The 57671-nt window shown below is 51.7% G+C and carries 53 protein-coding genes and 1 riboswitch (1 of these 54 running past the window's edge); of the genes, 30 read left to right on the forward strand and 23 right to left on the reverse strand.

The genetic code is table 11. The features are described 5' to 3' along the window. Positions 1-113: 113 nt before the first annotated feature. From WMO46_RS13440 to WMO46_RS13455, 4 genes are all read right to left on the reverse strand, one after another. Positions 114-371, reverse strand: a complete 258-nt coding sequence (locus tag WMO46_RS13440) for a hypothetical protein (RefSeq protein WP_004303959.1) — start codon at positions 369-371, stop codon at positions 114-116. A 16-nt stretch (positions 372-387) separates the two neighbouring features. Then, positions 388-780 carry a hypothetical protein gene (locus WMO46_RS13445; RefSeq protein ID WP_004303960.1) on the reverse strand — a complete coding sequence of 131 codons (393 nt, stop codon included), beginning with the start codon at positions 778-780 and terminating at the stop codon, positions 388-390. 270 nt (positions 781-1050) lie between these two features. Continuing rightward, positions 1051-1320, reverse strand: coding sequence for a hypothetical protein (locus tag WMO46_RS13450; protein ID WP_008143004.1), 270 nt, complete (start codon positions 1318-1320; stop codon positions 1051-1053). A gap of 167 nt (positions 1321-1487) precedes the next feature. Continuing rightward, positions 1488-2060, reverse strand: coding sequence for a hypothetical protein (locus WMO46_RS13455; protein WP_004303961.1), 573 nt, complete (start codon positions 2058-2060; stop codon positions 1488-1490). A 1892-nt stretch (positions 2061-3952) separates the two neighbouring features. Here WMO46_RS13455 and WMO46_RS13460 point away from each other — a divergent pair. From WMO46_RS13460 to WMO46_RS13470, 3 genes are all read left to right on the forward strand, one after another. Continuing rightward, positions 3953-4744, forward strand: a complete 792-nt coding sequence (locus tag WMO46_RS13460) for a hypothetical protein (protein ID WP_004303962.1) — start codon at positions 3953-3955, stop codon at positions 4742-4744. A gap of 534 nt (positions 4745-5278) precedes the next feature. Next, the gene (locus WMO46_RS13465; protein ID WP_004293619.1) at positions 5279-6526 is read left to right on the forward strand and encodes an AAA family ATPase; all 1248 of its coding nucleotides are present in this window, start codon (positions 5279-5281) and stop codon (positions 6524-6526) included. Beyond that, positions 6501-7133: an RloB family protein gene (locus WMO46_RS13470; RefSeq protein WP_004293618.1), complete on the forward strand. Its 633-nt coding sequence runs from the start codon at positions 6501-6503 to the stop codon at positions 7131-7133. Before WMO46_RS13465 ends, WMO46_RS13470 begins: the two co-directional genes overlap by 26 nt. 151 nt (positions 7134-7284) lie before the next feature. On the opposite strand, the gene WMO46_RS13475 is transcribed toward WMO46_RS13470, so the two are convergent. The 6 genes from WMO46_RS13475 to WMO46_RS13495 form a co-directional block, all read right to left on the reverse strand. Beyond that, positions 7285-7686, reverse strand: a complete 402-nt coding sequence (locus WMO46_RS13475) for a hypothetical protein (RefSeq protein WP_229034950.1) — start codon at positions 7684-7686, stop codon at positions 7285-7287. A gap of 28 nt (positions 7687-7714) precedes the next feature. Next, entirely contained in the window at positions 7715-7954 is a 240-nt protein-coding gene (locus tag WMO46_RS13480) for a hypothetical protein (RefSeq protein WP_004293616.1), read from the reverse strand. Positions 7955-8110: 156 nt separating this feature from the next. Next, positions 8111-8548, reverse strand: a complete 438-nt coding sequence (locus tag WMO46_RS15645; protein WP_004293615.1) for a hypothetical protein — start codon at positions 8546-8548, stop codon at positions 8111-8113. A gap of 2 nt (positions 8549-8550) precedes the next feature. Beyond that, positions 8551-9684, reverse strand: coding sequence for a phage antirepressor KilAC domain-containing protein (locus WMO46_RS13485; protein WP_004303966.1), 1134 nt, complete (start codon positions 9682-9684; stop codon positions 8551-8553). Continuing rightward, positions 9671-10009 (reverse strand): hypothetical protein, encoded by a 339-nt coding sequence (locus WMO46_RS13490; RefSeq protein WP_004303967.1) that lies wholly within the window; start codon positions 10007-10009, stop codon positions 9671-9673. The genes WMO46_RS13485 and WMO46_RS13490 overlap by 14 nt, the downstream gene beginning before the upstream one ends. 10 nt (positions 10010-10019) lie before the next feature. Beyond that, the gene (locus WMO46_RS13495; RefSeq protein WP_004293612.1) at positions 10020-10472 is read right to left on the reverse strand and encodes a hypothetical protein; all 453 of its coding nucleotides are present in this window, start codon (positions 10470-10472) and stop codon (positions 10020-10022) included. A gap of 288 nt (positions 10473-10760) precedes the next feature. Here WMO46_RS13495 and WMO46_RS13500 point away from each other — a divergent pair, with 288 nt between their 5' ends. From WMO46_RS13500 to WMO46_RS13545, 10 genes are all read left to right on the forward strand, one after another. Continuing rightward, complete coding sequence (locus WMO46_RS13500; protein WP_004303969.1) at positions 10761-12083, forward strand: phage portal protein family protein; 1323 nt, start codon at positions 10761-10763, stop codon at positions 12081-12083. A gap of 224 nt (positions 12084-12307) precedes the next feature. Further along, positions 12308-12943, forward strand: coding sequence for a phage minor head protein (locus tag WMO46_RS13505; protein WP_004303970.1), 636 nt, complete (start codon positions 12308-12310; stop codon positions 12941-12943). Next, a complete protein-coding gene (locus WMO46_RS13510; RefSeq protein WP_004303971.1) occupies positions 12924-13502 on the forward strand; it encodes a hypothetical protein in 579 nt (192 codons plus the stop codon). Before WMO46_RS13505 ends, WMO46_RS13510 begins: the two co-directional genes overlap by 20 nt. Continuing rightward, positions 13499-14203, forward strand: coding sequence for a hypothetical protein (locus tag WMO46_RS13515; RefSeq protein WP_004303972.1), 705 nt, complete (start codon positions 13499-13501; stop codon positions 14201-14203). Before WMO46_RS13510 ends, WMO46_RS13515 begins: the two co-directional genes overlap by 4 nt. Positions 14204-14486: 283 nt before the next feature. Continuing rightward, positions 14487-15725 (forward strand): Clp protease ClpP, encoded by a 1239-nt coding sequence (locus WMO46_RS13520; protein WP_004293607.1) that lies wholly within the window; start codon positions 14487-14489, stop codon positions 15723-15725. 126 nt (positions 15726-15851) lie between these two features. Continuing rightward, positions 15852-16901, forward strand: a complete 1050-nt coding sequence (locus WMO46_RS13525; RefSeq protein WP_004293606.1) for a hypothetical protein — start codon at positions 15852-15854, stop codon at positions 16899-16901. Positions 16902-16976: 75 nt separating this feature from the next. Next, on the forward strand, positions 16977-17324 hold the full coding sequence (locus WMO46_RS13530; protein WP_004293605.1) for a hypothetical protein: 348 nt from the start codon (positions 16977-16979) through the stop codon (positions 17322-17324). Next, positions 17324-18676 carry a DUF2586 family protein gene (locus WMO46_RS13535; protein ID WP_004303973.1) on the forward strand — a complete coding sequence of 451 codons (1353 nt, stop codon included), beginning with the start codon at positions 17324-17326 and terminating at the stop codon, positions 18674-18676. Before WMO46_RS13530 ends, WMO46_RS13535 begins: the two co-directional genes overlap by 1 nt. Before the next feature lie 3 nt (positions 18677-18679). Then, the gene (locus tag WMO46_RS13540) at positions 18680-19135 is read left to right on the forward strand and encodes a hypothetical protein (protein WP_004293603.1); all 456 of its coding nucleotides are present in this window, start codon (positions 18680-18682) and stop codon (positions 19133-19135) included. A gap of 6 nt (positions 19136-19141) precedes the next feature. Further along, positions 19142-19633 (forward strand): DNA N-6-adenine-methyltransferase, encoded by a 492-nt coding sequence (locus tag WMO46_RS13545; protein WP_004293602.1) that lies wholly within the window; start codon positions 19142-19144, stop codon positions 19631-19633. An 84-nt stretch (positions 19634-19717) separates the two neighbouring features. Here the strand turns inward: WMO46_RS13545 and WMO46_RS13550 are convergent, their stop codons facing one another. The 3 genes from WMO46_RS13550 to WMO46_RS13560 are packed head-to-tail and all read right to left on the reverse strand — an operon-like array spanning position 19718 to position 22232. Then, entirely contained in the window at positions 19718-20482 is a 765-nt protein-coding gene (locus tag WMO46_RS13550; protein ID WP_004293601.1) for a metallophosphoesterase, read from the reverse strand. Beyond that, positions 20479-21261 carry a hypothetical protein gene (locus WMO46_RS13555; protein ID WP_004303974.1) on the reverse strand — a complete coding sequence of 261 codons (783 nt, stop codon included), beginning with the start codon at positions 21259-21261 and terminating at the stop codon, positions 20479-20481. Before WMO46_RS13555 ends, WMO46_RS13550 begins: the two co-directional genes overlap by 4 nt. After that, a complete protein-coding gene (locus WMO46_RS13560) occupies positions 21255-22232 on the reverse strand; it encodes a hypothetical protein (RefSeq protein WP_004303975.1) in 978 nt (325 codons plus the stop codon). Before WMO46_RS13560 ends, WMO46_RS13555 begins: the two co-directional genes overlap by 7 nt. A gap of 224 nt (positions 22233-22456) precedes the next feature. Here WMO46_RS13560 and WMO46_RS13565 point away from each other — a divergent pair, with 224 nt between their 5' ends. From WMO46_RS13565 to WMO46_RS13585, 5 genes are all read left to right on the forward strand, one after another. Further along, a complete protein-coding gene (locus tag WMO46_RS13565) occupies positions 22457-22813 on the forward strand; it encodes a hypothetical protein (RefSeq protein WP_008860783.1) in 357 nt (118 codons plus the stop codon). Positions 22814-22824: 11 nt separating this feature from the next. After that, entirely contained in the window at positions 22825-23010 is a 186-nt protein-coding gene (locus WMO46_RS13570; RefSeq protein ID WP_004293597.1) for a hypothetical protein, read from the forward strand. 93 nt (positions 23011-23103) lie between these two features. Further along, positions 23104-26946: a phage tail tape measure protein gene (locus tag WMO46_RS13575; protein ID WP_004293596.1), complete on the forward strand. Its 3843-nt coding sequence runs from the start codon at positions 23104-23106 to the stop codon at positions 26944-26946. Positions 26947-26958: 12 nt separating this feature from the next. Further along, positions 26959-27936 (forward strand): DUF6046 domain-containing protein, encoded by a 978-nt coding sequence (locus WMO46_RS13580; protein ID WP_004293595.1) that lies wholly within the window; start codon positions 26959-26961, stop codon positions 27934-27936. Next, on the forward strand, positions 27927-29252 hold the full coding sequence (locus WMO46_RS13585) for a hypothetical protein (RefSeq protein ID WP_004293594.1): 1326 nt from the start codon (positions 27927-27929) through the stop codon (positions 29250-29252). Before WMO46_RS13580 ends, WMO46_RS13585 begins: the two co-directional genes overlap by 10 nt. Positions 29253-29261: 9 nt before the next feature. Here WMO46_RS13585 and WMO46_RS13590 read toward each other — a convergent pair whose 3' ends face one another. After that, entirely contained in the window at positions 29262-30452 is a 1191-nt protein-coding gene (locus WMO46_RS13590; protein WP_224200102.1) for a toll/interleukin-1 receptor domain-containing protein, read from the reverse strand. A gap of 81 nt (positions 30453-30533) precedes the next feature. On the opposite strand from WMO46_RS13590, the gene WMO46_RS13595 reads away from it, so the two are divergent. From WMO46_RS13595 to WMO46_RS13610, 4 genes are read left to right on the forward strand one after another with little or no spacing between them, the layout of a single operon-like run. Continuing rightward, entirely contained in the window at positions 30534-31424 is an 891-nt protein-coding gene (locus WMO46_RS13595) for a hypothetical protein (RefSeq protein ID WP_004293592.1), read from the forward strand. Then, positions 31421-33109 carry a hypothetical protein gene (locus tag WMO46_RS13600; RefSeq protein ID WP_004293591.1) on the forward strand — a complete coding sequence of 563 codons (1689 nt, stop codon included), beginning with the start codon at positions 31421-31423 and terminating at the stop codon, positions 33107-33109. The genes WMO46_RS13595 and WMO46_RS13600 overlap by 4 nt, the downstream gene beginning before the upstream one ends. A 3-nt stretch (positions 33110-33112) precedes the next feature. Further along, the gene (locus tag WMO46_RS13605; protein WP_004293590.1) at positions 33113-35380 is read left to right on the forward strand and encodes a hypothetical protein; all 2268 of its coding nucleotides are present in this window, start codon (positions 33113-33115) and stop codon (positions 35378-35380) included. Between the two features lie 6 nt (positions 35381-35386). Beyond that, a complete protein-coding gene (locus tag WMO46_RS13610) occupies positions 35387-36697 on the forward strand; it encodes a hypothetical protein (protein ID WP_004293589.1) in 1311 nt (436 codons plus the stop codon). Positions 36698-36782: 85 nt separating this feature from the next. On the opposite strand, the gene WMO46_RS13615 is transcribed toward WMO46_RS13610, so the two are convergent. From WMO46_RS13615 to WMO46_RS13655, 9 genes are all read right to left on the reverse strand, one after another. Further along, positions 36783-37547 (reverse strand): ABC transporter ATP-binding protein, encoded by a 765-nt coding sequence (locus WMO46_RS13615; protein ID WP_004293588.1) that lies wholly within the window; start codon positions 37545-37547, stop codon positions 36783-36785. Then, positions 37544-38524, reverse strand: coding sequence for a FecCD family ABC transporter permease (locus WMO46_RS13620; protein WP_004293587.1), 981 nt, complete (start codon positions 38522-38524; stop codon positions 37544-37546). The genes WMO46_RS13615 and WMO46_RS13620 overlap by 4 nt, the downstream gene beginning before the upstream one ends. Continuing rightward, positions 38525-39664, reverse strand: coding sequence for an ABC transporter substrate-binding protein (locus WMO46_RS13625; protein ID WP_004293586.1), 1140 nt, complete (start codon positions 39662-39664; stop codon positions 38525-38527). Between the two features lie 24 nt (positions 39665-39688). Beyond that, on the reverse strand, positions 39689-41746 hold the full coding sequence (locus tag WMO46_RS13630) for a TonB-dependent receptor (protein ID WP_004293585.1): 2058 nt from the start codon (positions 41744-41746) through the stop codon (positions 39689-39691). Further along, positions 41743-42240: a transposase gene (locus WMO46_RS13635; protein WP_004303978.1), complete on the reverse strand. Its 498-nt coding sequence runs from the start codon at positions 42238-42240 to the stop codon at positions 41743-41745. Before WMO46_RS13635 ends, WMO46_RS13630 begins: the two co-directional genes overlap by 4 nt. Further along, entirely contained in the window at positions 42240-43310 is a 1071-nt protein-coding gene (locus tag WMO46_RS13640; protein WP_004293583.1) for a glutaminyl-peptide cyclotransferase, read from the reverse strand. Before WMO46_RS13640 ends, WMO46_RS13635 begins: the two co-directional genes overlap by 1 nt. 71 nt (positions 43311-43381) lie before the next feature. Then, the gene (locus WMO46_RS13645; RefSeq protein ID WP_004303979.1) at positions 43382-45508 is read right to left on the reverse strand and encodes a receptor L domain-containing protein; all 2127 of its coding nucleotides are present in this window, start codon (positions 45506-45508) and stop codon (positions 43382-43384) included. Between the two features lies 1 nt (position 45509). Beyond that, entirely contained in the window at positions 45510-47318 is a 1809-nt protein-coding gene (locus WMO46_RS13650; RefSeq protein WP_004293581.1) for a PKD-like domain-containing protein, read from the reverse strand. Positions 47319-47371: 53 nt separating this feature from the next. Then, positions 47372-48331 carry a DUF4465 domain-containing protein gene (locus tag WMO46_RS13655; protein WP_004293580.1) on the reverse strand — a complete coding sequence of 320 codons (960 nt, stop codon included), beginning with the start codon at positions 48329-48331 and terminating at the stop codon, positions 47372-47374. Between the two features lie 157 nt (positions 48332-48488). After that, a riboswitch (cobalamin riboswitch) is annotated at positions 48489-48676 on the reverse strand. A gap of 91 nt (positions 48677-48767) precedes the next feature. On the opposite strand from WMO46_RS13655, the gene WMO46_RS13660 reads away from it, so the two are divergent. The 8 genes from WMO46_RS13660 to WMO46_RS13695 all read left to right on the forward strand — a co-directional run. Continuing rightward, positions 48768-53537 (forward strand): hypothetical protein, encoded by a 4770-nt coding sequence (locus WMO46_RS13660; protein WP_004293579.1) that lies wholly within the window; start codon positions 48768-48770, stop codon positions 53535-53537. Positions 53538-53588: 51 nt separating this feature from the next. Next, entirely contained in the window at positions 53589-53876 is a 288-nt protein-coding gene (locus WMO46_RS13665; RefSeq protein ID WP_004293578.1) for a hypothetical protein, read from the forward strand. A gap of 5 nt (positions 53877-53881) precedes the next feature. Further along, positions 53882-54205: a hypothetical protein gene (locus WMO46_RS13670; protein WP_004293577.1), complete on the forward strand. Its 324-nt coding sequence runs from the start codon at positions 53882-53884 to the stop codon at positions 54203-54205. Positions 54206-54315: 110 nt separating this feature from the next. Continuing rightward, positions 54316-54993 carry a hypothetical protein gene (locus tag WMO46_RS13675; protein ID WP_004293576.1) on the forward strand — a complete coding sequence of 226 codons (678 nt, stop codon included), beginning with the start codon at positions 54316-54318 and terminating at the stop codon, positions 54991-54993. Beyond that, complete coding sequence (locus WMO46_RS13680) at positions 54986-55918, forward strand: hypothetical protein (RefSeq protein WP_004293575.1); 933 nt, start codon at positions 54986-54988, stop codon at positions 55916-55918. Before WMO46_RS13675 ends, WMO46_RS13680 begins: the two co-directional genes overlap by 8 nt. Next, entirely contained in the window at positions 55915-56808 is an 894-nt protein-coding gene (locus WMO46_RS13685) for a hypothetical protein (protein WP_004293574.1), read from the forward strand. Before WMO46_RS13680 ends, WMO46_RS13685 begins: the two co-directional genes overlap by 4 nt. Further along, a complete protein-coding gene (locus tag WMO46_RS13690) occupies positions 56798-57364 on the forward strand; it encodes a hypothetical protein (protein WP_004293571.1) in 567 nt (188 codons plus the stop codon). Before WMO46_RS13685 ends, WMO46_RS13690 begins: the two co-directional genes overlap by 11 nt. Then, a protein-coding gene (locus WMO46_RS13695) for a hypothetical protein (protein WP_004293569.1) crosses the window boundary here: on the forward strand, positions 57361-57671 show its start. The gene runs 2272 nt beyond the window's last position; only the first 311 of its 2583 coding nucleotides appear in the window; its start codon is at positions 57361-57363; the stop codon falls past the right edge of the window. Before WMO46_RS13690 ends, WMO46_RS13695 begins: the two co-directional genes overlap by 4 nt.

The following is a 57671-nucleotide window of genomic DNA, read 5'->3' on the forward strand; positions in this document are numbered from 1 at the left end:
CTAACCAAAATCTCGATAGCTTTTTCATTTATCCGCTATCATCGCGGCTTACCCTGATTGTAAACATAGGGATTATTAATTCATATTATTTTGCATGATTTTTTCCGGAACACCTATCCGGCATAGATGTACTTGAGCTTGGGCACTCCGTTCTGGAGCACGGTGAAGGCGTTTTCTTCCACCTGCACGTCCTTTGCCTTTGGCCACCATAGCCACGAGAGTTTCCCGTCGGGTTTGAGGAATGCCACGGCATTACCCTGCACTTTCCCGACCTCACGCACGCCGAGGTCTTTTCCGCCCTCGAACAGCCGGACACACCGCCACTTCGAGCCAAGCGTCATTTTCCGTTTCACGTCTGCTAATGTTTTCATACTCATTGCGTTTTTATTATTGCATATAAATTCTGCATTTCCGGTTGCACCGTCTCAGGCTGTCCGCCGAGAGCGGATAACTGCGGTTCAAATGGTCGGGAAACCCTTCTCGGAACATCAGCTCCGCCGTAGCGTACTCCTTGCACCATTTCCGCCGACGTCTCCCACGGGCAGGTCTCGTTTCCGGCATCCGCCTTTTCGGAGATTTCGGCACACGCCATTTCCCACCGACAAACACCGCTTCATATTCCCGTTGTAACACGCCGCTGCAATACGCCGCCACGCTGACAGCGGGCACACTTCCGAGCTGTCCCGTCGCGGCAAGGCTGTCAAGCGTATCGGTGGCAGCCTTGAAACTGGCAAAGCACCCGTAACTGCGGGTGCGCTTTGCGTCAAACACTTCTATCATATTTATTCGTTTTATTATTGGCACATCCGTTCTCCGCTTCCCCGCATAGGATAACAGCGGAAGCACGGCAGGCGGTTCCGCAGAACGCCAGACCGTGCTTAACCGTGTTATATACAAGGTAGGCACAACGCCTCACGGCGCAAGGAAGTCATATCGGAGGGAATTTTAGAAAAGTGCGGGCATTTCAGGGTGCAATCCTGACACAGTGTATATCAATGCCCGAAAAAGCGCGCACGCCCCGCAGTTTCCGCAGCACGTATGCGCGTCATGTTACTCGCCATCGTCCCCGCTGTCAATTCCGGCGGTGATGTTGCATATCTCCTGCAATGCCGATTCTATCTGCACAAGGTCGTCGATGTCGAACTTCACGGCATCGCAGTCCTTCTCCCACACTTGGCGGGCTATGAAGACGGCATCATGCAGCGACCGCTCGGACTCTTCCAGAGCGGTCTTCAGGTCGTCCACGGTGTACTCCCCGTCCTGCGGCGGAGGTACAGTCCCGGCACCGTTTTTTGCCGGGAAATTCTTTTCGCCTATCACGTTACAGTTGCTTTCGCCCGAAATGAAAAGCGCGTATTCTTGGCATACGCCACAAGAACACGCACTTACGACGGCAGATACGAAAAGGGCAGGCAGTCCCACACGTTCAGCGGGCTGCCTGCCGTCCTTTTGCCTTTTTCGGGCAGGTTTCAGTTACTCCGTTGCCCTTATGCCGCCTTTTTGCTTTCATCGGCAACCGTTCCGGCAGGCTGTTCCGCCACCTTTTCAGCCTTGCCGGTCTTGGTCGTTTTCTCGGCAGGCTTTTCGAGGTTGGCGAGGTTCGGGGCGAAATTCATGGCGTTGCGGATAGCCTTTGCAGCGGCATGGATTGTCTTTTGGAAATCACGGTTTGACTTCTCGAGGTCTACTTTGGTCGGCACAAGACCGATACGCGCCCAAACGCTGTCGGTAAGGTCGTACTTCTTGATACGATTTCCCGACTTCTCGCAGATGATGATTTCCGCAGGGGTTGTGGCACGGAATTTCGAGCGTATGCCGTCGGCATCGGCACGCAGTTTCTTTTCCTCCGCAATGGTGTGCCACATAGTTGCGACCATGTTTTTAATCACACGGAAAATCTCGTTGTCCGACTTGTCGGCAGGCTCAAAGTCCGCACCGAAAAAGTGCTGTGCCGTCTGCACGAGTTCACCGTCCTTGTTGGTAGAGTTGTAAACCAACATGATACCTGCAAACGAACCGATGTTTGCATACTGTTCCTTGTTCAATTTAGAAGTTGCCATAATGATAAAATTTTAGAAACACTGCGCAAAATCACGCATTGCGGGCACTCGGGGAGTCGAACCCCGAACTCTGCACCATAGCGCAAAGTGTGGCATTTCCTGCCACGCGCCCAAAAATTTGCCGTGCATTTCACCCTGCACGGCAAAATTTTTCGTAACTTTGTCGCACTTAAAACGTACCCCATAGCAGGCTATCCAAATGAGCGCATTTTCGGCATATCGTGTATCGGCTTACTCACGCATCACTCGTGTCGTGGCTCTGCGCTGCTTTACTCCAATTTCGGCAAGACGCTTCTCTGGCACGTCCCGGATCTTTCCCAATCCGGCAGCTAACTGTAAGGTGAGGCATTTAGGCGTTACCACCGAGCTGGGTATTGGGTATAGCATTGGCATATACATTTACCAGCGTCCTCTATGCGGATAGTTTTTACCGCTATCGTGCATTTTATTCCGAGCGCACAAGGGCGCAATTATGGCATTATTCTTACACGTCCTTTTTCCATACAACTCTCGCACTCCCAAATTTGCGTGCTTTGCGTATGCGGACTAAAAACACGTTTTTAGCCGTTCCAACTTGCTACATTGGTCTGTAGTCCTGCTCGGTGTGGTTATTTAACACCCTATTTAATCGCTCCAAAGCGAACAGGCGAATTTTTGATTTTCCAAGCCTCAAAAATAGGTTTCCCACAAAAAGGGCTTTTTGTTTCTCGCTCTCGGCGGTCTTTGCTTTTCTGTTTTTTAATTCTGTTTTTTACTATCTATTTTTTTATTCGTTTTTCTCCGTACTTGTTTGCCGTTTGTTTGGCTTTCGAGTACATGACTATTATAAAACCGTTTTTCAGAACTGCAAAACTTTTTGAGAAAAAAAATTTGGAACGTTCCAAAAACAGCCTTTTTGCGAATATGGAACGCACGCGCGCGAAGTGAATTTGTAAATAGTTGAATATCAATAAAATAGAAAAAATGATTTTCTTTGAAAAAAATTTTTCCTTTGCAAAAATCAAAAAAGCCCCGTTTCAACGTATGTATAAAATCAAAATCAGTTTTGTCTATTGATTATCAGATTATTAGCTGCTTAAAATGGATAAAATAGGACTGAAAAGATTTTTTTACTTTCAATTTGTAAGCAAAGATAATGTAAAAGACGTTTTTAGGCTTACTTTATACAAAAGTAAACCTAATAAATTATTGATATTCAATGGTGTAATAAAAATAAAAAGATTGGGGAGGGTGTACCCTCGGGTGCGGATTCGGTCTCTGTCCTCGGGCCGTTTTTTCAAGTCCGGTTTTCCAAAACGGCTCAAAATGCGGCTTTCGGATTGAAACTGTAAGCAGGTATCAAAAAATATACAGTAAAGTACTTGTATTTATCATGGTTGCTTAAGGTGCTGGTGTTCACCATGTCCCATATTTTTGAAATATTCTCATTTGTGGATGCCTGTCCTTTCAATTTTCACGGGTGTACAGACTTTCTGCACGATTTCCGGGTTCCGGCTTGAAGCTGTTTTTTAGATACGCTGAAAACGTATCAAAAAATATATAGAGACACGTCGGTATATTGACTGTTCTTAACCGGATTGGACGACGGAAAAGGAGGATGTGTATTCCTGTCATTCAGTATGTTCGGATATGCTTTTCACAATCGGACAATCTTGTAATGTTTTGTTCCTTAATCATATAGAATATACAGAACGAAGCTATCCACATGGATTCCGACTTATTTGTACGGTTTTTGTGACTTTATACAGGAAACCGTGGAAATGCAGAAGAAATGGGGTTCAGTTACCTGCCTTTTTGGTGAATTATACGTATATTTGCCGTATTGTATCCACTTATGTATGAAGTATGGCATTTTGCTGTTACAGGAAATATCTGGATAAAGAATCGAAAGAATGGAATCATATCATAAGAAGAAAATCGGGAGTATTCCGAAAGACAGCACGGGTGGGTCGTCCATTCGCAAGGGAATGGTCGTCTTCAACGGTGGGACATCGGAAACCGGACTTGTGGGAGATGTCACGGGTAATTGCGTGTCGGTTCCGGTAAGGATGACTGCGGGCAAAGAACTCGTTACCGATGACGCGGTCATGTTTCTGAATGATTGCCGGGAAGCGAGCGCAGAGCAAAAGATTGCCCTCCAACGCCTGCTGAACGAAGGCCATCTTGCATGGGACAAGCGCCGGGGTGTATGTTCGGAATCTCTCTATGCTCCCAAAGACGGACAGTTGGTAAAACTCAGTATCCTGGATGAGCATGTAATACTGGGGGCTTTCAAGGAAATCGACGCAAAAGGACGTGTTGTGCTGTATTGCCTGCTGGACGAAGACGGGAGCCTGCGCTATTCCCTGCATGAAACAGTCGGGTACGCGGTGAATCTCCAGATACTGCCTATCGGAACCAGTGGCCGTAGCAGGCTTTCCGATGCTCTACGCCAGAAAGGGCTTGCATGGAACGGACGGCTGAAGGAACTCGAACGGCTGGCAACACGTGTCAGACGCGGTGACAAGTACTATTACCTGAATGACATACTGGAAATCCGTGAATGCAGGGACAACAACAGGCCGGCGGACAGGAAACGGTTGGAATGCGGGAACTATTTCATGGAGCGGAGGGATGCCGAACTGGTACGTGACTGCGTGCGCTCTGTCGTAAGGCTGAACCGCGACAAGGATGCCAGACGGTAAGAGGGTGACGGTATAAGGTATTCGTTCTGTTTCTCTCTCTTGTATCTGGGGAGGAAGTGGTCCTTTAATCCTCATCTTATCCGTTTTCAACACTTTCCGATTCAAAAAAACAAAAAAACAGACGGCGTGCCGTCTGTCATGATTTGTTTCTTTTTTGGTATCTTTTTTCTTTGCGTCAAAGAAAAAAGTACATCTTTCTTCTTTCTTCTTGTATAATACTACTTATAGTATTGTTGCTACATTTGTAACACCCCTCCTGTCAGATACACGGTACATTTGTACCACATTGAGGGGAAAGATGTGGCGAATTTCGCGTCTTTCCACCCAAATTCCACTATCGGGAGCATGAATCGCAAGCCGATGTTGCCGCTTCGGAAAATTGCAGTCGCCTTTTGCAGGGCAGCATTGCAAGAACGAAAACGGTCTGATTTTCACGTGCAGGAAAATAACCGCAAAAAGAGATCCGATAAAACATCTATATATGAAAAATATCCCCTATATTTGCATAAAATTTACATATAACTGCGATATAATATGATTATTCAGTTCACAGTCGAAAATTTCCTTTCGTTCAAGGAGCCGGCGACCTTGTCTTTGGCTGCTTCCGCGCTGAAAGAAAAACAGACCCGGTCCGATGAGATTGTTTTTGAGCTTGAAGGTACGAACCTCTCTTTGCTGAAGAGTGCGGTCATCTACGGGGCCAATGCCAGCGGGAAATCGAATCTAGTCAAAGCGCTCGATTTCTTCAAATGGTTTGTCATCAATTCCTCCAAAGGCGTGCAGTCCGGCGAAAGCATACGGGTGGAAAGTTTCCGTCTCAACCGGAGGACGGAACAGGAGCCCAGTTATTTTGAGGCGGTCTTTGCCGACGAAACGGTCCAATACCGCTATGGGTTTGAAGTCGATGAAAAACGTGTACACCGGGAGTGGCTTTATCAAAAGGGCAACAAGCGCAAGGCAAAGGAGGTGGAACTGTTCCTGCGTGACGGCGATGAGTATGAACTGCATCCCAAATTTTCGGTCGGCAAAGAGGTTGTCGCCAAAAAAATGGTGCGCGACAATGCGCTGCTTCTTTCCGTGGCAGCACAGTTCAACGAAAGCGTCTCGGTGGAAATCATGGGATGGTTGGCCAACACCACGATTGTTCTTGGCAGCAGCGACGAGCGGATTTGGGAAATGGCGATAGCCCAGATCGATGATCCGTCCATGAAAAGGCGTATTGTGGAGTTTGCCCGGTTTGCAGACTTCGGAATCGACGACATACGCAAGGTTGACAATACAGTCATCAGTTCACACCAGCAATATGACGAGGAGGGCAACGCCACGAAGACGGTCACTTTCCCGTTCCGCGTAAACGAGTCGGAGGGTACGATCAAATACTTCTCGCTGGCTTATCCTATAATCGACGCGTTGGATCATGGCAAAAGGCTGGTTGTCGACGAGTTCGACTCGAAAATGCACCCTCTGTTGACCAGTCGCATCATCGGGCTGTTCAATTCCAGAGTGACAAATCCCAGGAATGCACAGTTGATTTTCACGACACATGACACCAACCTGCTTAATGCAAGCCTGTTCCGCAGGGATCAGATCTGGTTTACACAGAAAGATTCGTTTGGAGCCTCGGAACTCTATTCGTTGGCGGAATACAAGGTTCGCAACAGTGCACCTTTCGAAAAGGAGTACCTGATGGGGAAATATGGCGGTATCCCTGTCATCGGCCAGTTTGAACGGTTATTTGACCTGAGGGAGGAAGAATATGGCAGCACGGACGAACAAGCGTGATCCACGCGCGGCACGGACACTCAGGCGTATCAGTTTTGTCCGTGAGGTCAAACAATCCTTCCTGATCATCTGCGAGGGGGTAAATACGGAACCGGATTATTTCAATGCGTTTCGCCTGACCTCCGCCAATATTAAAGCGGTAGGCCAGGGACTCAATACGGTAGGTCTTGTCCAAAAGGCTTTACGGATGAAAGAAGAAGAGCGGAAGAAAGGACGCGAGTATGACCAGTGCTGGGTGGTATTTGACAAGGATGACTTTCCCGATCGGGATTTCAACCGGGCTATCGGTATGGCGGAAGCCGGTGGCATGAGGGTGGCATACAGCAACCAGGCTTTCGAGTATTGGTTCTTGCTGCACTATAACCTGGTACAAGGCCCGATGCACAGAAATCAATATGAAACAAAGCTATCCGGCTTGTTGGGCTTCTCCTACAACAAGGAAGCCGGTACAGGCGGTCGTGTTTTCAGGGAGCTGGGCGGTAAACAGGCTCAGGCCATCACGAACGCAAAAGCCGTATTGCGCCGAATGGAGGGAATACCGCCGGCACAAGCGGAATCTTCGACAACGGTGCATCTTCTTGTGGAAGAACTGAATAAGTATATTTAGCATATTCTGTCGTTTGCCCGGATAATATTGTACCCGGCTACCACCTCCTTCCGGTTTTATCGGATTTTATGTCGCAAAAACACAAAAACAGACGGCAAATCACAACGATGCCGTCTGTTTTTATTCATTTACGTTCCGTGGACAGATACGCTCAAACTTTTCGGTGTCTCTCTTTCCATTGGCTGACCTCTTCGTCAGAGACGGATGCCACGGTCCTTTTTTCCACATCGAACATCCGATGACAGAATGCCCTGGTAGAAAAAGGATTTCCAAGTTCCGCCAATATCCCTACAAGCCGGTTGTAGGAATCCATGTGCCACAGGTAATCGTACATCCCGCTGACCGGCACCCGTTCAAGCAATCCCATACGCGTTGTCTTTTCCACGCACTTGTCGAAAATCCGCGAACCCATCTCCATGTTCTCCATGTAGTACCGCTTGCTGCGCAAGGTGTCGTAACCTTTTTCACGCAGGCGTGTACGGTCTGCCATGTACAGCATGAAGATGACCTCTTCCGGGGTGAACGCGCCGACCAGCCCGGTGAAGCATTTCATAAACGGTATCACGTGTTGCCTTTTGTCGTCATTCCCTTTCATGTCCGTTTTCGCGTTCGTTCGTCCGTAATGTTTCCGCTTCCCCGTCATCCTTAATCGACGGATTGACATAGAACTGGCATATCCTGCCGTTTATCATCGGTTTATACACGGCGTATCCCAGTTTTTTGGCGTAACGCCCCACGGATACGCGGTTGGCGAACTTGCCGGTATGTTCCGTCAGGTGTTCCGACATCTCCCCGACGGTCATTCTGCTTTTCAGTTTCATATCATTCGCGTTTAAATGTTTTCCTGATAAAGGATAGCCGCGACTAATACGAACTGTTTGCAAATGGTATGAATTAATAAGAGGCGGTTCCATGAAATCGGCAAAGGAGGAATCAACCGGTTATACTGATACTTCATTCATGAAACCGTCCCTCATCTATTTTCCCATTATCCGGACAATCTCCCGTATCGTGTCGAAGTTCCGCTCGTCCAGCCATTCTTTGGCCACGTTCCACGAGAGCGACATTCCGAACTTCAGGTTCTCCATGGTGATGGTATGGTGCGACAACCTGCCTTCAGTGGGCTTGAGCCCTGCCGCGTGCAGTTCACACAGTCCGTCCTGAAAGAACGTGCACCCGCCTGCTTCCTGTTTCGCCTGTACCATCGGCACGATATACGGGATTTTTCCCAACAGCAGGCCTACCGCCCACCGAGTGGGTGCAAGACGCTCCCTGTATCCGGCTTTCAGCAACCGGAGGATGTCTTCCGGCGTACCGAGGCACGGTATCCGGCATTGCTGCCTGCACAGACGGCAACGGCACTCTACCGGCCGTCTTCCTGTCTTGCGGATGATCCGCTGTAATGCCGTTTCCATCGCTATGCACCCGGTGGGCAGTATTCAGGGTTCCTCTTGCGCCACAGTTCTATGATACACTCCCGTCCGGCCTGTGTCCATCGTTTGGTGGATCCGAAAGTATATACCTTGCCCCGGCTGTTCTCCCACGTGTAAGGCACATCGCATTGCCAGGCCCGGCAGGAAGGAAAGACCACCCATTGCCGCTTCTCGTACTTGCAGATGCCCTCTTCGGCAAGGAACTGGTGCAACTGTCGCGGCGATATGCCGAGTTCGTCAGCGATGCGCGTGCTCTTGAACCAGTCCCTGTTCTCGATAAACTCCTCGTAGAATACGATTTTCGGCAGGGATTCACTCACCACCTTCCGCAGTTCCAGAATCAGTCTCGTCGCCGATTCCATATCCTGCGGCATGGGACAATCCATACAGGGCAGACCGGGTGCCGCCACCCTGGGGCGTTCGCGTACGATTGTCTTCCCTCGTTTCACGGAGAGTTTGCCGATAGCCTCGCCCAACCATTCCGCCAAAGACAGGTCAGGGGCGATCCATCTGGCCAACGGTATGACAAGCGGTGATTCCAACCAGGTCGCACCGTGCCCCCGCCCCCGTGTGGTGAAGACTTGCGACTCGTATTTCCCGGTATGTCCGTTGCCGGCCATTTCCCTGCGGAGCATATCCGTGGAAGCGATGCGTAGCCATTCAGACGGGATTTTCCCGAAGTGCATCGTGATCTGCGTGGCGTTGACCATCAGCTTGTCGCCGACACGCCGGAACGTGACGGGGAACCCTTCCTCGAAGTGCATGACGATGTCGTCCTGCGGGACGGCGTGCAGCTCCCCGGCTTCCAGTTCCAGAAGCTTGTTGCCCCACACTTCCAATTCATCAAGCAGGTCACGGGGTATAATAGTCTCCTTGCGTACCAGTTGTAAAAGCCGACGCATATCGATGGGACGGAAACCCCACTGTTCCCTGCCGTTTTTCCGGAAACTGATTTTCAATGCCGTCGGGCAAACACGGGCGATGGCGCCGTTTTCAAGCAGTTCGTCCCGCTTGAGTATATCGCATATATCCACGGCGCAGATATGGAGCTGGCCGTTATGGTTCCGGGAAACCCTTATGTTCCAGTCCCGGAACGGAACATTCCTATTTTCCCTCATAGGTATTTCCTCCTTTCTTTTGGTTATCAGACTTACGTTTGTTTTCAAGCAAGGCTCTCTTATGTGCCATCTTGCGCACCGGATAGTACGTGCGTTTCTCGCCGCAAAGGGCGTCATAATCTTTCAGCATCAGTGTGCCGAGGTCGGCCAGCTCGATTTCCACATCCGGATGCAGATGCCTGAAATAGAGTCCGCCGCTGCATACATACTTGCCCGTGCAACAGAATGAGATAGCCTGCAAGTTGCCTTTTGTCAATTCCGCCGCGCTGTGCAGCGAGCGCGTGACCGCTACAAGAACCTGTGCCCCGTTGAAGATGAGCACCATCTTGGGTCGTTTAAATGTGCTGCGTCTCATGTTGTTCTAAAATTTGCGTTAATTCCTCCTTTGTAAATCTAAGACCGGCAGCCTGTACCAGCCAAGTGTCTGAAACCGTAAATCCACCGGACAGCAGTTCGTCCACGCGCTCCAGAAGGTAGACACCGAACGCGGGATCGATGTAAACGACAAATAATAGAGCCAGACATTCATCAATTAACAGGTGTCCCGACGCCTCGTCACGGATGATCATCTTTTCCCTGTCTATTCCGTAGGCGTCTGCCAACGCCGTTGCCCAGTGATGGAAAGCGACACGGAAATCACGGACATTATGCCGGCGTGCATCTCCTTTGGCCTGGATGAAGCGTGTCGCGTCGAAATAGACCGGTCCGTCTTCCCGTAACGTTCCGAAAAGCAGATCGGGGAACTCCCTGTACCGGATTATCCGGCAGGGAATCTTTTCTTCTTTCATGTTCTCTTTTTCATTGTTCTTGGATTTGTATCTAACGTGGTGCAAAGATATATCTTTTTAATATGAAATACACTATAAATATATACATAAATTACACTTTTAATAAATTGTTAATTACTGATAATAAGATATTTACAACGCAAATAAAACCGAAATATCTATATATTTAAGTTGCATATTTCGGTTTGTAAATCAAGCATTAAGAGTCCCGTTCTCCATATATTCTTTTAGCCGTAAAAACCTCTCTTGAGGATTGTCTCTACTCTTTGAACAAGAAACAAAAAAATTATGGCTACATCGGACAAATCATTTAACGGGGAACTCTTGGAGAGTATTTTTAAGACCTCCAAAAAGACAATTCAGGAGTATGTTCGCGAAATCGAGCGCAACAACCGCTACCGTTCATGTCGTCAGGATACCGGTTCGGGATATATTCTCGATGACCGCGCCCGGCTCATTGACCTGTATGAAGCCTGCCTGCAACAGGACGCTCATATACGTTCCGTTGTCGAGACACTGGAAAGCCAGATTCTCGGCGACCGCTATATGCTTGCCCGTGTAAACGAAAAGGGAAAATACATCAAGGACGTGGCGAACTCCCTGAAGATACAGGGTTCGCAGTTCGACAAGATAATCAAGGGCATAGTGGAATCCAAACTCTACGGGTACACCCTGCTTGAAATCATGCCGCATACTGACCCCAGAACGGGCAGGCTGGCGGAAGTCAACATCATCGAACGGCGTAATGTGTTACCGGACCAGAAAACGGTACTGAAGCGGCAGGGACTGTGGGAGCCGCATTGGGATTTACATGACCCGGCATATTACCGTTGTTATGTACTGGTAAACTCCGGCGACTTGGGACTTTTTTCCGCCACGACCCCTTTGATACTGGCCAAGAAATTCACGGTGGCCAACTATGTGAACTTTTCCCATACTTACGGACAGCCGATTATCCACGGAAAGACGGTCAGCGAGAGCAATGCCGACCGCAAGAGGCTGGCTAACGAGATAGCCAACGCGGCACAGAACAAGGTGGTGGTTACCGGCATTGAGGACGAGGTCGATATCAAGACATTCACCATGTCCAACTCGGAAAAGATATATACCGGGCTTATCGAGTTTGTGAACAAGGAAGTTGCCAACCTCGTGCTCGGCTCCGAGTCGATGGCCGGAGGGATGCAGTCGTACGTGGGTTCCACGAAAGCACACCAGGACATTTTCCGCGACCGTATCGAAGTCTACCGTCGGTATATCGAAAACATCATGAACGAGGAGATAATCCCCCGCCTGGTGGCTATCGGGTATATCCCCGGAGGATTGGAGTTCCGGTATTCGAACCGGATAGAGATGAGCAACGAGGACCGCATCAAGCTCTATTCGCTGATCACGGACAAATATGAAGTGGCGGCCGATGAGATCGAGAAAGAGTTCGGTATCAATGTGGGCCGGCAGCTCAATGTTATCCCGGGATTAGGTTTCGGAGCCGAAGGCGGCTCATCCGGTCTCAGCCACAACGACCGGGGCATCATGTCGGACGAGGAGTATTTCCGGCGTTACGGACGCCCCCGGGGGGCGAAGGTCGGAAATTTTCTGCGGGGAGCGGAATAGAAGCCCGTCTTCCGCTCCCGGACAACGCTCCGTTCAGAGCTGTCAGGGCATCTGCAACCACGGAATCCGATACGGAAAAGGAGTATCGTGTCATTTTCGATGCATTCCGCAGGCTGATCCTCTATTGGGAGAACAGCGCGGAACGTCTCGACATTATAGAGGACATCATCACCCTGCGTGCCTCTTTCCTCATAGACCGTGCGCTGACAGGTCTGCGAATCGACATGGACCGGGCATTGGAGATACTGAAAAATCACAACTCCTTTACAACAGAGAGGGAACGGCAGCAGCGTGACATCCTGATTGCAGCCATAGACAACCTGGTGGATTTTGCCGCGGCAGAGGAGTATTCCATGCTCGGGGAACTGCCCGAGACAGCGGATGAACAGGACATGGAAGCACACGAAAAGATATGCCGCAGGTATAACCTCGTCCATGCGGAGGAAGAGAACAACCAGGTATTCTTCGCGGCCTCGATGGCCGCATGGTGGATGGCGGTGGATATGGATACCGTGCTTACCTACATGACACAAGGCGATGAACGGGTACGTGCCTGGCATCTTTCATTGGAAGGGATTTCCTTCCGCAAATCCGAGTTTCCTCCGGAACTGATACCGCCGATCGAATGGGGATGCCGCTGCTTTCTGGTCGCGGAGGGGTTCGCCGCTGTCCGGGCGGCTTTGCCGGATAAGGGAGACTATCTGGAAAAGGTGGATCCGGTCTTCCGGGAGAGCCTGGCAACCGGCGGGCGTATCTTTTCCGATGCGCACCGCTATTTCTCCGTCCCGCTTCCGGGTTACATGAATGATATTGTGAAACGCATTAAAGGAAAGTTCGCCTATGCCCAAGATAACGCTTGATGAGTTTTGCAGCCACTGGGTAAGCAGGACCAGTACGCGCGTCATGGCCAGCCGGCTAGAGTTCAACGTATTCGACTTCGCAACTGCTGCCGGTGACTATACCAGGCAGCAGTTCCTGTCCTCATTCGCTTCGGGGGGATTCAACGGTAGCAAATGGGCGCCTCGTACCTCCAAATGGGGAAAGAGGTTCACCCATCCTCTCATGAACGATACGGGGACTCTGGCCCGGAGCATACAGTCGGAAGCCGGCCGGACAGACATAGTGGGACGGCGTTCGGACCGTACGCGCATCTTCCGGAAAGGCGCCAGGTATTGCATGTGGACTACGGAAAAGAGCTTTCCAGTCAAGGGCAAGCGGGGACGCAGCAAGGAGCGTTACGGGCATTATGCCGCCATACACAATACCGATCCGAAGTTCGGGCTGTACACGGTAAACCAGTATTCCACGCGCCGTCCCGTACACCGGCAGTTCATCGGATTCTCACCGAAAACGGACGACTATATCGCCGTCCATTTCATAGATATGATTTTTAAAGGATTTCCACACCAGCCGCTATGATAAAAGACAAACACCCCGCACCACAGCCCGCACAACCGTCGGCACCGGCGGAGAGCCTGCCTGAAGAAGTTTCCGCGAACCCTTTCGTGGAGATATACCGGGCCGTTAAGCGGGCTGTCCTGACCCTGCGGGAGAATCCGGACGACCCGTTGTCGCCGCCCCTGTTCAAAACCGTCGCTATCGACAACGGCCAGTTCGCCCGCATTGTTCGTGACGATAACACGGAGTATGAGACTGTGTTCCCTGCCGTGTTCATCCACTTTATCAACGTGAGGTACCTGGTACAGCAACAGCGTATCGGTGAGGGACGCGCCACCATGCGCGTGCGGTTTATCCTGAATACGCTCAACAATGCGGACGAAGACAAGGAATGCGAGGCGTTTCTGGTCTTCCAGCGGCTCAATGTAGCCATACAGGATGCCAAGAACCATGAGCCGGCGCTGAGCGAGCGGTGCAACCTGACCTATTTCGACATGCCGCTTTCAACCAATATGTTGCAGGCGTACTGGATAGACTACGAGGTATGGTTCAGGGAATCTTCCGCGTGGAAATACAGGGACTGGGTAAAAAGGTATGTGGTCATGCCCCCGTTCACCCAACACAGCGATGCGCCGCAACATGACAGCGGCGGACACGGCTTCCATCCGCGTCCGGAACATGACGAAGTATCTGGTTTTTCGGATACCGGATCGAAAAATTGAAATCCATGCAGGAGATTTATCCGCACTGCGTATAAACAGACATGAATCAGCAGATAATACAAGACTCATGATACATTTTCTGTACTTGCTGAATTTAGAATGTTCAGCATGCCGGTCTTGATACAAATAGTTGCAACCGGTCTGTAATTTGAACAATCTATTATACTGTAAAGATAATCGCATTTCCATAAATGGATGGATTCTCATATTTCCACTTCCATAAATAGCAGTGCAAAACCTTTTCTTTTCCCACCGCCTACTCTTGTTCAAATAACCCTTGCATATGGATATGAACACACTTCAATATGTCGTCGGAGAGGCGAAGGCAGGCCAGCCGGCTGTTATCCGTTTCTTCGGTCGCGTGACGGAAGAGACGACCTCACGTTTCAATGACGAGTTCGACTTTTTGGAAAATATCATCCGTCCCTCCTGTATCCGTGTGTTGATCAACTCGGAGGGCGGCAGTGTCCTTTACGGCATGTCCACCTATTCCACCATCGCCAATGCCACGGTGGATACGGAATGTATCATCGAAGGGGTCGCGGCATCGATGGCCTCCATCATCTGGGCGGCGGGCAAGCGTTCTCTCATGCGTGATTATGCCATACTGATGATTCATAACCCGATGTTGCCGGACGATGACGGAGGGGAACCGTCGGACATGGTAACGGCTTTTACCAAACAGATCGAGACGATTTACCGGAAACGGTTCGGCCTGAAAGCGGAGCATGTGCGGGCCATCATGGACGGACAGGCAGGAAAGGACGGGACCTATTTCGACGCACAGGCTGCCGTCAAGGCCGGCATCATACCTGCGGAGCATGTCATCCATACCTCGAAGCAGCTTTGCCGTAAAGTGCATGACGAGATAGAAGGATTGACCGATACGGCCGCCATCCAGGAACTGATGAGCCGTGTCAGCGCGGGAAATAAACCTTTCAAAGGCATTGAACCTACTCTTACAGAAACGGAAAACGATATGGCAAACGAAAACAAGACACAAGGCTTTGAGTACGGGGCGATTGCAGCCTCGCTGGGCATGAAGGACGGTGAGGTCAAGGACGTGATGGCACGTATCTCTGAACTGGCCGCGATGGAACCCAAATACAGAGAAATACAGAAATCACTGAGCGACGCGCAGACCGTCATCGCCGGAAAAGACGCCTCCATCCGGAACTTGCAGACAGACCTGGCCGCAGCGACGGCACGCCTTTCCGCCTACGAGCAGAAAGAGAAGGACGAGCAGGCTTCCCGTATCGAGACATTGGTGGAGAATGCCATTGCAGAAGGCAAGATTGACCGTGAGGCGAAAACGCAGTGGGTGGAGATGGCCGGTTCCAACTTCGAGTTGGCGGAAAGCACGCTGGCTTCCATTCCCGCGCGGGAGAAAATCTCGAAGGAAATCGCCGATGACCCTGCCAACATCCAGGCCACGGCGGAAGCGACAAAGACCGCCGAACAGCTGATGGCCGAGAAGGTGGCGGAAGTGGTCGGTGCGGATTTCAAGTTCCGAAAGCTCTGACAGACTATCCGCGGGCGTCCGCCCGATTTTAACTGACATGCCGGAGACCGCAGTGTCTCGCGCGGAAACAGCAGGTATCCGCCAGTCGGCCGAGTTTCATTCTTCAACGGAAAACTTAAAACGACAATGGCTGATACAGTAAACTTTCTTCAAAACGGGTATAGCGGCGAAGTACTTGAGGACTTGCTGACCTATACCGTGCAGGGCAATGATACAGTCCGCGAGGGACTGATTCATATCAAGACGGGCATCCAGCACCGCTATACGCTTCCTGCCATCAAGCTGGGCAACATTATCCAGGACAACGTGCCGACCCCACAACCCATCCACGGAGCCAAGGGCGATGACGGCACGAACGAGTACCAGTTCACCGAACGCCATCTTGAGCCGTCCGATTTTATGGTCTATCTCGAGTTTAACCCGAGGGACTACGAGAAGTACTGGCGTTTCGCGCAGCCGGAAGGCAATCTCGTGTTCCGCGAGCTCGACCCGAAAATCCAGGCGACGATGCTCCGTCTCCTTATGGACAAGAAAAACGAGTATATCGGAAACGCCATCTGGACTTCCGCCCGCGGAGGAGAGACGGTGGCCAAGATTACCGCACCGGAAGGCTGCACGAAAATCGGAGCCAACAAGGAGAAATATTTTGACGGGGTCATCAAACGGATCCTCGACAATGTGAACTCCTCCGATGCCGAGGTGGTTGCCGGAGGGCAGTGCATCATTTCGGGAACGACCGAGCTGACGGACGGGGCCGCGGTGGAGGCGGCGCTCTATGCGATGTGGAGGAAATGTCCGAAGCAGATCCGAAAGAAGACATCTCTGACCTTTGTGGTCGGATGGGACGCCTGGGACGCGTATGACCAATATATCTCGGACAAGCAGGTCAAGTATTCCGAGAATACCGAGGTCAACCGCTATCGCTTCAAGGGCAAGCGCATCGTCCCGGTCGTGGGAATCCCCGAACACACGATGGTGCTCGGCGAGTTCTCCACCGGCATGGACTCCAACCTGTGGATGGGGGTGGATTACGCGAACGACACGGACATCCTGAAAATCGACCGTCTGCAGGCCAACTCCGAGCTGTTCTTTTTCCAGATGCGCATGAAAATGGACGTGAACATCGTCCGCCCGGCGGAGATCGTGGTCCATACCGCCTACAAGAAGAGCGAATAACACACCTTTCTTCATTCTCAATATCCACCCGGGGAGCGGAGGCAAGGCCCCGTTCCCCATTTTCATTCTACTGTTATGGCAAAGAAAATCAACACGGAGGAAACTCCGCAGACAGACAACAATAATATTCCTGCACCGGAGGCTCAGGCGGTGCCCGTTCCGGAAACGGCATCGGAAAACCTCGGGACAGGCGGCGAGACTGAAGACAGGCTGCCGGCCAAGACCGCGGGGAAAGGGAATGCAGGGTCGGAGGAGACGACAGAGCCTCACATCCTGTCCCTGTTGAAAAAGTTCCCGGCATATCCGTCGCTGTACATCGACACGCACGGAGGAACCTATGCGCCGGACACGGCGGCCGCCATCAGGGGCAAGGCCGTACTCTACAGGAATCCTTTCTACAACGAACTTAAAAAGAAATCATAATGGCACTCGGTAATGTATTTATCAAGGATGTGGACGGCAATATTCCTTACGATACCGGCTCGTCGGGCGAGAAGGTGACGGGACTGCTGTTCGACGTGTCCCTCCAGCCGACGCTTTTCACGGAGGGGTATGGTAAAACCAATGAGACCAGGCTCAAGCCTGGCGATGTCTGCTACATCACCTCGTTCAAGTCCGCCGTGAACGACTTCGGTATCATCGAACGTGTGGAGGCAACCGACGAGGAGGAGATGAATGTCAATTTCCTGCACGGCATCCCGGCATACCATATCCGTGAATTTTTCCGCATGTCCGGCAATCCGGGCGGTTCAGGAAAACTCTACGTGATGTTCGCGGACTGTTCGGCGAACTGGGATGCGCTGGAAATCATGCAGCGTGCTGCCGGGGGTATGATCAACCAGATAGGCATATGGACGGAACAGCCGCTGTGGAAAGCGAACGGCGCATCGGAACAATACAACCTCAATCTGGTAAAGGGGCTCAACGACGTGGCCGTGGGGCTTGCGGAGCAGAACCAGCCGCTCTCGCTCATCCTTTCCGCCAATCCTTCCAATACGGGGGCGGATACGACTGAGGGGCGTCAGATTGACCTGAATAAAATACCTTCATGCATCTGTGAATCAAGCCGTATCAGCTGTATATTCGGCCAGGCGCATCACGAAAAGATCTCCACGATGCAGATGTGCAACAGGAACCATACGCCCGTGGGATTTTTGGGAGCGGTTATGGGAGCCATAGCAAAGGCCAACGTGCACGAATCCATCGCATGGGTCAAGCAGTTCAATCTCTTCGCGGACGATTTCCAGGAAATAGAGTTGGGGTTCGGGGACATCAACCTCGACGAGGCAGAGGAGAACTTCCTCAGCCTGAACCGGTACGAGTCACTCTCCCCGTCACTGCTGGACGAACTCGACGATAAGGGGTATATTTTTCCCATCAAGTATGCCGGCCGCGAGAACGGGATCTACATCTCGAAAGACCAGACATGCTCACATGGGGATTTCCGTACCATTGCCCGGAACCGCACCATCAACAAGAGCCGCCGTGCCGTGCGTGCAGCCCTGCTGCCGTATGTGAACTCACCGCTGATGGTCAATCCTTCAACCGGGTTCCTCGCCCCGTCGAAGATTACAGCTTTCAAGACACTCATCGGGGATATACTGGCCAAGATGCAGGCGGCGCAGGAAATTTCAGGATACGCCGTCACTATCGACCCGAACCAGAACGTGTTGGTGGACGACACGCTGCGCATCTCCTATGTCCTTGTCCCGGTGGGCGTGGCCGTGAAGATTTATGTAGAGGAAGGACTGTCATTAACCGCAAATAAGACATAGCATATGGCAATAATCAACAATGTAGCATACTCGTGGTCGATGATAACCCTGTCATCGACCGCCCTGGGAATCGATGAAGGTTCCACGACCCTTGAAGGCGTGTCGGCCATCAAATGGTCGAAGAAGCGCAAGGTCGAAAGTAACTACGGCATGGGAGGACGGCCGGTGTCGAGGGGGTTCGGGAACATTACCTATACGGCGAGCATCACGATGGACTATGCCACGCAACAGCTGTTGCGTTCGGTGTACGGCTCGCTGCTCGAAATCGGCGAGTTCGACCTGATTATCAGCTTTGCCAACCCGATGGCCGGCGAGGACTGGACAACGACGACCGTAACGCTCAAAGGTTGCATCTTCACGGAGGATTGTCTCGAGTCACAGCAGGATGATACCAATATCACCCATGAATTCGATCTCAACCCGTTCGATATCCAAATCGGCTCGGGTGATACAATCTAAGCTGTCATGGATGTAACTTTCGAGGGGAAATCTTCTACCGGAAAGAACGAATGGCTCACGCCTCCCTGCCTGCTTCGGAGGCTGGGGCCGTTCGATTTGGATCCGTGTTCGCCCGTAAACCGCCCATGGGATACGGCGCGACATCACTATACCATTGAGGATGACGGCCTGCAACAACCCTGGTTCGGACGTGTGTTCTGCAATCCTCCCTATGACACTGCACTGATTGTCCGGTTTATCCGCAGGTGTGTCGAACACAGGAATGCCGTCGCGCTCACTTTTGCCCGCACGGACACGCGCCTGTTCCACGAACTGATATTCCCAAACGCCGATTCAATACTCTTTATCAAGGGACGGCTCAGTTTTTACCATGTTACGGGGGAACAGGGTGGTACGGCCGGAGCGCCGTCATGCCTGATCGCCTTCAACAAAGAAAATACCGCGGTTCTGGAAACATGCGGTATCGACGGGAAGTTGGTGAAGCCACGACTTCAATAGTCAACCATAAATTTGTTACATAATAACCCGTCTGTTTGCCGGATATTGACCTTGGCTGACAGACGGGATTTATGTATGGCAGACTTAAATCGAAATATGCGCTTCCTTATCGAATGACGTATGCTCGTTACTGAACACATAGCCCAACTGGTTGCATATGCACCGGGTGTTTCCGATGACCTTATTGATATTGCGGTGCGAGTGGCCATATATCCAGTATTCAATCGGGCTGTCTGCAATGAAACCGCCAAGCTCCACGGTAAATGCCCCATTGAGCGGACTGCCCTTGAACTCCGGCGCCATCAGTTCGAATGACGGTACATGATGAGTGGCGACAATGAGATGTCTGGCAGTACTTTGTTTTACGCTCTGTTCCAGAAAACGGAAACAGCGCGAATGTTCGTCATTGAACCTTGTCCAGTCCAGCGGTTCGCTGCCGTAACGCATCCTGCGGAAATCTGTGATGGCTGCCTCAGTTTCATAGGCATCCTGCAACAGGATATGTGACCACAGTGTGGTAGCGATCAATTCTATATCGTTACCCAATGGGATAACGGCATTATAGTGGCAGGTGATGTTTTCCCTGATTTTGAGCGACCAGCCGTTATACAGCTTGTCTATGTCGAACATCTTGTAAAACTCGTGGTTTCCGGGAACCACGATGACCCGGCTGTAATTTCCGGAAGCCCAGTCCCAGAACGGATGTCTGGAGTAGTTCTCATCTCCGATATATCCTATATCTCCGGCAAGGACAAGCACTTCTCCGGCAACAGCCAGCGGGTTGTGCTTCAAAAAACTGCTGTTCTCCCGAAACTCGAGATGCAGGTCGGATGCGTATTGGATTCTCATTGTTGTGTTATGAAATTGGCTTCAAGTTGTTCCAATAACTGTTCTCCGGAAATGCTTTTAAGTCCTGCCGATTTGAAAAAATCAGAGTTTGGCACTTCTTCTTTGACAGCCAGGCAAAACCTGTCAACATCTTGTTTAAGCGAATCAGGAACTTCGTAGGTGTCGGCAGGAGCAAGCATGGCAACCAGCCGGAATACATCTTTCTTGTGCTTGACGATATGTTTGCTGTCCACTTGTTCTCCATTGTTTTTCCGCTCGGTCATTTCTAAATAGGCCCTGCATTTCAGACAGATAAGACTTTCAATGTTCGCAATATGTACGCCCTCCTCCAACGTGCTGTGTTCAATGGTATAATTATAATAGTCATCATCCATCAAAATGGCTGACAGACTTGACAGGTCATCATCAACCGGAATGGGGGTAATGTGGGCATCGTCCGGGAATTTGACAACCCCGATATTTCGTGAAAAGAGTTCTATCTGATACGGGAAATCCGGATTTCCCGGTTCCTTGAACCTGTAATATTCATGCCTGCATTCCCCGTTCCCGGTTCCCTTATTCCTTTGTCTGTACCCTGCGGTTTTTACAAACTCCCAGAATTTTGCAGCAAAATCCGAAGACAGCGCCTCCACAATCAGTATAATGTCTATGTCCTTGGTCGCCCTTGGAGTTTGTGCATATATTTCTTCATGCATTTCACAGGCAGTACCACCTATGATGACATAGTTTCCTTCATATCCGGTGAAAAACTCCCTGAATTTATCAATTCCTCTTACCATATCATATTATTTATCATAGTTTCCAATTCTATTTGAATGCGTTCATCATCCATATCCTTCATGGCCAGAAATAAAGACAATTTGTCTACAATGCCGTTTTTTGAGAAAAAACATGGATTGTAACGCCATATCTCTATGCGGGTCTCGCCATATTCCTTGTCTGTCCGGATTTGCAACCGTCGAGCTTCTTCTTTTGCAATGGCATAAGTGTCATTTTTTTCCTTGTTCAGCATTGAATATTCCGACAAGGCATTTACTCCACTAATACAAAATACTTCATCAGGCAGACTATCGGTATATACAATCCGCTCGATGGGGTTCGCCAGGAACGGCAACATCCTGTCCCATAATTCACGCTTTTTGAACTGAAATATCATACTCTTTGTCTTGCCGCCGGATAAAGCGATAACTTCTTTATCTTTCAGCCATCTGACCGCCCGGTTTACATTGGCATACGACACGTTGAAAAGATCTGCAATATCATAAGTTCCTTTCCCTTCGAGAGACTTTACTTCAAGATGATAAAGGATTATGCATTGGGCAATTGCAGGAATCTGCGTTTCTTCACCGCCCCCGATATTATTTTTATGCGGTTTCAAATCTATCAACAAATCCGGTATGAACATTTGCTTTTGCGGTATGATGAAATTTACACGATGTCTGACAAGACGCCGTACATTATAGGCCGCCACTGTACGCAATACAAATATTACCGGGCATTGGGCTTTTCGCTCAACCAGTTCTTTTTGTTTCCGCATCTGCCCCGGAGTATATGCAGAACTGTCTGCACTATACAGAAGAACTACGTCATGCCCCAACAAGTTAGCCGTACAAAATGTATAACCGGCAGTAATATTGGCTGGGAATGTATGCAAGACATCCTTTTCGACCGGCCTGATGTCCGCCCTCAAATCAAGCAATTCAGCGATGTACCGGCTTGTCACATCTATAAAATCATCTATTTTGCACATAATCATTTATGTTTGAGAATATGCAAAATTAACGATTATATACTATATATCAAAGAAATATATGAAATATATTCAGCGAAATTTCCTTTAAAGACTGATCTGGGAATATCAGGAGCAAAGAAGTTTTTTGTATAACATATGGATTACAAGTGAATAAGAACCGTGTCTTCAACCTTTCCACGATTCTTTGTCCTACTCTTTCGGTGAATCAAAACAAATTCGATATGGACGAAAAAATGCTTTCATTGGAACAGGAGATCAAGATCAAGGAAAAAGCCCTCAAACTGAAAGAGGAGAAGAAACTCCGCAAGATTTGTCCGATGGTCGTTTTCGGAGACACCGCAAACGGCGAGAAAGAGATTTATGTGGCCTACATGTCCGAACCGAGCTTTCCGCAGTTCAGCAAATTCATGGCCGCTTCCAAAAAGGACGAGGTAATCGCCATGCGCACGTTGGCCCGCGACTGCTTCGTGGACGGAGATAAGGAACTCGTGGACGACGAGTCGCTCTTCCTGTTCGGTCTGATGGGACAGCTTTCCGAGCTGATCACCACCCGCCAGAGTGTCCTGGTAAACTTATAAGCCGGTGGGTAGTGACCGACGAGCAGCGCATCCGCCAGCGGATGATCTATGTCCGCCACTACTTTCCCGGCGTCAACCTCGACACGATTTCCGACGAGGAGTTCGCGATGCTTTCCGAAGAGGCGTTGTGGCTGCACGAGCAGATGCTCATCAGCCGTATGCCCGTTCCGATGTCATTGCCGGAGAGGACTCCTTGACCTGCCGCCGTAAGCTTCCGGTTTGCGGCGGCCTTCGTTTCATAATCTCCGCCCTTGCGGAAAGACTATTCTTTTAACGCAGTACCCATTACCATGGCTCAGGAACAGAACTATCAGGTCAACTACTCCATCAACGTGGATGCCTCTCAGGGCACCAAGCAGGTTATCGCCTTCGGTGAGGCGGTAGGCAAGCTGGTACAGGCGAAAGCGTCCCTGACTCCGGCCGTCACGAACATCAAGAATATGATGGACGAGATAGACCGCGTGTTCCGCACCAAGAACGGCAAGAAACGTAATTTCGATTACCGCCTGACCATCGATACGAAAAAAAGCGAAGAGAAGCTGGAACGTATCAAGGGGTTACTCACGGATATTTCCACGCTTTCCAAAGGCATCAGCCTGACCATCAATGCCGGTCAGGCTTTGGACAGCAAGAAAATCAAGGCCAACGCCAAAAGCCTTTACGAGAAAAAGGCTGCCGAGATGCGCAAAGCGGAGATCGAAAAGAATGCCGCCTCGTCCGTTGGCACGATGGCAGACGCGCAGAAACGCATTACCAAAGCCATCGGGAAAATCAACTCCGCCCTGGTTTCCATGGAACGTGACCGGGAACTGCAAATCAAGACCGGGACGGCGGAAAACAGGTTGCAGCAGATACTTTCCCTATTGGGTCGTATCAAAAGTGCTTCTGTCATTTCTTTCAACATGCAGGGAGGCATACCATCCGAAGGACTCACACCTTCCGTTCCGGTGCCATATGCTCCGCAGGCCTTCGTAATGCCCGAAAAGGCCCGGCAAAAACTGATGGAACGGCTTTATGCAGGACAGCAGCTGCATCGCCAGAAACTGGTCCACGCGGAGGAGCTCTTTACCGCAGACCAGCGCCGTAAGGCGGCTCTGGCAGAAACCGCCGCGGCGGAAAAGCGGCGTGCCGATGAAGCGCGGGCTAAAGAACGGGAGTGCAAGAATGCCGCCCGTGCTGCGGAGAAAATACGCCGGCAGGCAGAACAGGCACGCCGTAAGGCAGAAACGGAACGTATAAAGGCCGAGCAGGCTGCAAGACGGCAGGAACAGCGCAATGCGATGCAGTCCGTCAGGCTCATGCAGCGGGAACATACTGCAGCCGGTACGCTCTACCGCAGTAAACGCCGTGCCGCCATCAACCGTATCCAGTATTCGAAAGCGCCGTCACTCAGGAACCTCCCGTTCGCTTCGATGCTCAATGCCTATATGGGTTACAGCCTGATCCGTTCGGAACTGACGAAGGCCATCGACTATTCCAACATCATGGAATCGGCACATTCCATCCTCCGTGTGGCGGACAGCGACCTCAAGACATTCGAGACCCGTTTTGACAGTATGGCCCGTCATGTCCGTAAAATCGGCATCGACACGAAATACACAGCCGTGGAGATTGCCGGTGCCGTCAAATACCTGTCGATGGCGGGCATGAATATCGAGACAATCAACAAGTCCATCCGCCCGATCACGAACCTGGCACTTATCGGTGACAACGACGTGTCGTATATCGCCGACCTGGCCACGAACATCATGGCCGGTTATGATATCCATAACGACAGCATGGACAGCGTGGCGGACATTATCTCCTCCACCATTTCCCGCTCGAATGTGAATATCGTGGAGATGGCGGAGTCATACAAGATGGCTGCCGGTTACCTGCGTATGGCGGGCGTGGACTTCACGGAAAGCAGTGCCGCCATCGGTCTTTTGGGCAATATGGGTCTGAAGGGAACGCTGGCGGGAACCTCGTTGCGTGCTCTTTCCACACGTTTTGCCAAACCTACCAAGGAGGCACAGGAAGTTCTGGACCGCCTGGGCATCCGGTTCACGGAAATGCGCGACATCGAGGGGGTGCAGGTCGAGAAACTCCGTCCTATAGCGGACATTTTCGAGGAATTGAACAAGAAGGGCGCGTCGATGGCGGATGTCCAGGCAATCTTCGGGAAAATTGGCGGTAACGCGGCGATGATGTTCCTGAAGAACTACGACAAACTACGAGAACTGACTTCATATAACCGGGGGTCCCAGGGCGTTTCCTCAGAACTGGCATTGGTAAAGCAGAATACGACCAAGGGATTGTGGGCGCAGGTGACCTCCCAGCTGACCGAAGGGTTCATGCAGGCATACGAGGTGTTGGAACCCTCTATCCGCACTGTGCTCCGCACTTTTCTGGCAAAGTTCAAGGCTCCGGAATTTACCCGTGGCCTGGTGTCCATCGGGAATGCCTTGTTGGACATCTTCACCGTGATCGGCAATATCGGCGCATGGGTGACCCGCAATTTCCATTGGATAGAACCGCTTGTCTTTACAGGCGTTGTCGCGACCCGGCTGTTCAAGGTGGCGGGAGCCCTGACGAATATCGGCATCGCCATGGGGTTTATCGGCAAACAGTCTGCGGCCACGACATCAATCAGTGCCGTGCAGGGGCTGCTGGGGGCGGGTGGTATCGGTAAGGTTTCGTTTGCCCAGAAGCGGGCCATCGTGTCGGCCATGCAGTCCGCAGGCGTGGCGGGACGGGGAGCGATGAACCGCGCCTTGATGGCCGGGGGCGGTGTCATCGGAGCCAAAGGAGTCCTGCAGTCGCTGTTTGCCACACAGGTGGCTACCGGCAGCGGACTGACCGGTGCTGCCGCCTCGTTGAGTGCCATCAGTACAGGCGCGGTTGCCGCCACGGCAGGTATAGCCGCATTGGTCGGGACTTTGGGATGGGTGGCTTACAAGACCTGGAAGATAAAGGAGGCGAAGGATGCCGTACTGGAAGAGATCGAATCGAACCGCAAGTACCGTTATCCGTCCATAGAGGCACTTTACTCCTCCCTGAGCGAGACCTATAACATGGCTGTCAAGACAAAGCGTGCCGTGGACGAGGTCGTTGCCGGCAAAAGTATCGAAGAGGCTTCGGGACATAAAATCGGAGCCTTCACATCCAACTGGTGGGCCGGGTTCTTGGGGGAATTTGCCATCGCTTCATCTGAGGGGATGGTATCGCGAGACCATGTGTATAACATGGACAAAGCCCGTCAGGATGACATAAGGGATGCGCTTGTCACCCTTGCCAAACGCGACAGCCAGACACGTATCGATGCCGCGTACGCCGAGTTCGGGAAGATGGGTACGGTATTGGAAGTGGACGCTTTCCTCAAGACGGTAAAGGAGCGTTTCGGGCAACAGGAGAAGGATCTCGACAAGTCTTTGTGGCGTATGCAGGATGGCAAGGCCGTCTATGTGAATGATATCGGGGACAGGTCGGAAGCGGTTGCCGCCCGCACATACGACTATGCCCGGTACATGAACACGCAGACCGTTCCGGAGATTGTGCGTGCCGCCACCGCTTATCGGAATGCCATATCGAGTGCCGCCAATGCGCATGAGCTGATGCGTAAGGGAGGGTTCGACTTTGACCAGTTCAGGGCCTGGGGATTCGAGCAGGACGAAAACGGGCTATGGAAACAGCGGGCACTGGGGCAGAACGCCACCGATGCGCAGCGTATAGACAACATCGCGCATCGCAAGCTGGCACATACGACACTCGTGAAGTTCTTTTCATCGCTCCGGCAGACTTTCGGAGGTTCGGCGGAGGCAGCCGAGAACATCCTCCGCGTGGCGGGCTTCACTCCCGACCAGTACGGCAACGAACCGGATTCCAACGATACACGTCCGTTTGCTGCCAACCCGATTACCAACACGCATCTGGATGACGGAGGGGCCGGCGGCAACTATTCCGGCACGGGGCGGTTGTCCTCGGCGGCACCTAAACAGGTCATCGTGAACATAGAGAGCCTGCTCAGTGTCAGGACCATCGACCTGATGAAGTCGAAGGAGGGGCAGACGGAAGAGATACAGAACCTGAAAGAACAACTGGCACAGGCGCTCATCGATGTCGTGCATGACTTCGATGCCTCCTGGAACGCATAAAATGAAAGGATTATGGGAAGACTGATACAAATCGCGGCCTCGACTTTGTTGAGCGGAGGCATACTCAACCACGGTTCGCTTGGCGGATACATCAGCAACGCCACGCGTCTGGCGTTGGGCATGGGGCTTGCCGAATTGCAGGACGGGCAGGTACATTACTTCTCCAGGCACCATGACCTGCTCAAACGGGCAGCCATACAGGTTGCCTCGCAGACGGCTTACGGGTTGCTACGTTCCTATCCCCGATACCTCAAATACTGGGAACAGCAGGTGCGGGACAAATATCTTCAGACACAGTCGCAGTCCAGCCTTGCGAACAAGACCGGACAGTACTACCAGCTCATCAGGGAACAGCAGGCGGTGGCGCAGAAGAAAAACCATATCGATTCCATCGTCGGCCGGACAGTGGCGGATTTTCTGGAACTGTCCATATCAGAGGAGGGGAAGTATTATGACAACAGCGAGTGCAAGGTTTTGCCGAACAGCCGGTATGGACTGGTGACATTCGTGGACCTGGGACCGCAGGTACAGGTCAGCAGCCGGAACAATATCCTGCTGACCCGGGTACAGGGGCGGGACTATACCCGCAAGGAATATATATCCGGGGGTGACCTCGAGATTACCATCAACGGCAAGATCACCTCCAAATACCCGGACGTGTATCCCGAGGCGGAAGTGTCCAAGTTTATCAGGCTGGTACAATACAAGGGTGTCATCGATTGCGACAACACGGTATTGCGCCAGTTCAACATTTCACGGTTGATTATACAGGGCTATACCTTACAGCCTACGGATTGCCGGAACGTGCAGCCGTATTCGCTGAACTGTGTCGCCGTGGAGCCATCGGAAGCCGTGGAACTGAAACTGGCGGAACAGGAAAAGGTGGACACGGCCATCAAGCACACGAACAAGTGGATCAAGTATGTTAAATTCGGTACGGAGGTCATCGACCCCGCCTCGTTGCTTAAACTGACACGTTTATGGGTATAGCTGCAATGGATATCCTCTGCTGTCGCATCACCATCGGGGATGCCGACCCATCCAATCCGATGAGGATACAGAACGGCGTGGAGATTACGGAAGTCCAGTCGCTCGAAATCAACGAGAGTTACAAGAAGCTGATCGGAACGGCCAAAGTGATATTCCCGAAAGGGTCGGTATGCCGCTCCACGATTATCGGGAACGTGACATTGGAGGGCAAGGACGTGTCGAGGATAACGACGGAGGTGATGCAGGACGGTGTCATCATCGAGAAACGCAGCGCGCAGCGTCTGGTTGACGAGACGACATTCAAGGTCGGACAGCGCATCAATATCAAGCTGGGCTACAACGGCGTGCTGAAAAATATGTTCGACGGATACATTACCGGATACAATTCGGACAGCACGCTGGAAATCCAGTGTGAGAATATGGCCTACAAACTCAAACTGAAACAGGCACCTCATTTCGAGACCCCGGCGAAAGGGACGACGGTGAACGAGGTGCTGGAAGGCAAGTATAATATCCTGAAAGATACCGGCTTCAGGATACACTCGGATACGAAGCGGTTTGAGATACATATCGGCAAGGTAAAGGTCACGGACAACTTCACGGTAGCGGATATCCTTTCCGAATGGTCGAAGTACAAGGTCTACTGTTTTTTAAAATACGATGCCGATGATGACGGGGCCATACCGTCCATTGCCGTCGGGCGTCCTTATTCGTCCAGCAAGGCTCAGCCGGTATTCCCGGAGGATGAATCGACAGGACCGTACAGGATATACTTCAACGAGCATGTGGCGCAGAGCAACCTGAAAGTGGTCAAGACCGATCCGAAGTTTTTGGCGGTGACGGGCAAGGCACTCGGGACGGATGAAAAATTCTTTGAGGTGACAGTACGCATGAATCCTGAATACGACCCGGCGACGCCGGGCAGCAAGGAGTTTCAGACGGTCAATGCCACGCAGATTTCAAAAAAGACGCACAAAGTAACGGGCAACACGACGGCATCAGGAGCGAAGACCAGGACCAAGGTGGATTTATCCACATATACCATCGTACCATATATGTCACCTCATGTCGGAATCAATTCCGACCGGCTTGTAGAAGAGACGACGGAATACTTTCGGAATTACAATCTGAACGGAATCACCGGCAATGTGACAGTATTCGGGGATTTCGGACTGTCTCCTGCCGTACAGGTGGAACTGATCGACTACCGTAATCCTTCCAAGAACGGCGTATACCTCGTGGAAGAGGTAACGACTACTTTCGGGGTGGGTGGATACAGGCAACAACTGAGTATTCCGTATAAAATTAGGAAATAAGATTTACCGTTATTCAACAGGAGGAATTTCTATCAATGGTTCTTCGTTTATTACCTTGATAATATTCGGAAGTTCGCTATTGTATTTATCGTCAGTAGAGCAATCAAAACCTTTTCTTCCACTAATGAAATCCGGTGTCGAAGTTTCAAAAGACCCTTTGCGTACAACCGGTATAAATTTAGTGGTTCCCTGATTGTTATATATTTCATGTGATATTATACCCCCTTCATAAGCGGCACCTCCTTTACCGGATTCAGCTTTCTCTTTATACTTTGGAGTCAGAATGCACAGAACTTTAGTTGCCTTACGGATGCTTTCAAGCATAAATTTAGGCAAGTCAGTTCCATGAGGTTGATACTGGTCTATTTGAGCATCAATCCCTCGTCTTCGCAAATCTTTGGCGAAAGTTTGAATCCAATTCATAAAGACATTGTCTTCTACCTCCCACGCATACGAAATCAACACAAACGGCTTGTTTTTATTCACAATTGGTTCTTCCGCCACTTTATTGAGAATTTCAGGCAGAGGCGTATTATCGATTGTAGGAATGTCTACATCTGCCCAAGGATTCAAAGCTTCTTGTATCGCATCTTTTGGAGTATTCATTAGCAGCAGCCTGTTTATTTTGATAGACAAATCTTTGAGGAATTTTTGTACATCATTCTCATCAAGAGCTAAAAATAAAGTCCTATACCATTTAATTCTTGATGTAAATTCTTCCTTTTCCCGCAATTCTGCCATATATTCCCCATATGTATGAGGTAACGACAATGTTGTTAAATATGGCCTGATTGTATTATAAAACAATGGTCCATCTACATACAGCGGCGCATAATCATTTTCTTTGTTCGATCCGATAATATTCCAAAGCTGTTCATATATATCTGATCTACTGGTCTCTTTTTCATAAATTGTCCGCTCAAGGGAAATTTTAGGAATAACACACTCTCCCCCATTTATAACATCGGCACCATTCTCCGTAAGAGCTATAAAATCTCTATCTTTTAAGTAGAGATAGCCATTATCAATGAGGGTATTTACCAGGAAATACAATATACCCAATTGATTACGAGTAAATTGCTTTTCAGCTGCAAATCTAAAATTTCTGAGCATGTTACCTTGCCCGGCTTTAAAGCATCTTGATTTTTGAAAGAAATCAAATATATATGTAATATAGGATTCTAAAATTTCTTGTTTCATAAGTAATATCATTGTCTTTGCAAAAGTACAAAATAATTGGCAACCAATAAACTATGCTCCTCCTATTCTTTCAAAAAACTCATGTCTTCAGACAAATCCAACCAGTTGCTTATCCGTGAGGCTATCCGCAAGATAGCCTTGGGACGGAGTATGGAGCGTATCAATCTGGCTCCCGGAGGCATGTCCGGTATCGGTACGGCCCGCATGATACACGGCTATGTCGCCAAGATACACGACAACCCCTCGGACGAGGAGTTTTCCGACTACGGCGGTACCATTGATGTCGGCGAGTACCCGGACGAGACGGCCTCCGCCGAACCTGTTATCCATAAAGGCGTGTTGCTCTCGGCCGCCACCAACAGCGAAGGCGGCTTCCTGATCGTCCCCGCACTTTTTTCCGACGTGACCATCTTCATGGATGCCGCCACCCGTTATGCCTATGTGGTTAACTTCTCCCATGTGGATATCCTGCGGCTCAATGCCCGCACGGAAACCGTCATCGGCGTGACCGAAATGGAGGAACTGGATCCGGAAAACGACTCTTCCCCGGACTACGACGAACTGGAAACCACCGGTAACGAGACCTCCACCCACTATACGCCGACGGCCGTCACAACAACCGTTAGGAATGACAAGGACAAGGAAGCGACAACCGTTATCGATGCGGAAAGCATCACGCATACGGTGGACAAGTCTGAAGTCAGACAGACAGCAGATAAAGTGGTACAAAAGGTCAATTCCACGACCGTTGCCGTTGCCGACAACAAGGTGACGCTCGGTGACGAGAATGCCACCGAGCCGCTGGTTCTGGGTAATGAGCTTGCCCGGCTGATGCTCGACTTCCTGACGGAATGTTCGAAAATCATGACTCCCACACTGATGGGCACGATGTCGCCGATCAATATGCCGAACTTCATCTCGCTGACATCACGTATCCAGAAATTTCTTTCCAAGACCAGCTATACCAAATGAGCGTACAACTGCATCCCGATATAGAAACCCTCGACAAGGAGAGCCTGTGCTATTCCATCTATGCACAGCTGTACCATAACTTTTTCAATGCCCAGCAGAAAAAGGACGACGAGCATCCTTACGGCATCGAGGAAGGCGACGAGACCAGCCTGAGACTGAAGAATACCGCTTACGGTTTTGCATCCGCCATTGCCGGAGCCGTTACGGGAGAAGGCGGTTCCGGAAGCGGTGGCTTGCTGTTGGATTACCTGAAGAAATCGGGCGGTGACATGACCGGCAAGCTCAGTGCCAATTACGGTTTCGAAGCCGGCATTGGAAACACCCGTATCCTGGAAACCTATTCGCAGGACATTACCGATCCGGAAGGTGTGGTAACTGCCATCGAGTACGGTATCAGGATTACCGGCAACCTGAAAGTCGGGGGCGACAGCCTGCATATCGGCGGCAGGCAGTTGCTCCGTTACGACGCGGACAAGGCCACCGCTACAATCAACGCTTCCCATATAGACTTTCTGGATGCGACGGTACATTCCAAAGGGGCATGGATTATCGGGGACGAGGATACAGGAATATCCATCTCCCCGACACGGCTGGCCGTGGGCGGGCAGGATGTCTATCATCGTGGCAACGCCAATACGGACACGGTGGATTGGACGATGCGGGACGGCATGGTGAGACGGAATCTGACGGTGCGAGGGAGTACGGTCATGGATGGCGGACTGAAAGCCTTGCAAGGCGTGGAACTGGGCGACAAAGGGAAATGTCTGCTTTCGTTTTCGGAAGAGGATGTCGCGCTCGGCGGGTTCCTCTCGTTCCTGGACGGATTCGGCATCCGGATCGGAGATGTTCCCGTACTGCTCTGTACCGACAAGGACAAGATACAGTTCGGGAGTATCGGCGGTGACCTTCTTTTAGGCGGCGACCATACCCCGAAGATACGCCTGTTCTCCGGCATATCGGACGTGGACGGCGAGTGTCTGATGCTTTCCCCTTACGGAAAGGCTTGTTTTCCGGGCTCGCTGACTGTCCGCCACAACTACGGCGCCGACCTGCTCTCCTCATACCGGGTAGACACTTCCGATGAAGGTATCGTTATCCACAAGCGCTTGCGGATGGGCACAGCAGAGGGATTTATGTTCACAGGCGACAGGGAGCGCGTATCGCTTTCTTCCGAGGTAATCTACGAGGAAGAGGACGTAAGGACGGCTATCCCTCACAGCACGGATTTTTCACACCGTCCGTCCGTGAGCTGTTATGCCCCGCAGAACCGTCACAGCGAATCGTTCCATATCCGCACCGATGCCGATTTCGTTACGGTCGCTGTTCCGTTGGAAGCAGCCGGGCATATCGGAATCCATGCGTCGCCCACCCGGATTACTGACAGAATCCTATACTTGACAGAGGCGTTACGCCTGCAAGCGGTGGAGGACGGTATCCGGCATTACGGAAACAGCGTCTTTACCGGGTCGCTCTCTTCGGAGTTCTTTTCCCCGGGCCTTTCCGGAAGCGGATGGGCTGTCCGCCGGAACCGGACGACAGGAGGCGTCTCCGCCACATTCGACGAGGTGGTGGCCCGCCGTAAGTTCCGCGCCTATGAGTTCGAGGTCGAAAAGACTTCGGTAACCAACGGTTCCTTCTGGATCAGCGACAGCTGTTCGGGAGACACCGTGGAAAAACTGTCATAATCCATGTCCGTATTCCGTTATCCGACATACAAGATCCGTATTGCCCCCGACTCGCAGAAGACACAGGGACTGCAAGCCGGGGATATCATCCGCAGGCAATATGCCGAACGGGAGCGTACCGTCTATTCGCTGATGTGCGTGACAGAAACCGGAACGGAGCTTGTCGGAGACAAGGACGCCCCTTATTTCATCGGGGCATTGCTGGACGGGGACGAACCGCAGGGCGGTGAACTGCTGGACTTCGTGCGGATTACCAACCTGTTCGATACGGCACGTAGCGGCGCCTTGTACCTGACGGCTTCTGACAGCGATTCACCCTATATGGATGTCATCGACGGCATGGCGACCGAACGCTCCCTGTGCTATCCCGTCATGGACGGAGGCATGGCGGGAGTGCCGGACAAGTCCAGGTACGCCGTTTATGGCAGCATGCTGCAAACGGAATATCTGGATGCCGATTCGGAAGCGACACGCATTGTCCGCATTATCCGCAACGCGGAACCGGCAGGAAACGCTTCCTTCGGGCTGATGCTGACATTGGAAGAACCGGTCGGATACCCGGAGCGCCTGCTGGTATCGTTCAAGGTCAGGTCTTCCAAAACATCAGGTTCCGTACCGATCCGATTCGGCTATACGAACCGTGAAAAGACGGATGCGGAAGATGAAATCTCCATCGGCCGGGAATGGAAGTACAAGTTATGGGTCATCACCGTGGATTACCCGGCACAGTACAGCCGGAGCCTGTTTCTTGACCTGACATCAAGCCTGGCCTCCGAGGGGGACTGGTGCGAGGTCGCCGACCTGAACATTGTTCGTCTTGCCTCCGTATCCGCTTTCAGCGAGGCGAGCAAGGCCCGTGTGGGAAAGGTCAGCGGCATCATCGATCCGGTCTTCGGCATGTTGGATGGTTACGGGGCCTATTTCCAGAATCTCTATGCCACACGCAATGTCAATATAGCCGGCACGCTTACCGCGGGAGACGAGAACGGTTTTTCAAGCACGTTTTATGTGGGCAAAATCCACAAGAATGTCATACCCGACAGCCTGTCCTGCCGGTTCAGCCATTCGGAAGAGCTGGATGAAACATCTCCCGCCGGACTCGGGCGGTGTGTACGGATAGCCGGAGACAGTCTTCTTGGTGCGCAAAGTGCCGCCTGGCGGGAGGCTCATACAGGAGTCTGTTATTGTTTCTCAGTCTGGATAAAAGCGGAAGATACGGCAGCCATCCGGTTCTATCAGGATGAACATCTTGTCGGTGATCGGACGGTGGCTGCCGGTAAAGGATGGGTCCGTTATAATGTCCCGTTCCTCATACGCGGGTCAGATTCCCCCGTCATGTGTCTCGGCATTGCCGCTTCCGTCCCCCTGTCGTTGTCCGCCCCTCAATTGGAGGCCGGAAGGAACGTGACCCCCTATCAGGCGACCGATGAAGCCTTGTCCTACACGGACGATTACGGTGCCTGGTTCAATAAGGGAGGTATCGGGGGTACCATACAGAATCCCCTGTTGCGGCTGAACGAAGACGGCTCGATCGTTTCACGGGACGGTTCTTTCGTCATCCATCCGGACGGGACGGGCCATTTCGCCTCGGGACGGTTCAAGTGGGGCAAGGATACCATCGAACTGCGCGATGTGACCATCCGCTGGGAAGACCTCGATGAGGAGGCGCAGGAACTGCTCAAGCCCCGTTCCGTCTCCCTGACAGGCGGCACGGCGTTCCATTTCAAGGACGAGCTTTCAGGCGCATGCGAGCCGGAGAATATCCCGCTTGTGGCGACCGAATACAATTTCGAGCCGGAAAGTCGGCAGTGGGAATACCTTGCCGTTGACGGCATATGGAAAGATGCCGGATGCAATGCCGCCGTATTTGAAATGACACCCCCGTTTCATGGCTGGGAAGGGCGCGACGTGCTGACCCTCCGCTACACGGCAACATACCGTAATGAAAAAATCAGTGCGACCCATACCTTTTTCAAACTTTACGACGGATCTCCCTCCTATACTGTTTATGTGGAGTCTGAAAACGGCACGACATTCCGCAACGGAATCGTCTCGACGGTACTCCGTGCCAGGGTGTACAGGGGCGGTGAAGAGATTACATCGCTCATTCCCGACGGCAATTTCCGCTGGATACGGACGAGCCGCGATACGGAGAGTGACAGGATATGGAACGCCGCACCGCGTTACGGCAGGGAGATAGAGATAACCGGCGGGGACGTGTGGCGCAAGGCCGTTTTCGATTGCGAAGTGGAAATAACAAATAACCGATAATCTATTATGGCAGTAAAAGTAGCCCGCGGGCAGGTCACCATCATCGACCAGAACGACGCGGTATCGTTGCAGGCATTCATCGGCTCCTCGCAGCCCCTGACACAGGTGTACAACAGAGACAACAATGCCTATGCCCCTTCGTGGGCGGCTTCTCCCTATCTGGTACTTACCCCTTCGCTCTTCGTCAGCGGTCAGGCGGCGACCGACCAGATCACCTCGGTAGGCAATGCCGCGACGCTTACGGCAGGCGTGAAGAGCGGCTCGGCCAAGTGGTACAAGAACGGTACGGCGATCGTCTCCGGACAGGACAGCTGCACCATCGGCGCGGCATCGGCCAAGTATGCCCTTACCGTCAAAGCCAACCACATGACCGTTTCCGCTCCGCAAGTGCGTTATACTTTCGAGGCGGTTTACATCGACGCCAACGGGCTGGAGATTCCGTTCCGGGCGGAGATTCAGTTCACGCAGCACCTGAACGCCGGAGCGATGATCGCCGCCGTGGCGTATGCACCCGACGGCATCGTATTCAAGAACGACGAGGTGGCGACGCTCAGGGCGCATTGCGACCTGTGGCGCGGAGCCTCTATCGACACGACGAACGTCACCTACGCGTGGGGCATCAAGGATTCGGCGGTATTCGCGGGCACGACACTGACAGCTGCCGCGGCAGCCGGAGCCACGACCATAACGGTCGCTTCGGTAATGAACATGGAGGCGGGAGGCAGGATAACCATAGGATCGGCACAGTACACCATTTCGGCAGTCAACGCCTCCACGAAGGTCGTGACGCTGACCTCCGCACTGAGTGCCGCAGCCGCATCGGGAGCCGCCGTTTCGTGTCCCTACTACAACTCCATGCTGGGTGCCGGCTGGGCATGCCTTACCTCGACCAATCCTCGGGGCGTGACGGCAGGCTGGACGACAAACGAAATCACGATTACGGCAGATGCCGTTCTCAACTTCGAGACCTTCAAGTGCGCCATCAAGGATACGGACACCTCGGCGGGCAACGCCTCGGCGAACAAGGTCGTCTGCGACATCATCTCCTTCACGGATATGTCCGACCCCATCACGGTTGATCTGGTCAGCCAGAAGGGGTTCACCATCAAGAACAACGGCAATGACGTGGATGCCAAAGCCGTGTTATACAGGGGCGGTGAGGAAATCGACACGGGCGGGACAGCTTATACCTATACATGGAAACTGTGGAACTCTGCCGGGACTTCCGTCGTGAAGACCTACACGGGAAAATCCATCACGGTCTCGAAAGCCGATGTGACGGGGAAAGGCGTGCTGATGTGCGAGGTATCGAAATAAACGACATGTCTTACAACGAATACGAGGGTGCCAAATACTTTTTGGGACACCCTCATTGCGTCTGACGTGTTTCCCGACAGGAAAGTCAGTCTCTTGGCATGGATTTCACGATCCCGCTCACGGGGTCGAATTGTACGGCGGCATTGTTGAACAGCCGCTCGATATGCCCGCTGCGGATCATTTCGGAGGTCGGCAGACAGTGAAGGACGGGCGTATCGATAAGGGCTATTCTGTCACTCAGCGAGAGGGCTATATCCAGTTCGTGAGTGGAGAACAGAATGCATTTGCCCTCAGCATGCGCTAACCGTGCGAGCAGGGAACACAATTCGTAACGGTTGGGCATGTCAAGAAACGAGGTCGGCTCGTCCAACAGGATGACGGGCGTTTCCTGAGCCAGAGCACGGGCTATCATAATGCGCTGGCATTCACCGTCCGACATCTTATCCATCGTGCGGCCGGCATACGCCTCCATTCCGACCGAAGAGAGCGACCGCATGACGATTTCCCTATCTTGAGGCTGCATGCGGCCGATCCAGTTGGTGTAAGGGGCGCGGCCGATAGCCACGACATCCTCGCACCGCAGGTTGGCGATGCGTGTGCGCTCGGTCGTGACAAATGCCAGTTGCCTTGCCTTCTCCGGAGTTCTCATGTTTGCGATACAATGTCCGTCGAGCAGGATTTTACCGCAATAATTATGATTCAGTCCGGCTATGGCACGGAGAAGTGTAGATTTCCCCGTGCCGTTCCTGCCAATAAGGGCAGTCAGCTGTCCTCTTTTGAAAGAGGCATCGACCTTATCGAGAAGCCTCTTCTCTGCGTAGCCTATGGAAAAATCGCACAGTTCTATCATACCGTCATCGATTTATTGCGTAAAACCACCCATACGACTATCGGGATTCCCAGCAGTGCGGTAATGGCATTTACGGGCAAAGTGAACATTTTGGAAACGATATCGCAAAGAAGCAATACCGCCGCCCCCGAGAGAAGGGTTCCCGGCAGGAGCACGCGGTGGTCGGCCTCGCGGAAGAGCATCCGCGCGACGTGAGGCATGGCAAGACCGATGAAGCCGATCGGGCCGCAGAAAGCCGTTACCGTGCCGGCCAGCAGCGTCGTCGAGAGAAACAGCAGACCGCGCGAACGGCGGATATTCAGTCCCATCGTTACGGCATATTCCTCGCCGAAGAGCAGGAGGTTGAGCGGTTTGATCGTCCATACGGCCAGCAGCAACCCGACGATGACCGACGGAAGGAGGATGGCGAGCTGCGGCACCGTCACGTCGCCGAGCGACCCCATCGTCCAGATGACGAACGCCTTTAACGCCTCCTCTTTGCTCAGATATTGCAATATCTGCACGACAGCGCTCACGCCTGACGAGAACATCATACCCAAAATCAATATCACCATAATGTCCTTTATGCGGTGTCCGACGGCAGCGATTACGAGCAGCACGACGGCCGCACCCAGCCAAGCCGCTCCGGCGATGCCTATCGACGAGCCGACGCCTGCCAGCACCACGAGCGCCACGCCGAGGCTTGCACCCGAGCTGATGCCCAGCACGTAGGGGCCGGCCAGCGGATTGCGGAACAATGTCTGCATCTGCAAGCCGCTGACCGATAGCGCCGCCCCGGCCAGCAGAGCCACAACCGCCTTTATCAGCCGTATGTTCAGTACGATTTTCGCCGTAGTCCGCGGGCAGTCGCCGCCCGTCAGGGCCGCCCATACGTCGCCGACGGGAATGCGAACCGCGCCCACAGCCAAATCCAACAGGAAGAGGCCGACCGTAAGCACGGACAACGCGGTGAACAGGATGACGGGGCGTGAACGCATCTATTTCAGTTGTTTGTAGTATACGAAATCTTCTTCGACCAACTCGGGGTGGAATATCTTCACGAGGTCGCGCAGAAGAAGGTCGGGATTCACGACGGCCGATTCGTAGTAGTCGTTGCCTCCGGCGGCATTGGTGCGGGCGTTGTTGTTATAGACATAGCCGTTTCGGACGCAGCGGGTATCGGCGAACTTCGGGCAGGCGGCTTTCAGTTCGTCGAGTGTGTTCGCCATGCCGACGTTCAGCCACATATCGGCCTCCGAAGCGAGCAGGTATGCCTCCTCCAAGTCGATAGGCGTCGAAGAGTTGCCCGTGTTCTTCTTGTAGATGTAGTCGCCTCCGGCGTCGGTAATCAGCCGCACGGCATAGTTTTCCGTCGAGGGCATGAACCACGAATCGCCGTAGGGCGTATTGAGCATGACCGACGGGGCATCGAGAACGGCACCGGACACTTTCTGTTTCAGCGCATTGTATCGGATCGGAATATCCGCGAATACCTTTTCGCCCTTCGCGCGTTTCCCGACGACCTCCGAAAGCGCCACCAGCCATTCGGCTTTGCCCAGCGGAGATTCTTCGAGATAATCGCCGACATACATGAACGGGATGCCGAGCTCCTTGAGTTTGCTCTCCATCGCACTGGCCCCGTTCACGCCGAAAAGCAGCACAAGGTCAGGGTCGAGCGACAACAGAAGTTCATAATTGATATTTCCCTCGTAACCCACGTCGCCGATGCTGTCGCGGCGTGCCTGAATGTCGGGATTGGAGATATAGTCGAGTCCCGAAACGCCGACCACACGTGCCGTCTCGCCGATGGCGTCGAGCATGGCGATATGGGTCGAGGACATCGCCACGATGCGCTGCGCATCCCCTTCGAGGACCTGCCCGTCGAAACCCTCGGGAACGGGTTCCCCGTTACGGGAGATGAACAACCGGGTGGTGACGCTATCCGCGCCCTGCCACGGATTCATGACGGAAACCAGCACGCTCTGTCTGCCGTCTGCTCTTTCAATCTTGAATCCCGAGGCATATTCGGGAGCGTAAAGCTGTTTGTTGAAATCGGCAAGTTGGGAACTCTTGCCACGACAGCCTGCAAATGCCAGCGCAAGCAGCACCATCAGGCTCAAATTCTTTAATACTTTCATATCATTACCTTATTTACGTTTACATTATTTTCTGCTTTTCCCGAATTTCGGGGTGATGCCGATGAAGAACTCGAAGTTGATGCCGGGCATAGGACGCGACAGCACCGAGAGATAGTCCTCGTTGAACAGGTTATTGACGGCAAGTTTCAACTGTACATCCAGCGGTTTGAACGACAGCATTTTCTCCAGTGAGATATTGCTCATGAAATACCGGGGCAGGTGGCCTGTCAGCGTGTAATCGTTGCTCGACATGGTGAAACGTTCCGAGTAGTAAGCCCACTTGTAGAGGAACGCCCACGTCCGCCATGACAGCCGTCCTGTCAGCGAGGCGGAGTGCTCCGGCACGTAAGGCAGTTGTTTTCCCACCGACTGGTCGGCGGGCGACATCTTTTCGCCCTCGTTGATGGAGGGGGTCCACGAATAGGAACCGTTCAGGTCTATCAGCCAGTCCTTTGCCGGCTGCACGGCAAGGTTGGCCTTCACTTCGACACCGTAGGCATGGACTTTCTTCACGTTGCGCGGCGAGAAGAACCCCTTGGTCGTCGGCAGCCAGATGATCCAGTCGTCGATGTAGGAGTCGAACCAGCTTGCGCTGCCGCCCAGTTTATATACCCCCTTTTTGCCGACATCGAAACTCACTCCGGCGTCATAGCTGAAGCCGTGTTCGTTTTTAAGGTCGGGGTTGCCGCCCGGCAGAAAGTAGAGGTCGTTCAAAGTCGGAAAACGATAGTTGCGCGATACGGAGGCTTTCACCATCACGTTCCCTTTGCGCGAAATCAGTCCGTCGATGAAGAATGCCGGGATGAGCGGAGCCCATTTGTCGCCCGACATCTCCTCGCGCAAGACCAGCGACAAGCCCAACGGCTCGACAGGCTGCCATTTGGCCGATACAGAACCGGAGAGCTCGACACGCCCCTTGTCATATCCGACGACGGCTTTGTTGCCATCCTGAAGGATGATGTTCTTGTCTTCGCTGCGCACGAGATGCTGGTACACGGATACGTTCGAGGTGAAGAACCATTTCCTGCCGGGCGAGTATTCCGCTTCCGCCTGTCCGTAGAACGTGTTTATCTTGCTCCGCGAACGGGTCATGGAGGCCCAGTTGTCCGGCGCCACCTCACGACGGTAGTCGTAGGCCATCCACGTATGGATATAACCGCCTTTCACGCCGACTTTCCATTTCTCTTTGATATGGTCCCATGACAGGACACCACGAAACGTCTGCTCCCGCTGGCGGTTCTCGAAGGCGGTCTCATCGCCGTAATCGGTCGTGAGCATCGGCAGTTCCCGGTTGGAGTTGATATACCATGCGTTCAACCCGAAACGGTCGCCTTTCAGGGTGTTGTAATATACCTCCTGCAACAGGTGCAGGTCCTTGAACGAACCCGATCGGTTGCGTTCCTTGGGATGATACTGTCCGATGATGTTCTTCTCCTCGTCGTAGATATTTATCTTCTTGTCGTGGTTGGTGTACTTGTAATCGTTGGGCGACGACGAATAGACCGCGCGGGTCGAGACCTGCCATCGGTCGCTGCCGTAGGTGAAGCGGGCGAACTCGTCGAACGTGCGGAACGACCCGATGCCCTGCACGTATTGGGCATGGAAGCCCTCGCCGACCTGCGGCGTAGTACCGAGTTTGACAAGTCCGCCGAGTCCGCCGCCCGTTTCATTCACCGACGACGTGCCATGAAGCAGCGAGGCCTGATCTATGAAGTAGGACGGTATGGTGGAAAAGTCGGTCATACCCAGCATGGGATTGTTGATGCGCATGCCGTTCCACGTCACCTGCGTGTGGCTGGGCGACGTGCCGCGGAAAGCAACGGTGGAGAGCGTGGCGCGTCCGTAACTCTTGACGAACACGGACGAATTGAACGTCAGAATGTCGGCCATCGATAAGGCAATGTTCTCTTTCAGTGCGAGCGAGTCGAACTTCGTCTTCTGCACGCCGATTTCTTTCATCGGGCGTTTGCCCCACACCGTGACCTCGTCTATCTGGTGGATGCGTCGTGTGATTCCCTGCGCGGACAATACGGACGGACAGACGAGCAGTAGCGAGAAAAGTATGTATTTCGTATAAATCATTTGATTCCGTTTTTAGGGTGGGTATTCGCGGAAAAATGTACCGTGGAGGATGCCGGCACGGACGTTTGATGCGGGTCGAACCCATTCTCTTCAAGCAGTTGTCCGTATTCTTCCTCGAACGAGATCTCCTGATGGATTGTATGCTGCTCCTCGATGTGCCGTCTGAGCCGGTGAAGGTCGCTGAACGACACGCTGAACGAGTCGAATCCGGCAGCCCAACCGGAGAAGTCGGCATATTCCGGGGTTTTCTGGTATACCGTTCCCGTGGCGCCTTTCACCTTGTTCACGATCTTGCTGAAATCCCCGGAATTCGGAATCTCGACAAGTACATGCACGTGGTTGAGAAAGGCATTGGCGGCATGTACGCGGCAACCTTTCCCTGTAAAAATCCGTGTCATCCGCTCGAGCATCAATCCTTTTCCCGTTGTCGGAATCGTCATCTTGCGTCCTTTGGTAACGAAGATGAGATGGTATAGGTGTCGTATCCTGCCCATCACTTCCAACAAAATGCGCCGGGGATTATCCCGACATAGAATTCATCGATCAGTTCACCTTCGGACGAGTAGCGGTAGACAATGCCCTGCTGCTGGTAGTCGATGGCATCGGCCACGTAGACATCGCCACGCACGGGGTCGACGGTCAGGCCGTAATAAATCGTACCGCTGTATTCGAGGAACGGGCGCACGGGAACACGTTCCGCATCCACGTCCATCGACCATATGTCCTTGTTGATCCAGTAGAGCTTGTCGCCCGTACCGTTGAGCTGCACCTCCGAAGGCCAGTCGCCCATCTTGAACTTGAACTGCTTCTCTACGGTGAACGTCTCGGCATCGATGCGGTAGAGAGACGGGGCTTCGTAGCCGTAGGGCGAACCCTCGTACCCACCGTCGGTGATCGTCCACATCTTGTGGTTCTTGTCCATTACCAGCGAGGTGGGCTGGATGCCGACTTTCAGTTCTTCTACCACCTGATCCGTTTCGGTATCGATCTTGATGATGCGGTTTTGGTACGACCAGCAGTTGCAATAGACATATTTGCCATACTGCACCATCTGCTCCGTGGAGCCGCTTTCCATCGTCATGTCCGGCACCTGGATGTAACCGGTGATTTCATATTTCTTGGGGTTGATGATGAAGATGCGGTTGTCCCACAATTGGGTGACATAGGCTTTCTCGTCGCTGAGGAAATGGATATAGCGCGGCGAAGTCAGGTTCGTGATACGGCCCACCTCTTTGAACGTATTGAGGTCGATGGCGAAAATCACGTGGGAATTGTTCACCACGACCCAGCCCTTATTGTCGTGGATGCACATCGATTGCGCCACGTCGCCCAGCTTCATGCCGTTGGCACGGAAGAACACTTCATTCTGCACCTGTTGGGTTTCGGGGTCGTAGTACGACAACGTGGCATTGCCGTACTGGAAGTTGCCCTCGTTGGTGATGAACAACCCGGCTCCGGTAGCGTTGAAATCTTCCACCGCATCTCCGTAGTCCCACTCCATGCAGCCCGCCAGCAACAGCGGCAACCCGCATAGAAGAATGATATGTCGTATCAGATGTTTCATTGGCTTGTTATAAACGGGAAAGAGTACCGGTCTTTCGGCCAGTACCCTGTTCCCTTGTAAAATAATGGGTGTTACTGCTGGGTATAGCGACCGGCTTGCATATCCTCGTAGGTGGGGTTATAACCGCAATTGGTTACAAGCCAGTCTTCTTTCTTGATTTGCTCTTCTTCTACAAAAGATTTGAAGAACGTATAATCAACAAACCGTGTCAACCGGATAAATCGAACTCCTGAGAGTTTTGTTAAAGTTGGCATATTGAAAGTCGTAAGCGATGCTGCATTTGCAGCACAAAGTGTTCCATCAATGGCCTGCAATTTGGGGCATGAAATAGTTTTTACGGCACGAACAGTCATACCAACACCCCCGACATGTTCCAATGACGGAAATGTAAAATCTTTATTTGATGCCATAAAATCTAAAGAACCATATAAAATATTATTAATCACCCCTTCTTTGATATATTGAGGATTGCTTGAACAACCGACTGACTTTAAATTCGTAAAATCATAATCATAGTTAGAAACAGCGTTCAGATTACCGATAATACATAACTGACCTCCGACAATTTCCAATTTCGGGAACGAGATATTGTTTGCCATTGTAGTTTCGATGCTTAAATATCCATCTACACTTACCAAGTTAGGGGCTGAAACGCCTTTTTTTGAACCTCTTATAATTTCCATATTCCCGTAAACTCGTTCAAATTGGAATACAGGATCTGTTGTCATATTGCTAGAATACTTAAAATTCTTAATACTCTTAAAATTCAATTCTGGATCTATTCCAACACTTGAACCGGTAATACCGCTCGGAGCTAGAAACATGCTAACTTGCGACATATCCTCTTTTGTGATAATTTTTGAGAATATAGTCCCGTCTGTAATAGAAATTAAAGGTTCGTTATCCTCAAAAGGTACAAAATTTACTTTGCTCAAATCTAAAATTCGATCAGAACACTCCAATAAACGCAGCAAGGTCAGTCCTCCGAGTTGTTCTAATTTACTCCAATCCGGTAATTTTTTCAAGACTTGGAATTTAGATATTGTCAATGTGCCTTTAACAATCGACAAGTTAGACAGTCCATCTATTTCTTGTAATTTATTATTTCCCGTAGATGTAAAAGCATCGGACGCAATATAACTGGAAACGAGATTAAGGTCGCCGTTTACTACCGATAATTCCGGCAATGAAAGGGTCTCCAACGGAATCGGTATAGAAGCAAAATCCACACTTCCAACTTCTTGTAATTTCGGAAATTCCAAAGAAATCATTTTGCCTAAATTATTAACCCCTAAGCGACCGTTTACTTTTGTCAATTCAGGAATTCTCAAAGATGTGATTTCTCCTCCTGGTTCTCCGTCACTTGTCAGACACTGGAGATCAAAATCCTTTACGACAGTGGTTAATTTAGGGAATTCAAAACTTTGTAGAGATGAAGTCCTGAATATTATATTTCCATCAATCGTTTCAAGGTTGTCGAATTGCACATATGCTACTTGATTGTTGCAGACAACGATGTCGCCAGTAATATGCTGCAAAGATCTCATACTGACCATCTGCAATTTACTGTTGGTCGCAAAGGCAGTTTCAGTTCCTATTTGCAAACCTCCAATTGAAGTGATATTATCAAGTCCCGTAAGATCTTGTCCAACATAACTTTTCCGAATGATGATGTTTCCTTCGACTTCCTTCAATATTTTTAATGCGGCGATATCCGACAATTCTTCTGCATCCTCAGCATCCGACCCGATAATCAAATCACCTTTGATAACCGTTACGTCCGTATCAATGAAAGCCGTAACATCCGCTGTTGTCTTCAATTCCACATCCCCTTCATAGCGAATCTCGTCTTTAATGACTTTATATGTATAATCATTCGCTTCTCCATTGTAAGAGGTTACACGAAACGTTCGTTCCGTATCCCAGTCAGTAATGCTTGCCGGATCGGGAATAATTGTTGCCGAGGATGTGTATTTGAATTCGACTTGAGCATTATTTAACGAAACAGTATATGGAACTGTTATGGTAATTATATTGTCAATTATTTCCGCTGTATAGGATTGACTTGCCACAGTCATCACGACTGATGTGATAAAATTGTCATCGGCATCAGCAGGACTTTCTGGAGTCTGATTATCTTCTGAACATGATAAAAAAAGAAATGGGGCAATGAATAGTAAAAGCCAAAACTGTCTCATATTATTGATTATTAGTTATTGATAAGTCTTCAAATGAAAATACTTCTGTGGATATCTCTCCAAGCCAACCACTTTTCGATAATACTCCACACTGAACTTTGATAAAGTCTATATATTGCAATTTTACTGGAGTCCCGTCATGATATATTGCATTGGCTATTTTGAATCCGTTGCGCTGACCGCTACCATCAATGACATTTCCTCCTACCAGATTATCTGAACCCATATTATCCACATACCCCCACTCATAAGCGTTATTCGCCCAATATCCTGTAACGGGATCTTGATTGTTGCGAGGAGTCAGACGCGTCCCATATAATGTATAGCTATCTTCTTTAATCCAATTGGGATAATAATATTCTTGGCCATGGTATGCATTCATATCGACAGAACCTGAATTACCTTCACTATCTACCCACGGAGTATGTGCTCTGGGTGCAGGTCTATAGTAAGTTACTTCGTAGTCTTGTATTGTACCATCGATGCCGGTTTCAGATCCTTTTAATTCATACCATTCATCGTCTGGCTGGCCATTGCCATTTATATCTTGCATTACCCAAACAATGCCCGGCTCATTTGAGCCACCGCTCGAACTGTTAAAAGCATTTCCTTGTATTGCAAAATCGTATTCTCGGCCACTCGGAGCAATACTATGGTCAAAACCGATGATGATATAACCACCGAAAGATCCCAGTGAAACATGCGCTTTTTTGTTCAATCGTTTCGTTGCATACTCTATGGCTTGTTGGGGCGTCGTTTCATTTCCTATAAATCCGGTATTTTGGGATAACTCATTAATAAACTGTCCGGGAGCAGGAATGAATTCATAAACCTTATCCCAAATACCTGAACTTGTCGCTGTCGCTTGCCGATAGCGTTCTTGTTCCGTTTTTTCTTCACAAATAACCTTAACTGTCGTTGTAATTGAAGTATTACTACGTGTTATGTTACGTGAAAGTGGCTGTGTGTTGGGCATTTTTTCTGTAACAGTAACAGCAACGAAATATTCTCCAGGAGTCGTCGGCGTGAATTTAAAAACCCTGTCGGTAGCGGCTTCCATAATTTTTCCATTGACCTGCCATTGATACTGTGGATAATCGAAATATTCCAGCAAAGGCCGCAAATATACAGGACGCCCTGCAAAAGTATAACGATCCGTAGAAGTTTGTGTATAGGATGGTGTCGGAAACCGTACGGAATAAGGCATTGTTTCCACAACTTCTACGTCGAAATCACGGATTGTTTCTCCGTCTATATTGGATGCCCGGATTGTTATCGAATATGTACCGAGTTCTTTTTCGTGAAACGTATATGCTTTTTCTGTTCCGACGATTTCTCCATCGCGTACCCATTCAATTCTAAAATTTTCAAGATCGTCATGTTGAATATCTGGAGATAAAATATAATCCGTGTTTTGAGGCACTTTTAATCCTTTAGAGGGGATTATGATTGAAATTGTAGGTGGAGTTAACTCCAATACTTCTACTTTTAACTCTTCTTCCGCATAACCCTCTGGTGTATCAACTCGCAATTTGATATATAGATGTTGTTCCTGATTCCATGTATACTTCAATATTGATTCAGATGAAAGAAGTTTTCCATCTACTGTCCATGCATAAAGTGCATTATTCGCATATTTATATGTCGGGGCAATTGTCAGTTCACGCCCAACTTTGATAGTGTAAATGCCAGTCTCACTATCGAGTTCAATTATAGGAGCTTGTTTTATTTCTTCAGTAATTACATCGTTCTTATTACAGCTTGTAATAAAAAACAAAAGTACAAGAATACTAAATATGAAAGCCTTCATAATAAAAAAGGCATAGAACTGAAATCAGTTCTATGCCAAACTATATTAAATTGTTATTCTATTGTAACGTCGTCTATACAAAGATACGCCGGAGTATTGAGTCCATATATAGGATCGACATCAGATCCTTCAAAATTGAATTTTACACTTTGCACATCCGCTACATTAATATCCCAATATGTCCATGTAGTTACGGGGGACACTGTTGGTTTATCATATCGGTAGTCGGCCAACAATTTCGATACAGTGGTGATCAAATTTCCATCTACGTCATAACATTCGATGTTGACTTGGAAATATCCTATATTGTTGCCGTCAGAATCTTTCAGATTACTCAACGGTGTTGCAACACCCGATGTTCCGAACTGATTACCATTTATAATCACACCATAGGTATATGCTGTGTTACAATACCATAAACCCTTGAATTTGCGAGGGGAGTCAAAATAGAATTCAGGTTTGGCCATCCACTCCGTATTTCCGAAATCAGAGTAGCCGTATACAACAGCAAAATTGGAACCGCTGTGACCTGCCCCTGTATTGGCCCCATCTGTGGATGCTGTATTATAGACACTACATTGATTCTCCCAAGTATACCACCAATTAGTTCCAGAAGTCTTGCCGGCAGCAGAATCAGAACGATAATTGTATTTCGACAACGCAATGGCACCACTGGAAAATTCAGTATACGCTCCATAAGAATTGGTTACAGTATTCATGTCGGAGACAAACACAAAATCGGGATCGTATATTTCCCTGATTTGGTTCTCTGCAGTATATCCATAAAGCGTGTAGTAGTTCTCTGCTTTAGGCGAAACCGCCATGAATGTTTCATCGAAGTCATCGAATGTAATGGTTGTAGTGCCATCATCATTAAAGTTGGCTCGGGTTTCGGGAGTTACTGAATCAGTTTGAGGATTCATCAAAAAGTCATCGTCTGAATTACAGCCGGTGAACAGGGCGGTTGCCGTCAACAGGAAAGCTCCCGCCAGAAAGCGTAAATTTCTTTTCATAGCTTACTTGTTTTTTAATAAAACATATTTTTAACAAACACAAAAAATCCCGTTCGCGCAGGTTTACACGAACGGGATTATGTTTGTCTTCAAATATGAGAATGACTCCTACGGCATTCCGTATCTGATCGCAACCCGATTTTCTCCCGCGGGTGTAAATCCTTTTCCGGTCATGGCAGGTCTTCTGACTCGTCCCAGTCGTCGCGCCTTCCCAGCATTACACCAGTGGCAGGTTGCGGCAACCTTGAGGGGACTTACAGCAGCGGGTACTGTCCCGGATTCTCACCGGATTCCCTTTTCATCCGTGGCGGCGAACCGCCCGGAACCATTTCCAATTACAAAAATACAAATATTTTTTATAATAATATCATTTACACGAAAAAAAATCCGCAACCTGCCGGAATCATTCCGCACTATACTTTCAGAAAAAGGTTTCATGGCAAAGATTCTCATCGCCCGGGGACAGGCGACCATCTATGTCCAGAAGGACGGGTATACCATAACCCAGTCTTTGGGTGAATACGTGTTCCCCGCGGATGACACGGGGAAGATTCTCTCGTCCGTCACTCTCACCTCGACCGTACGGGTGATGTGCGGGGACGAGGAACTCACGGCCTTTACCATCGGTGCGGTGGGTAAGCCGGCGGGATTCTCATCCGTTACCGTCAATAACGGCACGAAGACCTTAACCTACGTTATCACCGCCGGTACGACGACCCTCGCCGACCACGGAACAATAGATATTCCCGTGACAATTTCCGGTATTGTCTATCATCTGTCGTTCGTCTGGTCGAAAGCCAAGGCGGGTATCCCGGGCAAGGACGGGGTCGATGCCGACATGCTCGACTGGGTCAAGGAGTGGAATACGGGTAAGACGCTCATCAACGGCAACACGGTCATCACCCCCAAACTCTTTGCGGGCACGAAAAACAGCGACGGCACCGTCTCCGGGATAGCCATAGGCTCGTTTACACTCAATACGAAGACCTCCTCGGGAACGATCGCCGCAGAGGCGGTAAACGGCATCTATGGATTTAGGGATGGCTACAAAACCTTCTATGTAGATAACGGCGGTAACGCCCAGTTGGGTTATGGCGACCAGTATGTCAGGTATAACGCCACGACAGGCAAGGTCGAGTTCGGCAGCGGAGTGAGTCTGAACTGGGTCGGTGCGACCTACATCGACAAGGACGGCGTCTTTACCGGAACACTCTCGGCCGATACGATTAAGACGATTTCCATCAGTGCTTCCCAGATCACATCGGGGATTATCGCTGCGGCACGCATCGACACGGCGGCGTTGAAAGCCTCCTTGATTACCGCCGGAAACATCGAAGCTCTGACCTTGAACGTTACAAAAGGGAAAATCGGCGGCTGGACGGTGGATGCCGACTCCCTTTACCGGGGTACGAAGAACAACACTGTGGGGAGCTGCACCTCTGCCGCAGGTAGCATTACGCTCGGCTCGAACGGTATCCGGGGCTATAAATGGCGGCTGGATGCCTCGGGAGCCGGAGCGGTCGCGGGCGGCAACATCGCGTGGGACGCTTCGGGCAACGTCACGTTCGCCTCGACGGTCAGTGCCTTGTGGACGGCACCTATCGGCTCCCTCACCACGGCTTTGGGCGGCAGCGGCTATCCCAAGCTGACGAAGATCACGGCCGACGGAATCTATACCGGCAGTATCACCGCCTCGCAGATTACCGCAGGAACCATCTCCGCCGACCGCATAGCGGCAGGCAGTATAGCGGCCTCGAAGCTCGATGCCGCCAGCATCAGGTCCTCCATCATCAACACGGACTATATCAACGGCCTGAGCTGTACCTTCACCAAAGGAAAAATCGGCGGCTGGATGATCGGGGCTTCGGCCCTCACTGCCACGCATATCTCGATAGACAGCGGCAACAGACGCATCGCGGTGTACGGGGCCAATTCGGGTGTCGCTAGCGGGCAGCGGGTGCAGCTCTACTACAACAGCGACACGGACTTCGGGCTCTATACCACGGACAGTGCAGGGTACTGCGTGGCACAGCTGGGTTCGAGCAACAGCATAGCCGGCTGGACGATCGACACGACTTCCATTCGCAAGGGCAACGTGTCGCTGGGCAGCGACGGCTCGATCATCAACTCCACGAAATGGAAACTGAACAACGACGGTTCGGGGCAGATCGCCTCGGGCAACATTGCATGGGACACTGCCGGGAACGTTACGTTCGGGGCTTCCGTATCGCTGCAATGGAAGAACGACATCGAAGCGGCCAAGGTTACGAACTTCGGCTATCGATATTACAAGAAACTCATCATCAACGGCGACGAAGCGACCTATTATCCAGTCGTTTTCAAAGGTGGCGACCAGAACATCAAACGTACCATTCTCGTCCGTCGGGGATATGCCGAGCAGGCTCCGGTCTCGTGGAACACATCCACGCACAAAGGAGGTCTGATCGTACTTATCAAAACCAACTTCGGCGGTTGGGGTGGCATTGCCTATTCATGGGATATCTATGACCTTTCCGAGACCTACTGCCGGATGTTCGCCGGGGCGCAGCTGTGCGGCAACTACTGCATGTTCGCCGTCTTCCTGCGTGGCGGCGGCGATACGGGTGCCGTGTACCACCTCTACTCCGACCAGCCGATAGAGAGCAGCAGTTATAGTCCTTCGCCGATTCCGGCAGCTCCGCAAATCGCTTACGGCAACGACCTTATCTTCCAGAGCGGTTCCACACAAGCCTATGCCCCCGCGCCGCGCACCCTCACGGCTGCCGTCGAGGAGGAGATCCGCCGCCATCGGTTCATTGCTCTGGCGCAAAGCACGGACAGCACGCTTGCGGCGCACCCGCTGACCTATATCGGCTCGACAGGGATTTACACGGGCACCCTTACCGCGGCGCAGGTCAACGCCGTGGCGATCGATGCCGGCAGTATCAAGACGGGAACACTTTCGGCAGACCGTATCGCCGCGGGCAGCATCAGCGCCTCGAAACTCGATGCCGTGGGTATCAAGTCGTCCATTATCAATACCGATTACATCAACGGTCTCAGCTGCACGTTCACGAAGGGCAAGATCGGCGGTTTCTCCATCGGCAGTGACAACATGACCATAGGGAACGTCGGAGCTGTGGGTGCCATCCCGTTGCAAATCCGTTCCGCCTCCACGGGCAGCGGTTACTGGTACACGGGAGCCTACAAGCCGCTGGGTATATGCCTTACGTGGTATCAGAGCAGCAATGCAGGGCATATCGTCCTCGGGCAGGTGGCGGCATCCGGCAACAGTGTCAAGACCGGATTCATAGGTCTTCAGATGATGTCATGGGACAATCTGGAATACTTCTGCCTCTCGGTGAACTATACCAAAAGCGGCAGCAAGGAGGTATACAACCGTATCGCGGGGTGGGCCTTCGACCACAACCATATCTGGAAAAACAACATCTCGCTGGGCAGCGACGGATCTATCGCCAACTCCACGAAATGGAGTCTGAACAACGACGGGTCTGGGCACATAGCCTCGGGTAATATCTCATGGAATGCCGCCGGCACGGTTACCTTTGCCGCATCCGTATCCGCCCAGTGGACTACGGGCATCACGACGGCGCAGGAACTCGCTTCGGCCATGGCGTTCGGGAAGATGCTCTACCGCGACCCGACTTTCTGGAACGGAAACAACGGTGTCGTGGTTTACAACAACTCCCAGAACGGTATGGTGACCGTTACCCGGCAGCAGGATGCCACGGCACCCAATGACAGCAAGTATGTCCTGAAAATCCAGACCAGCGGCAGTGCCAGCCCTCGCAACGGAGGCTTCTATTTCGGGGCGAAATGCGGTTACCGCAAGGTGCTCGTCGCCCGCATTATCGCCAAGATCCCCGCCGGCAGAAATCTCTGTTGGGCGACGAACAGCGTCGGCACGGGAGGTTCGCACCGGTGGCTTACGTCGAACGCCGGCACGGGCGACTGGAAAGAATACGTCTACAAGGTCGTGTGCGGCACCGCCGATTTTTCCAGCACCCATTTCTTCTACGTGGACGGCACGCAGGGGACTTCCGATACGCCTGTCATCTGGTATGTGGCCTATGCCACGGTCTTCGACCTTACCTCCACGGAGAAATACACGACCACCATCGATGCCAACGGCATTTACACGGGAACCGTACGCGCCAACCAGATTATCGTGGATTCCGCCCTGACTGTCGGAGGGAGCAGCTATAACGGCAGCATCTCCGTCAAGGATGCGAACAATAGCGTAAAGGTCACGCTGGACAGGAACGGTATCACGGCCGTGAGCGGCAAGATCGGCGGCTGGATTCTCGGAACAAGCGCCCTGACCGCTTCGGCTCCGGCCTCGGGGCACCGCATCGTTATGGGGGCTTCAGGATATATTTACCACGACAACCCTTCCACCGGAGTAAACTATTGGGCGCTGAACACGGACGGTTCCGCCACGTTCGGGTGCGGGAAAATCTCCTTTGCCAATGACGGATCGGGTTATCTGGCCAACCAGAATATCAAATGGGACGCCTCGGGAAATGTCACGATGACGGGCACCATCAACGCCAATGCCGGCACCATCGGGGGATTCGTCATCGGTCAGGGGCGCATCGGCTCGACGGCGACAGGAACCGGCTCAGGCGGCGGCCTTGCCATCTACGACGACCTGTTCCGCGTGGGGGACACCATTTCGTATGTCCTGTTCGGCAGCAACACCATACCGGCATCCGCCGGCGGATCATGTGCCACCGGACGTATTGTGAACAACAAGGTGAACAGCATCTTTAATAACAACTACGGGCTTTATATCGATGTCAAAAACGGTAACCGTAACTACGGAATATGGTCCAATGCCTCTGTTATAGCCCCTGCCTGCATCGGCAACAAGATCAAGAATGTCTATTTCACAGGCAGCGGTTACACGATCGATTTCTCGCAGTTCAACATCTTTTTCGTTTATGCCAACCAGAAGTACAGCGTGACCCTGCCGTCGGCATCGTCCGTGGCCACCATGTTCGGTTACTCGACTCTGCCGTCGGACTTCGCCTGCATATTTACCCTAATTTACAACTACAACTGGGGGAATAGCCTTGTATTCACCAATATCCGTAACCACAACGGGGATCTTGCCAGTTACACGTTAGCCAAGGGAGACTCCATTACGGTATTGTGCGCCAATTACCCCTCGTTCCATTACCAGATATTAAATCACTCTTATTAAAAACTTTTCTGCTGGGAATATCCCTACACTTAATAAAAACAGAAGCGAATTATGAACATCACCAACGTAACGGTAACCAAGGTTGCCGAAGAGAGCACGGAGAATGCCGACTACCAGTTGGAATATTCCATCGTCAATGACGCGCTGACCCGCGTCCACGCCTCCATCCGCAAGAAGGATACGGATGGCTCGGGGAACGCTCCGCAGATAGGTATCATCTACATGGAACAAGGCGTTATTTCATGCAACATTCCTATGGGAGAGCCGCTTGCACCCCTGTTTCATGATTTCGATACCATGATCGACGAAATAAAAAAGAGTAACGTACAAAATGCATAAATAATATGGAACTGTCAGTCAAAGACCGCCTTTACCTGCCGTCCTTTTTGCCGGCACGGGGCAACTTCAAGGACTTCAACCTCAAAAAAGAGATTCTGCGCAAGATCGCCATTCCGGACGAGGAGCGCAAAGCCATCGGTCTTCACGAGAATGCCGAGGACAAGCGCATCGAATGGGATGTGGAGAAGGAGAAACCGCTTGCCGTGGAGTTCTCGGGGGACGAGATGGAGTATCTCCGGAAAGCCTGCGAACGCATCTCGGACGAGGAGCTTCCGGACGATATGTGGGCTACCGTGTCGCGCATCTACGATTTCATTCAGGAGAAGTAAACCATCCTTTCTTTCTGCCGCTACTCTTTTGAAAAGAGTGCCCGGTCGTACTCTGATGTATGGTCGGGCTTTTTGTTGAAGTATCGTTCATGGCAAGACAGGACATAACAATGGACGCCGAATACGGTGAGGTGGAGACTTCCGGCAATATCGCCGGCAAGAGTTTCTACGACTTCCGCCTGCTCGATGCCGTCGCGGGTGCGGACAACGACACCTTCCGCTACGGAGAGATTACCGTCCCCGTCGGCTTCGTGTACACGTATAACGACGGCAAAGGGTTCCATGTCAGGATTCCCTATACGCCCGACATGCGCCGCCTGACGGTCCGTCTGGTTATGGAAAGCGGTTCGGGCGGCACGGAGTACCTGAGAAATCCTGCGACGGGCAAACATTGGTTTCCCGTCGTGGCGGAGACGGAAGCCGGCACGGCCGATATCGCCCTGGCCGCATTTTTCTCCCTCAATGAGAAGGGAGTCTACAACCTGCTGTCACGGGACGGTTACCTTGCCGTGTACAGCGGCTCAGAGACCGACTTCGAAATAGGAGCCGCCAAAGCCCAGAACGAGACGTTTCTGCTGAAAGCTTCAGCCGGAAATCTCTACCAACATTCTACGACAGGTGTCGGCCTCGTCGACTACCTGCATTCGAGTCTGGAAAACAACGGTCTTGCCGCCAAACTGCAGTCGGAATTCCTGTCGGACAAGGTCGTCATCAAGAATGCCTATATGGATTCTGCCACGGGAGAGCTGCTTTTAGAAACCGAGGAAAAGGAGGAGAACGATGGGTAAGTACAGGGTCGTAGCCGGACAGAATATCTACGATGTGGCCCTGTACCTGTACGGCAGCATCGAGGGAGTCGTGGATTTGCTCATCAACAACCCCGATCTCTCCTTCGCCACGACATTGACTGCCGGCCGGGAACTTGTCTACACGGACGATTTCGTTATCCGCGCCGATGTAGTCGCCTATAACGGGTTGCACGGCATCGTCCCCGCTAACGGTGAACGGCATGTCTATCCCAAAACGTTCACCTTGCCGCTTGCTGTCGTCCTCACGCTCGCTGCCGGGATCATCACCGTGCAGTGTGCCGTTTCCGGTGCGGGACAGCTGGAAATCGACTGGGGCGACAACAGCGACACCGAGACCGTCCTCCTCGCGGACACGCCGCAGCTGCTCACCCATACCTTCGACAACAAAGTCAGGGACAGGCGTCGTATCCGTTGGTTTACCGATGCCTGCTTCCGGAGTATCGACTGGAGCGGGCTCAAACCGCGGTCGTTGGTACTGGTGCAGACACTGCCGGTGGAGGAGCTGACGCTCACGCACGCCACACTCTCCTTGGAGAGCCTGCGGCTGCTTTCCGGAACCTACAGCCTGAACCTGTCGAATTGCGCGTTGGCCGATCTTGCACCGCTTGCCGAATGCCGGGAACTGATGACACTCGACCTCTCCGCCGCCCGACTGAAACCGACAGTCATAGATCATTACCTGACAACCCTTGTGGAACATTACGGCGACCGACGGAATTGCACGGTCATTTTACCTACAGCCCCGACGGGAACCTATCGGGAGCCGGACCGGGATACCGAAACGGGGCGCTACCGTATCGCCTCGGGCATGGAAGCCGTATGGGTCATCCTGCACGAGGAGGCCTGGAATGAGGGTGGCGCGTGGAAATTCATTATCGACGATATAACCTATACAGTGGAATGAGCCGGACGATTAAGGAGATATACAATGAAGCCGTGCAGGAACGCAACCGGCGGCTGGAACTGACGGAGTTCGCCAGCGACTCGAAGCTGTCTGTCATGAACGGTATCCTATGGACCGTAGCCGCTGTCATCTACAGTTTCGAGACGCTGCTTGATGTCTTCGCGGTGGATATCTCGGAAGCCATCAACAACCGGATCAACGGCACGCCGGACTACTACGCCAATGCGCTGCTGCAATACCAGCAGGGCGACGAGCTGACCGTCCGCGAGGACGGACTGGCTTTCGGGTATGCCCAGGTCGATGAGACCAAACGCATCATTACGCAGGTCTCCTATGTGGAGAGCACGGACGACAGCAACCTCGACAGCAAGCTGGTACTGAAAATCGCTACCGGCACGAAAGGACATCTGGAAGCTATTCCCGCCGAGGAGCTGGTGCCCATCAATGCCTATATCGGCAAGCTGAAATTCGCCGGCACACGCATCGAGGTCATCTCGACCAAAGGCGACGTGCTGGTGCCGCGTCTTACGGTCTTCTACGATGGTGCCGTTCCCGAGGCGGAGATGTACGACAGCATCGAGACCCGTATCCGGGACTACATTATGGGCATCGACTTCGACGCTGCGGTCTATGTCTCCCGCCTGACGGATGCCATACGCCGTGCCGAACACGTTACAGACGTCTATATCGACGAGACGGCAATCCCCGAGCAGGGCGTGTTTATTGCTTGCCACGATACGGACGGGCAAATCCAGCCCCTGCAACGTGTCGGCCGCATGACATACACCGCCTCGGGCTACCTGAAAGAGTCCTCGCGCAAGGACGAGGAGTCGGAACTGCCGACCTTCCGGGAAGCCATCACGCTCAAAGTCGAAAACCATGAGATATAAGCTGCCCATAGACCGTTCGGTGAACCGGCTCGTGCCGCACTACCTGTCGGGACGGCGGTTCATCCTCTTCGTGCAGAGCTGCCTCTATCCCTTGCAAAGCCTGAACGAACGGTTCCGTACGTTTGCACGGGAACGGCATATCGAGGCGCGCATGACCTCACAGGTCATCTATTTCGAGTGGTTCCTGAACTACCGGTTCGGTAAATACATCAAGGACGGCAAGGACCGCATCTTCATCAAGGACAGCACGAGTGTCGGTGTGGACCTGTACCACGAAGGGGCGGAATACCAGCGTCCTTTCACCGTATGGTACAACGGGGAACAGGTTACAACGGACAATGAGGCGGAACGCCCCCGTCCGTTCTACCTGCTGGCGGAAGAGAAGCTGATCAACAAGGTCAGCTTCATGGTCTGCGTCCCGCCCGTCACCATACCTCCGCGGGAACTGGTCTATATGCTTTCCTATGTGGTGAACACCTATAAGACAGCAGGCAAGACCTACCTGATCAAGATCGACGAAGACGAATACACCCCCAATAAGAATACAGGACAATGAAAGAATATATTGCGGAAACCGGCGGACGGTATACCTACTCGGACGATATCCTGAACTTGCAGGAACTGGCTCTCAGCATGAGTGCCGTTTTTGACGGCTGCTCGGACTTCATCATCTCCGGATGCGAGATCGAGGGTCCCCGCGTCTCCCCGGGTTATGTCTGGCTCGGCGGAAAGGTACGCCGTTTCGACGGCTGCGCCGATGCTGTCTATCCCTATTATATATACGAAATCAACCGGCATGAATCGGTGGTCTACGCCAATGAGGTCAACAAGCGCGGGCGTACCTGTTATCTCTGTGCCGGAGC

The sequence above is a fragment of the Alistipes intestinihominis genome (genome assembly GCF_040095975.1).
GTDB lineage: Bacteria > Bacteroidota > Bacteroidia > Bacteroidales > Rikenellaceae > Alistipes > Alistipes senegalensis.

What these genes read in the sequence shown, in the direction of transcription:
- WMO46_RS13505 (WP_004303970.1), top strand. Translation starts at nt 12,308, where the DNA reads ATGGACCGGGCATTGGAGATACTGAAAAATCACAACTCCTTTACAACA.
- WMO46_RS13625 (WP_004293586.1), bottom strand. Translation starts at nt 39,664, where the DNA reads ATGAAAGTATTAAAGAATTTGAGCCTGATGGTGCTGCTTGCGCTGGCA.
- WMO46_RS13495 (WP_004293612.1), bottom strand. Translation starts at nt 10,472, where the DNA reads ATGAAAGAAGAAAAGATTCCCTGCCGGATAATCCGGTACAGGGAGTTC.
- WMO46_RS13635 (WP_004303978.1), bottom strand. Translation starts at nt 42,240, where the DNA reads ATGGGCAGGATACGACACCTATACCATCTCATCTTCGTTACCAAAGGA.
- WMO46_RS13645 (WP_004303979.1), bottom strand. Translation starts at nt 45,508, where the DNA reads ATGAGACAGTTTTGGCTTTTACTATTCATTGCCCCATTTCTTTTTTTA.
- WMO46_RS13605 (WP_004293590.1), top strand. Translation starts at nt 33,113, where the DNA reads ATGTCCGTATTCCGTTATCCGACATACAAGATCCGTATTGCCCCCGAC.
- WMO46_RS13565 (WP_008860783.1), top strand. Translation starts at nt 22,457, where the DNA reads ATGGACGAAAAAATGCTTTCATTGGAACAGGAGATCAAGATCAAGGAA.
- WMO46_RS13470 (WP_004293618.1), top strand. Translation starts at nt 6,501, where the DNA reads ATGGCAGCACGGACGAACAAGCGTGATCCACGCGCGGCACGGACACTC.
- WMO46_RS13515 (WP_004303972.1), top strand. Translation starts at nt 13,499, where the DNA reads ATGATAAAAGACAAACACCCCGCACCACAGCCCGCACAACCGTCGGCA.
- WMO46_RS13580 (WP_004293595.1), top strand. Translation starts at nt 26,959, where the DNA reads ATGGGAAGACTGATACAAATCGCGGCCTCGACTTTGTTGAGCGGAGGC.
- WMO46_RS13520 (WP_004293607.1), top strand. Translation starts at nt 14,487, where the DNA reads ATGGATATGAACACACTTCAATATGTCGTCGGAGAGGCGAAGGCAGGC.
- WMO46_RS13530 (WP_004293605.1), top strand. Translation starts at nt 16,977, where the DNA reads ATGGCAAAGAAAATCAACACGGAGGAAACTCCGCAGACAGACAACAAT.
- WMO46_RS13650 (WP_004293581.1), bottom strand. Translation starts at nt 47,318, where the DNA reads ATGAAGGCTTTCATATTTAGTATTCTTGTACTTTTGTTTTTTATTACA.
- WMO46_RS13665 (WP_004293578.1), top strand. Translation starts at nt 53,589, where the DNA reads ATGAACATCACCAACGTAACGGTAACCAAGGTTGCCGAAGAGAGCACG.
- WMO46_RS13600 (WP_004293591.1), top strand. Translation starts at nt 31,421, where the DNA reads ATGAGCGTACAACTGCATCCCGATATAGAAACCCTCGACAAGGAGAGC.
- WMO46_RS13490 (WP_004303967.1), bottom strand. Translation starts at nt 10,009, where the DNA reads ATGGTGCTCATCTTCAACGGGGCACAGGTTCTTGTAGCGGTCACGCGC.
- WMO46_RS13480 (WP_004293616.1), bottom strand. Translation starts at nt 7,954, where the DNA reads ATGAAACTGAAAAGCAGAATGACCGTCGGGGAGATGTCGGAACACCTG.
- WMO46_RS13545 (WP_004293602.1), top strand. Translation starts at nt 19,142, where the DNA reads ATGGATGTAACTTTCGAGGGGAAATCTTCTACCGGAAAGAACGAATGG.
- WMO46_RS13680 (WP_004293575.1), top strand. Translation starts at nt 54,986, where the DNA reads ATGGGTAAGTACAGGGTCGTAGCCGGACAGAATATCTACGATGTGGCC.
- WMO46_RS13440 (WP_004303959.1), bottom strand. Translation starts at nt 371, where the DNA reads ATGAAAACATTAGCAGACGTGAAACGGAAAATGACGCTTGGCTCGAAG.
- WMO46_RS13660 (WP_004293579.1), top strand. Translation starts at nt 48,768, where the DNA reads ATGGCAAAGATTCTCATCGCCCGGGGACAGGCGACCATCTATGTCCAG.
- WMO46_RS13615 (WP_004293588.1), bottom strand. Translation starts at nt 37,547, where the DNA reads ATGATAGAACTGTGCGATTTTTCCATAGGCTACGCAGAGAAGAGGCTT.
- WMO46_RS13630 (WP_004293585.1), bottom strand. Translation starts at nt 41,746, where the DNA reads ATGATTTATACGAAATACATACTTTTCTCGCTACTGCTCGTCTGTCCG.
- WMO46_RS13620 (WP_004293587.1), bottom strand. Translation starts at nt 38,524, where the DNA reads ATGCGTTCACGCCCCGTCATCCTGTTCACCGCGTTGTCCGTGCTTACG.
- WMO46_RS13575 (WP_004293596.1), top strand. Translation starts at nt 23,104, where the DNA reads ATGGCTCAGGAACAGAACTATCAGGTCAACTACTCCATCAACGTGGAT.
- WMO46_RS13535 (WP_004303973.1), top strand. Translation starts at nt 17,324, where the DNA reads ATGGCACTCGGTAATGTATTTATCAAGGATGTGGACGGCAATATTCCT.
- WMO46_RS13460 (WP_004303962.1), top strand. Translation starts at nt 3,953, where the DNA reads ATGGAATCATATCATAAGAAGAAAATCGGGAGTATTCCGAAAGACAGC.
- WMO46_RS13465 (WP_004293619.1), top strand. Translation starts at nt 5,279, where the DNA reads ATGATTATTCAGTTCACAGTCGAAAATTTCCTTTCGTTCAAGGAGCCG.
- WMO46_RS13510 (WP_004303971.1), top strand. Translation starts at nt 12,924, where the DNA reads ATGCCCAAGATAACGCTTGATGAGTTTTGCAGCCACTGGGTAAGCAGG.
- WMO46_RS13475 (WP_229034950.1), bottom strand. Translation starts at nt 7,686, where the DNA reads ATGAAATGCTTCACCGGGCTGGTCGGCGCGTTCACCCCGGAAGAGGTC.
- WMO46_RS13500 (WP_004303969.1), top strand. Translation starts at nt 10,761, where the DNA reads ATGGCTACATCGGACAAATCATTTAACGGGGAACTCTTGGAGAGTATT.
- WMO46_RS13485 (WP_004303966.1), bottom strand. Translation starts at nt 9,684, where the DNA reads ATGAGGGAAAATAGGAATGTTCCGTTCCGGGACTGGAACATAAGGGTT.
- WMO46_RS13610 (WP_004293589.1), top strand. Translation starts at nt 35,387, where the DNA reads ATGGCAGTAAAAGTAGCCCGCGGGCAGGTCACCATCATCGACCAGAAC.
- WMO46_RS13525 (WP_004293606.1), top strand. Translation starts at nt 15,852, where the DNA reads ATGGCTGATACAGTAAACTTTCTTCAAAACGGGTATAGCGGCGAAGTA.
- WMO46_RS15645 (WP_004293615.1), bottom strand. Translation starts at nt 8,548, where the DNA reads ATGGAAACGGCATTACAGCGGATCATCCGCAAGACAGGAAGACGGCCG.
- WMO46_RS13595 (WP_004293592.1), top strand. Translation starts at nt 30,534, where the DNA reads ATGTCTTCAGACAAATCCAACCAGTTGCTTATCCGTGAGGCTATCCGC.
- WMO46_RS13675 (WP_004293576.1), top strand. Translation starts at nt 54,316, where the DNA reads ATGGACGCCGAATACGGTGAGGTGGAGACTTCCGGCAATATCGCCGGC.
- WMO46_RS13550 (WP_004293601.1), bottom strand. Translation starts at nt 20,482, where the DNA reads ATGAGAATCCAATACGCATCCGACCTGCATCTCGAGTTTCGGGAGAAC.
- WMO46_RS13590 (WP_224200102.1), bottom strand. Translation starts at nt 30,452, where the DNA reads ATGAAACAAGAAATTTTAGAATCCTATATTACATATATATTTGATTTC.
- WMO46_RS13655 (WP_004293580.1), bottom strand. Translation starts at nt 48,331, where the DNA reads ATGAAAAGAAATTTACGCTTTCTGGCGGGAGCTTTCCTGTTGACGGCA.
- WMO46_RS13585 (WP_004293594.1), top strand. Translation starts at nt 27,927, where the DNA reads ATGGGTATAGCTGCAATGGATATCCTCTGCTGTCGCATCACCATCGGG.
- WMO46_RS13445 (WP_004303960.1), bottom strand. Translation starts at nt 780, where the DNA reads ATGATAGAAGTGTTTGACGCAAAGCGCACCCGCAGTTACGGGTGCTTT.
- WMO46_RS13560 (WP_004303975.1), bottom strand. Translation starts at nt 22,232, where the DNA reads ATGTGCAAAATAGATGATTTTATAGATGTGACAAGCCGGTACATCGCT.
- WMO46_RS13555 (WP_004303974.1), bottom strand. Translation starts at nt 21,261, where the DNA reads ATGGTAAGAGGAATTGATAAATTCAGGGAGTTTTTCACCGGATATGAA.
- WMO46_RS13640 (WP_004293583.1), bottom strand. Translation starts at nt 43,310, where the DNA reads ATGAAACATCTGATACGACATATCATTCTTCTATGCGGGTTGCCGCTG.
- WMO46_RS13455 (WP_004303961.1), bottom strand. Translation starts at nt 2,060, where the DNA reads ATGGCAACTTCTAAATTGAACAAGGAACAGTATGCAAACATCGGTTCG.
- WMO46_RS13670 (WP_004293577.1), top strand. Translation starts at nt 53,882, where the DNA reads ATGGAACTGTCAGTCAAAGACCGCCTTTACCTGCCGTCCTTTTTGCCG.
- WMO46_RS13690 (WP_004293571.1), top strand. Translation starts at nt 56,798, where the DNA reads ATGAGATATAAGCTGCCCATAGACCGTTCGGTGAACCGGCTCGTGCCG.
- WMO46_RS13540 (WP_004293603.1), top strand. Translation starts at nt 18,680, where the DNA reads ATGGCAATAATCAACAATGTAGCATACTCGTGGTCGATGATAACCCTG.
- WMO46_RS13685 (WP_004293574.1), top strand. Translation starts at nt 55,915, where the DNA reads ATGAGCCGGACGATTAAGGAGATATACAATGAAGCCGTGCAGGAACGC.